The 56,159-nt window shown below is 67.8% G+C and carries 52 protein-coding genes, 1 tRNA gene and 3 pseudogenes; 26 read left to right on the top strand and 30 right to left on the bottom strand.

The features are described 5' to 3' along the window. Window positions 1-129 precede the first annotated feature (129 nt). Together araD and MKK75_RS21320 are read right to left on the bottom strand one after the other, a co-directional pair. Window positions 130-1,860, bottom strand: a complete 1,731-nt coding sequence (araD, locus tag MKK75_RS21325) for an L-arabinonate dehydratase (RefSeq protein WP_244044517.1) — start codon at window positions 1,858-1,860, stop codon at window positions 130-132. Between the two features lie 67 nt (window positions 1,861-1,927). Continuing rightward, the gene (locus MKK75_RS21320; protein WP_244044516.1) at window positions 1,928-2,647 is read right to left on the bottom strand and encodes a ribonuclease activity regulator RraA; all 720 of its coding nucleotides are present in this window, start codon (window positions 2,645-2,647) and stop codon (window positions 1,928-1,930) included. Window positions 2,648-3,154: 507 nt separating this feature from the next. On the opposite strand from MKK75_RS21320, the gene MKK75_RS21315 reads away from it, so the two are divergent. The 4 genes from MKK75_RS21315 (at window position 3,155) to MKK75_RS21300 (ending at window position 7,170) form a co-directional block, all read left to right on the top strand. Next, window positions 3,155-4,825: a thiamine pyrophosphate-binding protein gene (locus MKK75_RS21315; protein ID WP_244044515.1), complete on the top strand. Its 1,671-nt coding sequence runs from the start codon at window positions 3,155-3,157 to the stop codon at window positions 4,823-4,825. A gap of 37 nt (window positions 4,826-4,862) precedes the next feature. Further along, window positions 4,863-6,440 carry an aldehyde dehydrogenase (NADP(+)) gene (locus MKK75_RS21310; protein WP_244044514.1) on the top strand — a complete coding sequence of 526 codons (1,578 nt, stop codon included), beginning with the start codon at window positions 4,863-4,865 and terminating at the stop codon, window positions 6,438-6,440. Window positions 6,441-6,502: 62 nt separating this feature from the next. Continuing rightward, window positions 6,503-6,577 (top strand) — tRNA-Gln (locus MKK75_RS21305). A 329-nt stretch (window positions 6,578-6,906) separates the two neighbouring features. Continuing rightward, window positions 6,907-7,170 carry a hypothetical protein gene (locus MKK75_RS21300; protein ID WP_244044513.1) on the top strand — a complete coding sequence of 88 codons (264 nt, stop codon included), beginning with the start codon at window positions 6,907-6,909 and terminating at the stop codon, window positions 7,168-7,170. Window positions 7,171-7,428: 258 nt separating this feature from the next. Here the strand turns inward: MKK75_RS21300 and MKK75_RS21295 are convergent, their stop codons facing one another. From MKK75_RS21295 to MKK75_RS21275, 5 genes are all read right to left on the bottom strand, one after another. Further along, the gene (locus tag MKK75_RS21295) at window positions 7,429-7,683 is read right to left on the bottom strand and encodes a pilus assembly protein PilZ (protein WP_244044512.1); all 255 of its coding nucleotides are present in this window, start codon (window positions 7,681-7,683) and stop codon (window positions 7,429-7,431) included. A 293-nt stretch (window positions 7,684-7,976) separates the two neighbouring features. After that, window positions 7,977-8,219 carry a hypothetical protein gene (locus tag MKK75_RS21290; RefSeq protein WP_244044511.1) on the bottom strand — a complete coding sequence of 81 codons (243 nt, stop codon included), beginning with the start codon at window positions 8,217-8,219 and terminating at the stop codon, window positions 7,977-7,979. A 259-nt stretch (window positions 8,220-8,478) separates the two neighbouring features. Next, window positions 8,479-9,195: a sensor histidine kinase gene (locus tag MKK75_RS21285; RefSeq protein WP_244044510.1), complete on the bottom strand. Its 717-nt coding sequence runs from the start codon at window positions 9,193-9,195 to the stop codon at window positions 8,479-8,481. 55 nt (window positions 9,196-9,250) lie between these two features. Further along, window positions 9,251-9,646 carry a hypothetical protein gene (locus MKK75_RS21280; protein WP_244044509.1) on the bottom strand — a complete coding sequence of 132 codons (396 nt, stop codon included), beginning with the start codon at window positions 9,644-9,646 and terminating at the stop codon, window positions 9,251-9,253. A 461-nt stretch (window positions 9,647-10,107) separates the two neighbouring features. After that, complete coding sequence (locus tag MKK75_RS21275) at window positions 10,108-10,989, bottom strand: LysR substrate-binding domain-containing protein (protein ID WP_244044508.1); 882 nt, start codon at window positions 10,987-10,989, stop codon at window positions 10,108-10,110. A 201-nt stretch (window positions 10,990-11,190) separates the two neighbouring features. Here MKK75_RS21275 and MKK75_RS21270 point away from each other — a divergent pair, with 201 nt between their 5' ends. From MKK75_RS21270 to MKK75_RS21260, 3 genes are read left to right on the top strand one after another with little or no spacing between them, the layout of a single operon-like run. Then, on the top strand, window positions 11,191-12,501 hold the full coding sequence (locus MKK75_RS21270; protein ID WP_244044507.1) for a dicarboxylate/amino acid:cation symporter: 1,311 nt from the start codon (window positions 11,191-11,193) through the stop codon (window positions 12,499-12,501). 16 nt (window positions 12,502-12,517) lie between these two features. Beyond that, window positions 12,518-13,357 (top strand): bifunctional allantoicase/(S)-ureidoglycine aminohydrolase, encoded by an 840-nt coding sequence (locus MKK75_RS21265; protein WP_244044506.1) that lies wholly within the window; start codon window positions 12,518-12,520, stop codon window positions 13,355-13,357. Between the two features lie 5 nt (window positions 13,358-13,362). Next, window positions 13,363-13,875, top strand: coding sequence for an ureidoglycolate lyase (locus tag MKK75_RS21260; protein WP_409567600.1), 513 nt, complete (start codon window positions 13,363-13,365; stop codon window positions 13,873-13,875). Window positions 13,876-13,882: 7 nt separating this feature from the next. Here the strand turns inward: MKK75_RS21260 and MKK75_RS21255 are convergent, their stop codons facing one another. The 4 genes from MKK75_RS21255 to MKK75_RS21240 all read right to left on the bottom strand — a co-directional run bounded on the left by MKK75_RS21255 (window position 13,883) and on the right by MKK75_RS21240 (window position 15,846). After that, complete coding sequence (locus MKK75_RS21255) at window positions 13,883-14,092, bottom strand: hypothetical protein (RefSeq protein WP_244044504.1); 210 nt, start codon at window positions 14,090-14,092, stop codon at window positions 13,883-13,885. A 133-nt stretch (window positions 14,093-14,225) separates the two neighbouring features. Further along, window positions 14,226-14,447 (bottom strand): hypothetical protein, encoded by a 222-nt coding sequence (locus tag MKK75_RS21250; protein WP_244044503.1) that lies wholly within the window; start codon window positions 14,445-14,447, stop codon window positions 14,226-14,228. A gap of 177 nt (window positions 14,448-14,624) precedes the next feature. Continuing rightward, entirely contained in the window at window positions 14,625-15,005 is a 381-nt protein-coding gene (locus MKK75_RS21245; protein WP_244044502.1) for an energy transducer TonB, read from the bottom strand. 91 nt (window positions 15,006-15,096) lie between these two features. Next, complete coding sequence (locus MKK75_RS21240; RefSeq protein WP_244044501.1) at window positions 15,097-15,846, bottom strand: sigma-70 family RNA polymerase sigma factor; 750 nt, start codon at window positions 15,844-15,846, stop codon at window positions 15,097-15,099. 298 nt (window positions 15,847-16,144) lie between these two features. Between MKK75_RS21240 and MKK75_RS21235 the strand changes: the two genes are divergently transcribed. Continuing rightward, window positions 16,145-16,390 carry a hypothetical protein gene (locus tag MKK75_RS21235; RefSeq protein WP_244044500.1) on the top strand — a complete coding sequence of 82 codons (246 nt, stop codon included), beginning with the start codon at window positions 16,145-16,147 and terminating at the stop codon, window positions 16,388-16,390. Window positions 16,391-16,429: 39 nt separating this feature from the next. Here the strand turns inward: MKK75_RS21235 and MKK75_RS21230 are convergent, their stop codons facing one another. From MKK75_RS21230 to MKK75_RS21220, 3 genes are all read right to left on the bottom strand, one after another. Continuing rightward, window positions 16,430-16,747, bottom strand: coding sequence for a metal-sensitive transcriptional regulator (locus MKK75_RS21230; RefSeq protein ID WP_244044499.1), 318 nt, complete (start codon window positions 16,745-16,747; stop codon window positions 16,430-16,432). A gap of 269 nt (window positions 16,748-17,016) precedes the next feature. Further along, complete coding sequence (locus tag MKK75_RS21225) at window positions 17,017-17,874, bottom strand: manganese catalase family protein (RefSeq protein ID WP_244044498.1); 858 nt, start codon at window positions 17,872-17,874, stop codon at window positions 17,017-17,019. 364 nt (window positions 17,875-18,238) lie between these two features. Then, a complete protein-coding gene (locus tag MKK75_RS21220) occupies window positions 18,239-18,520 on the bottom strand; it encodes a hypothetical protein (protein WP_244044497.1) in 282 nt (93 codons plus the stop codon). A 362-nt stretch (window positions 18,521-18,882) separates the two neighbouring features. Between MKK75_RS21220 and MKK75_RS21215 the strand changes: the two genes are divergently transcribed. The 5 genes from MKK75_RS21215 to MKK75_RS21195 all read left to right on the top strand — a co-directional run bounded on the left by MKK75_RS21215 (window position 18,883) and on the right by MKK75_RS21195 (window position 23,161). Next, window positions 18,883-20,304, top strand: a complete 1,422-nt coding sequence (locus MKK75_RS21215) for a hypothetical protein (protein WP_244044496.1) — start codon at window positions 18,883-18,885, stop codon at window positions 20,302-20,304. A gap of 142 nt (window positions 20,305-20,446) precedes the next feature. Continuing rightward, window positions 20,447-20,899, top strand: a complete 453-nt coding sequence (locus MKK75_RS21210; protein WP_244044495.1) for a cupredoxin domain-containing protein — start codon at window positions 20,447-20,449, stop codon at window positions 20,897-20,899. Between the two features lie 15 nt (window positions 20,900-20,914). Next, the gene (locus MKK75_RS21205; protein WP_244044494.1) at window positions 20,915-21,316 is read left to right on the top strand and encodes a thiol-disulfide oxidoreductase DCC family protein; all 402 of its coding nucleotides are present in this window, start codon (window positions 20,915-20,917) and stop codon (window positions 21,314-21,316) included. A gap of 10 nt (window positions 21,317-21,326) precedes the next feature. Then, window positions 21,327-21,542: a hypothetical protein gene (locus tag MKK75_RS21200; RefSeq protein ID WP_244044493.1), complete on the top strand. Its 216-nt coding sequence runs from the start codon at window positions 21,327-21,329 to the stop codon at window positions 21,540-21,542. Window positions 21,543-22,744: 1,202 nt separating this feature from the next. Then, window positions 22,745-23,161, top strand: coding sequence for a cupin domain-containing protein (locus MKK75_RS21195; protein WP_244044492.1), 417 nt, complete (start codon window positions 22,745-22,747; stop codon window positions 23,159-23,161). Window positions 23,162-23,178: 17 nt separating this feature from the next. On the opposite strand, the gene MKK75_RS21190 is transcribed toward MKK75_RS21195, so the two are convergent. From MKK75_RS21190 to MKK75_RS21155, 8 genes are all read right to left on the bottom strand, one after another. Continuing rightward, the gene (locus MKK75_RS21190; protein ID WP_244044491.1) at window positions 23,179-23,697 is read right to left on the bottom strand and encodes a hypothetical protein; all 519 of its coding nucleotides are present in this window, start codon (window positions 23,695-23,697) and stop codon (window positions 23,179-23,181) included. Between the two features lie 256 nt (window positions 23,698-23,953). Further along, the gene (locus MKK75_RS21185) at window positions 23,954-24,235 is read right to left on the bottom strand and encodes a hypothetical protein (RefSeq protein WP_244044490.1); all 282 of its coding nucleotides are present in this window, start codon (window positions 24,233-24,235) and stop codon (window positions 23,954-23,956) included. 970 nt (window positions 24,236-25,205) lie between these two features. After that, window positions 25,206-25,874 carry a class I SAM-dependent methyltransferase gene (locus MKK75_RS21180; protein ID WP_244044489.1) on the bottom strand — a complete coding sequence of 223 codons (669 nt, stop codon included), beginning with the start codon at window positions 25,872-25,874 and terminating at the stop codon, window positions 25,206-25,208. Window positions 25,875-25,903: 29 nt separating this feature from the next. Beyond that, a complete protein-coding gene (locus MKK75_RS21175) occupies window positions 25,904-26,974 on the bottom strand; it encodes a glycosyltransferase (RefSeq protein ID WP_244044488.1) in 1,071 nt (356 codons plus the stop codon). Further along, window positions 26,971-27,906 (bottom strand): glycosyltransferase family 2 protein, encoded by a 936-nt coding sequence (locus tag MKK75_RS21170; RefSeq protein WP_244044487.1) that lies wholly within the window; start codon window positions 27,904-27,906, stop codon window positions 26,971-26,973. The genes MKK75_RS21175 and MKK75_RS21170 overlap by 4 nt, the downstream gene beginning before the upstream one ends. A gap of 63 nt (window positions 27,907-27,969) precedes the next feature. Then, window positions 27,970-29,115, bottom strand: coding sequence for a glycosyltransferase (locus MKK75_RS21165; protein WP_244044486.1), 1,146 nt, complete (start codon window positions 29,113-29,115; stop codon window positions 27,970-27,972). 16 nt (window positions 29,116-29,131) lie between these two features. Then, on the bottom strand, window positions 29,132-30,028 hold the full coding sequence (locus tag MKK75_RS21160; protein ID WP_244044485.1) for a glycosyltransferase family 2 protein: 897 nt from the start codon (window positions 30,026-30,028) through the stop codon (window positions 29,132-29,134). Further along, complete coding sequence (locus tag MKK75_RS21155; RefSeq protein WP_244044484.1) at window positions 30,018-32,069, bottom strand: HAD-IIB family hydrolase; 2,052 nt, start codon at window positions 32,067-32,069, stop codon at window positions 30,018-30,020. The genes MKK75_RS21160 and MKK75_RS21155 overlap by 11 nt, the downstream gene beginning before the upstream one ends. A gap of 93 nt (window positions 32,070-32,162) precedes the next feature. Here MKK75_RS21155 and MKK75_RS21150 point away from each other — a divergent pair, with 93 nt between their 5' ends. Then, a complete protein-coding gene (locus MKK75_RS21150; protein WP_244044483.1) occupies window positions 32,163-33,203 on the top strand; it encodes a glycosyltransferase family 4 protein in 1,041 nt (346 codons plus the stop codon). Then, on the top strand, window positions 33,203-34,396 hold the full coding sequence (locus MKK75_RS21145; protein WP_244044482.1) for a glycosyltransferase family 4 protein: 1,194 nt from the start codon (window positions 33,203-33,205) through the stop codon (window positions 34,394-34,396). Before MKK75_RS21150 ends, MKK75_RS21145 begins: the two co-directional genes overlap by 1 nt. Here the strand turns inward: MKK75_RS21145 and MKK75_RS21140 are convergent. Continuing rightward, window positions 34,384-35,367 (bottom strand): hypothetical protein, encoded by a 984-nt coding sequence (locus MKK75_RS21140; protein ID WP_244044481.1) that lies wholly within the window; start codon window positions 35,365-35,367, stop codon window positions 34,384-34,386. The genes MKK75_RS21145 and MKK75_RS21140 overlap by 13 nt on opposite strands. A 90-nt stretch (window positions 35,368-35,457) precedes the next feature. Here MKK75_RS21140 and MKK75_RS21135 point away from each other — a divergent pair, with 90 nt between their 5' ends. The 3 genes from MKK75_RS21135 (at window position 35,458) to MKK75_RS21125 (ending at window position 38,356) form a co-directional block, all read left to right on the top strand. Further along, window positions 35,458-36,102, top strand: a complete 645-nt coding sequence (locus MKK75_RS21135) for a hypothetical protein (protein WP_244044480.1) — start codon at window positions 35,458-35,460, stop codon at window positions 36,100-36,102. A gap of 4 nt (window positions 36,103-36,106) precedes the next feature. Beyond that, the gene (locus MKK75_RS21130; RefSeq protein ID WP_244044479.1) at window positions 36,107-36,751 is read left to right on the top strand and encodes a hypothetical protein; all 645 of its coding nucleotides are present in this window, start codon (window positions 36,107-36,109) and stop codon (window positions 36,749-36,751) included. Between the two features lie 336 nt (window positions 36,752-37,087). Beyond that, a complete protein-coding gene (locus MKK75_RS21125; protein WP_244044478.1) occupies window positions 37,088-38,356 on the top strand; it encodes a site-specific integrase in 1,269 nt (422 codons plus the stop codon). A 478-nt stretch (window positions 38,357-38,834) separates the two neighbouring features. Here MKK75_RS21125 and MKK75_RS21120 read toward each other — a convergent pair whose 3' ends face one another. From MKK75_RS21120 to MKK75_RS21110, 3 genes and pseudogenes are all read right to left on the bottom strand, one after another. Beyond that, entirely contained in the window at window positions 38,835-39,653 is an 819-nt protein-coding gene (locus MKK75_RS21120; RefSeq protein ID WP_244044477.1) for a hypothetical protein, read from the bottom strand. Between the two features lie 219 nt (window positions 39,654-39,872). Beyond that, window positions 39,873-40,136: pseudogene (locus MKK75_RS21115) on the bottom strand (transposase); the annotation flags it as partial. Between the two features lie 96 nt (window positions 40,137-40,232). Then, a pseudogene (locus MKK75_RS21110) lies at window positions 40,233-40,989 on the bottom strand (IS5 family transposase). A gap of 127 nt (window positions 40,990-41,116) precedes the next feature. On the opposite strand from MKK75_RS21110, the pseudogene MKK75_RS21105 reads away from it, so the two are divergent. The 5 genes and pseudogenes from MKK75_RS21105 (at window position 41,117) to MKK75_RS21085 (ending at window position 48,776) form a co-directional block, all read left to right on the top strand. Further along, window positions 41,117-42,325 (top strand): annotated as a pseudogene (locus tag MKK75_RS21105) (IS701 family transposase). 946 nt (window positions 42,326-43,271) lie between these two features. Further along, window positions 43,272-43,529 (top strand): transcriptional regulator, encoded by a 258-nt coding sequence (locus MKK75_RS21100; RefSeq protein WP_244044476.1) that lies wholly within the window; start codon window positions 43,272-43,274, stop codon window positions 43,527-43,529. A gap of 268 nt (window positions 43,530-43,797) precedes the next feature. Continuing rightward, a complete protein-coding gene (locus MKK75_RS21095; protein ID WP_244044475.1) occupies window positions 43,798-44,331 on the top strand; it encodes a hypothetical protein in 534 nt (177 codons plus the stop codon). A gap of 212 nt (window positions 44,332-44,543) precedes the next feature. Then, window positions 44,544-46,232 (top strand): DUF927 domain-containing protein, encoded by a 1,689-nt coding sequence (locus MKK75_RS21090; RefSeq protein WP_244044474.1) that lies wholly within the window; start codon window positions 44,544-44,546, stop codon window positions 46,230-46,232. Window positions 46,233-46,391: 159 nt separating this feature from the next. Further along, a complete protein-coding gene (locus tag MKK75_RS21085) occupies window positions 46,392-48,776 on the top strand; it encodes a type IA DNA topoisomerase (RefSeq protein ID WP_244044473.1) in 2,385 nt (794 codons plus the stop codon). 218 nt (window positions 48,777-48,994) lie between these two features. Here MKK75_RS21085 and MKK75_RS21080 read toward each other — a convergent pair whose 3' ends face one another. The 3 genes from MKK75_RS21080 to MKK75_RS21070 are packed head-to-tail and all read right to left on the bottom strand — an operon-like array spanning window position 48,995 to window position 51,376. Then, window positions 48,995-49,456 carry a PaaI family thioesterase gene (locus MKK75_RS21080; protein ID WP_244044472.1) on the bottom strand — a complete coding sequence of 154 codons (462 nt, stop codon included), beginning with the start codon at window positions 49,454-49,456 and terminating at the stop codon, window positions 48,995-48,997. Continuing rightward, window positions 49,453-50,682: a CaiB/BaiF CoA transferase family protein gene (locus tag MKK75_RS21075; RefSeq protein WP_244044471.1), complete on the bottom strand. Its 1,230-nt coding sequence runs from the start codon at window positions 50,680-50,682 to the stop codon at window positions 49,453-49,455. Before MKK75_RS21075 ends, MKK75_RS21080 begins: the two co-directional genes overlap by 4 nt. Continuing rightward, entirely contained in the window at window positions 50,669-51,376 is a 708-nt protein-coding gene (locus MKK75_RS21070; protein WP_244044470.1) for a haloacid dehalogenase type II, read from the bottom strand. The genes MKK75_RS21075 and MKK75_RS21070 overlap by 14 nt, the downstream gene beginning before the upstream one ends. Window positions 51,377-51,498: 122 nt before the next feature. On the opposite strand from MKK75_RS21070, the gene MKK75_RS21065 reads away from it, so the two are divergent. Both MKK75_RS21065 and MKK75_RS21060 read left to right on the top strand, forming a co-directional pair. Then, window positions 51,499-52,422, top strand: a complete 924-nt coding sequence (locus MKK75_RS21065; RefSeq protein ID WP_244044469.1) for a LysR family transcriptional regulator — start codon at window positions 51,499-51,501, stop codon at window positions 52,420-52,422. A 107-nt stretch (window positions 52,423-52,529) separates the two neighbouring features. Then, window positions 52,530-54,194 (top strand): MFS transporter, encoded by a 1,665-nt coding sequence (locus tag MKK75_RS21060; RefSeq protein WP_244044468.1) that lies wholly within the window; start codon window positions 52,530-52,532, stop codon window positions 54,192-54,194. Window positions 54,195-54,675: 481 nt separating this feature from the next. Here MKK75_RS21060 and MKK75_RS21055 read toward each other — a convergent pair whose 3' ends face one another. Beyond that, complete coding sequence (locus MKK75_RS21055) at window positions 54,676-54,822, bottom strand: hypothetical protein (RefSeq protein WP_244044467.1); 147 nt, start codon at window positions 54,820-54,822, stop codon at window positions 54,676-54,678. 433 nt (window positions 54,823-55,255) lie between these two features. On the opposite strand from MKK75_RS21055, the gene MKK75_RS21050 reads away from it, so the two are divergent. Further along, window positions 55,256-55,900, top strand: a complete 645-nt coding sequence (locus MKK75_RS21050; protein WP_244044466.1) for a hypothetical protein — start codon at window positions 55,256-55,258, stop codon at window positions 55,898-55,900. The last annotated feature ends 259 nt before the right edge of the window (window positions 55,901-56,159 follow it).

The raw sequence follows: 56,159 nt of genomic DNA, 5'->3' as shown, positions 1-56,159 counted from the left end.
ATATCGGCCCAGAAATCGGCCAGCCGGGTCTCGGGGCTGGTGAAGCGGCAGGGGACTTCCTCTCCCCCCGCCGGCGTGCTTGTCGCCTCCCTGCGGTATCGGCCCGCCGGTCTTCGACGGCTTGGCCGGTCAGTGGATCTCGGGTTCCGGGATGCCGCCCGCGCCCTCCAGGAAATCGAAGTCGCAGCCCTCGTGGGCCTGCCGCACGTGCTGGGCGAACAGGCGGTTGTAGCCCCGCGGATAGGCCCGGTCCGGCGGCCGGAACGCCTTCACCCGCTCCGCGATCTCGGCATCGTCCAGATGGAGGTGGATCCGCCGTCCCGGCACGTCGACCGTGATGAGATCGCCGTTGCGCACGGCGGCCAGCGGACCGCCGGCCGCCGATTCCGGCGAGACGTGCAGGATGCAGGCGCCGTAGCTCGTGCCGCTCATGCGCGCGTCCGAGATCCGGACCATGTCACGCACGCCCTGCCGGAGCAGCACCTTCGGGATCGGCAGCATGCCCCATTCCGGCATGCCGGGGCCGCCGATCGGGCCGGCATTACGCAGGATCATCACGTGGTCGGGCGTGACGTCGAGGTCGAGGTCGTTCACCGCCGCGTTCATGGAGTCGTAATCGTCGAACACCAGGGCCGGGCCGGTATGCTGCAGGAAGCGCGGGTCGGCGGCCGGCGGCTTGATCACGCAGCCGTCCGGGGCGAGGTTGCCGTAGAGGATCGCGGTCCCGCCCATGGCGACGATCGGCTGGTCGAGGGGCCGGATCACGTCGTCGTTGTAGACCCGGATGCCGGCGAGCCCGTCGCCGATCGTGCCGCCGCTGACCGCGCGGGCGTCGAGGTGGAGGAGGGGGGCGAGCCGCGCCATCAGCGCCCGGATCCCGCCCGCGATATGGAAATCCTCCATCAGCCACTGACCGGAGGGCCGCAGGTTCGCGATCACCGGCACACGCTGGGCGAACTCGTCGAACTCGGTGAGCTTCACCGGAATGCCGGCCCGGCCCGCCATGGCGACGAGGTGGATCATCGCGTTGGTCGAGCCGGCGAGCGCGTTGTGGACCACGAGTGCGTTGTCGACGGAGCGCCGGTCGAGGATGTCGGTGGGCTTCAGGTCCTCCCAGATCATCGCGACGATCCGCCTTCCGCAGGCGCCGGCCATGCGCGGATGGTCGGCATCCGCCGCCGGGATCGAGGCCGCGCCCGGAAGGCTGAGGCCGAGCGCCTCGGTGATCGACGTCATGGTCGAGGCCGTGCCCATGGTCATGCAGGTGCCGGCCGAGCGGGCTATGCCCGCCTCCATGTCGTTCCACTCCTGCGTGGTGATGTTCCCGGCCTCCTTCTCGGCCCAGTACTTCCACACGTCGGAGCCCGAGCCGAGGATCGTGCCGCCGGAATGCCCGCGCATCATCGGGCCGGCCGGCAGGAAGATCATCGGCAGGTTCATGGAGATGCCGCCCATCACGGTGCCGGGCGTGGTCTTGTCGCAGCCGCCCATCAGAACGGCCCCGTCGACCGGGTGCTGGCGCAGCAGTTCCTCCACCTCCATGGCCAGCAGGTTGCGGTAGAGCATCGTGGTCGGCTTCACGAAGTTTTCCGACAGCGAGAGAGCCGGCAACTCGATCGGGAAGCCCCCCGCCTGCCAGACGCCCCGCTTCACGTGCTCGACCCGGGCCTTGAAGTGCTGGTGGCAGGGGTTGATGTCGCTCCAGGTGTTGATGATGCCGACCACCGGCTTGTCGCTGAAGTCGGCGCGCTCGTAGCCCATCTGGAGCATGCGCGAGCGGTGACCGAAGCTGCGCAGGTCGGTGGCGCCGAACCAGCGCTGGCTGCGCAGCTCGCCCAGGGTCTTCTTACGCGCGGTCATCGCGGTGCCTTCCGTCTCACGCGTTCGATCCGGGGAGCGCGGACCGGCCGAAGCCGGCGGCACGCCCTCAGCGGCCGGTCTGCTTCCGCCACGCGGCGAAGTCGGCGAGGCTCTGCTCGTCGGTCGCCGGATAGAGCCCGAGGATCGAGCGGCCCTTGCGGACCTCCTCGGTGACGAAATCCTCGTAGGCGGTCATCTCGACCGCCTCGGCGGCGACTTCGTCGGCAATGTGGGCCGGGATCACCGCGACGCCGTCGCCGTCGCCCACGATCACGTCGCCGGGGAAGACAGGGGCGTCGCCGCAGCCGATCGGCACGTTGATGTCGATCGCCTGATGGATGGTGAGGTTGGTCGGCGCCGAGGGCCGCGCGTGGTAGCTCGGCATGGCGAGGGCGGCGATCTCGTCGGCATCGCGGAACCCGCCGTCGGTCACGAGGCCGGCGCAGCCACGGACCATCAGCCGCGTCGCCAGGATCGAGCCCGCGGAGGCCGCCCGGGCATCCTTGCGGCTGTCGATCACGAACACGGCGCCCGGCGGGCATTCCTCCACGGCCTTGCGCTGGGGGTGCGCCCGGTCGCGGAACACCGTGATCGGGTTAAGATCCTCGCGGGCCGGCATGTAGCGGAGCGTGAAGGCCTCGCCGACCATCGTCGGGCCGCCCGTCTTCAGGGGCAGGACGCCCTGGATCATCTGATTGCGGAAGCCGCGCTTGTACAGGGCGGTCATCAGCGTCGCCGTGCTGACCGTTTTCAGCTTGGCGCGCGTCTCGTCGGACAGCCCGGGCATCCGCTCCTCCTCCCCGATGGCAGTGTCGCCTGCGCGGATGGAACCGCGGACGGCCCCGAGCCGCACCGGGCCGCAGCCCTGAGCGTCGGTTTCTCTCGCAGAAGGTGGGGTAGCACGGCGTTCGCCGCCATTGTCAATCGGCCGGAGCGGCCGCGCGGGTCCCGCCGCCGACGACGGGCAACCTTTGATGCCGGGACGGTGCGGGCGGGCCTCCAAAGGCCGTTCGACGTTCCAGACCGGGACGGCCGCTCAGCAGACGTGTCGTCAGACTTGCGTGGGCCAGCCGGCGCTTGATCCGCTCAGCACCCCGGTGTGCCGCAGGTTCTTCGTAGCAACCCCGGTGACCACGTCTGCGAAGCCTGCTGAGGCCTCGACCGCCGGGTGCGCGTGTTGACGGGACCCGGTACGATCCCATGTCCGGCCGGGATATCGTATCGATCCGTGGTCGCGAGCCCGGCCGAAGGCGGACCGACCTCCGGACGCGGCGGGACCATCAGGAGACTCGGCTTGAACGCATTGCCCCCACGCACCGGCGCGCGCATTCTCGTCGATCAACTGCTGGCGCAGGGGGTCGAGCGGGTCACCTGCGTCCCAGGCGAGAGCTACCTCGCGGTTCTCGACGCGCTGCGCGACAGCGGCATCGACGTCCTCGTCTGCCGCCAGGAAGGCGGCGCCGCCATCATGGCGGAGGCGGCCGGGAAGCTCACCGGACACCCGGGCATCTGCATGGTCACGCGCGGCCCCGGCGCCACCAACGCCTCGGCGGGCGTCCATATCGCCCGGCAGGATTCCACGCCGATGATCCTGTTCGTCGGGCAGATCGCCCGGGGCATGCGCGATCGCGAGGCCTTCCAGGAGATCGACTACCGCCAGATGTTCGGCGGCGTCGCCAAATGGGCGGTGGAGATCGACGACGCGGCCCGCATCCCGGAGATCCTGGCCCGGGCCTTCCGGGTCGCCATGCAGGGCCGGCCGGGCCCGGTCGTGATCGCCCTGCCGGAGGATATGCTCGACGACGTCGCGGCGGTCGGCGACGCCCCCCGCGTGGTCCCGGCCGAGCCCGCCCCGTCCCAGGCCGATGCGGAGCGGCTGCGGGTGATGCTCACGCAGGCGCAGCGGCCTGTGGCGCTGCTCGGCGGCTCGCGCTGGAGCGCGGAGACCTGCGCGGGTTTCGCCGCCTGGGCGGAGCGCCACGACGTGCCGGTGGCGGTGTCGTTCCGCCGGGCGCAGCTCTTCCCCGCCGACCACCCCAACTTCGCGGGCGAACTCGGGATCGGCCCGAACCCGGCCCTCGTCGCCCGGATCAGGCAGGCCGATCTGCTGCTGATGGTGGGCGGGCGCCTGTCCGAGATGCCGGCGCAATCCTACGGCCTGCTCGGCATCCCCGATCCCGGCCTGCCGCTGGTCCACGTCCACCCGGATCCGGGGGAACTCGGCCGGGTCTACCAGCCCGCGCTGGCGATCCAGGCGAGCCCGGCGGCGTTCTGCGCCGGCCTGCCGGATTTTTCGCCGACCGGCACCGGCCGCGCCGCCGAGGCCCACGCCGCCTACCGTGCTTGGTCGGAGACGCCGGAGCCGAAGCCGGGGGCGTTCCAGTACGGCGAAGCGATCACGTGGCTGCGGGAGCGGCTGCCGCGGGACGCGGTGATCTGCAACGGCGCCGGCAATTTCGCCACCTGGATCCACCGCTACTACCGGTTCCGCGCCTTCGGCACGCAGCTCGCGCCGACCTCAGGCTCGATGGGCTACGGCCTGCCGTCCGCCGTGATGGCCAAGCGCAGCCATCCGGACCGGGTCGTGGTGGCGCTCGCGGGCGACGGCGACGTGATGATGACCGTGCAGGAATTCGCCACCGCCGTGCAGTACGGCGTGCCGATCGTGGTCGTCGTCCTCGACAACGGCATGTACGGCACGATCCGGATGCACCAGGAGCGCGAGTACCCCGGCCGGGTCTCGGCGACCGAGCTGCGCAACCCCGATTTCGCGGCCCTGGCCCGGGCCTGCGGCGGCCACGGCGAGCATGTCGAGCGGACCGAGGACTTCGCCCCCGCCTTCGAGCGCAGCCTCGGCTCGAACCTGCCGGCGCTGATCCACTGCCGCGTCGATCCCGAGGCGCTGACCCCGACCATGACGCTCGCGGCGATCCGCGAGAAGGCCCAGGCGGCCCGACGGGGCTGATCCGCCGGCCCGTATCCGAGACGAGGAGGACCAGCCCATGACGCTGCGCGGCGAGAACCTGATCGGCGCCGAGGCCCGGCGCGGCACGGAGGCGTCCGTCCGGGCCGTCGAGGCGGCCACGGGCGAGGCCCTGGACCCGGACTTCCCGGGGGCAAGCCGCGCCGACCTCGACCGGGCCTGCGCCCTGGCGGAGGCCGCCTTCGACGCCTACCGCGAGACCGATCCGGAGACCCGGGCCGGCTTCCTTGAGACGATCGCGGACAACATCCTGGAGATCGGCGACGATCTCGTCACACGCTGCATGGCTGAGACCGGGCTGCCGCGCCCGCGGATCGAGGGCGAACGCGCCCGCACCGCCGGGCAGCTCCGCCTGTTCGCGTCCGTGGTGCGCGCGGGCAGCGCCGTGGAGGCCCGGATCGACCCGGCCCTGCCGGACCGCAAGCCCCTGCCGCGGCCGGACCTACGCCTGCGGCGCATCGCGATCGGGCCGGTGGCCGTCTTCGGCGCCTCGAACTTCCCGCTGGCCTTCTCGGTGGCGGGCGGCGACACCGCCTCGGCGCTGGCGGCCGGCTGCCCGGTGATCGTCAAGGCGCATCCGGCCCATCCCGGCACGTCGGAGCTGGTCGGGCGCGCCGTCCGGAAGGCGGTGGCGTCCTGCGGCCTGCCGGAGGGAGTCTTCTCCCTGCTGTTCGATGCCGGCCAGTCGATCGGGCAGACGCTGGTCGCCGATCCCCGGATCGCGGCCGTGGGCTTCACCGGATCCCGCCGGGGCGGCACGGCCCTCATGACGATCGCAGCCGGGCGTCCGCACCCGATCCCGGTCTACGCCGAGATGAGCAGCATCAACCCGGTCCTGCTGTTCCCCGGCGCCCTGGCAGCGCGCGGCGCGGCGATCGGGAAGGCCTTCGCGGCCTCGCTGACGCTCGGCGCCGGGCAGTTCTGCACCAATCCCGGCCTGATCCTGGCGCAGCCCGGACCCGGCCTCGACGCGTTCCTGGAGGCGGCCGGCACCGCCCTGAAGGAGAGCCCGGCCGCCACCATGCTGACGCCCGGCATCGGGCGGGCCTACCGCGAGGGCGTCGCCCAAGTCGCGGGTCACGCCGCCGTCACGCTGCTGGCGGAGGGGTCGGAGGGCACGGCGACCCAGGGGCGGGCCGCCCTGTTCGCCACGGAGGCCGGCGCCTTCCTGGCGAATCCCGCCCTGCAGGAGGAGATGTTCGGCGCCGCGGCACTGGTCGTCCGCTGCCCGGACCAAGCGGCGATGCGCGCCGTGCTGGAGCATCTGGAGGGACAGCTCACCGCCTCGCTCCACCTCGCTCCGGAGGATCACGCGGCGGCGCGCGATCTCCTGCCCCTTCTCGAGCGGCGGGTCGGCCGCATCCTGGTGGACGGCTTCGGCACGGGCGTCGAGGTGGCGCACGCCATGGTGCATGGCGGGCCCTATCCGGCGACCTCGGACGGGCGCTCGACCTCGGTGGGCAGCCTGGCGATCGACCGGTTCCTGCGCCCGGTGAGCTATCAGGACGTCCCGGACGCCCTGCTGCCCCCGGCGCTCCAGGCCGCCAATCCGCTGGGCCTGCCTCGCCGGATCGACGGCGCCCCGGAGCGCCGCTGAGGTGCCCCGCGAACCGCTTGCCAGGCGGAGCGGCGCCGTTTAGACAGCGACCGCCTGCGCCTTGGGGCGTCGCCAAGTGGTAAGGCAGCGGTTTTTGGTACCGCCATTCCCAGGTTCGAATCCTGGCGCCCCAGCCAATTTCCCGAAGGGCATCAATCCCTCCGAGACACGGACATGACGGACACGCCGGAACAGGCGGCGTTGTTCCGGCGCGCAAGAGCCGTCACAGTCCCAAACGGTTGAAGCCCCCCTGACGGGTTCCTGCGACGCACTTCGCATCGGCCACGTCTTCGCTCGGGTGGACGAAGTCGTGAGCTACGACGCCGATCCCATCCTGGGCGACGTTGCGGCCCAGCAGGCGTCCGGTGTCATCGACCCGGTCGCCTGCTGGGCCGCATCCGGCGCCGCGCCGTCCGGAAGGGGCCCGTCATGAACCCGCCGTCCCGGCAGCGCCGGAACGCGGCCCATGCGTCAGGATGCCTTCACGGTCGAGCGCGACTGGACCACGGGTGGCGCCGAGTCCCCGACCGCGGCGCTGGCCTTCCGCGATCACGGCACGGACATCGAGGACCTGAAGCGCGGCGAGACCGTCGGAGTCCGGGACTGCCGAACCGATCCGCGGACGCTCGACAACGCGGCGGTGCTGGCGGCGCGCAGCGCGCGGGCCTTCGTCAACACGCCCGCGTTCGAGCGCGGTGCGATCGTGTGCGGCCCGAAGCCTGTCATGTGACGCGCGCTCTTGTCGACGCGCTCTCTTGCGCCGAACCGGTATCCGCTTCGGCGGAGAGCGCTCTGGAAAGCCGCGCCGCCATCCGCTGGTTGACGTGTCGCTGGGGAAGCATCCCGGCGCCGCTGCCGAAGTCCGCACGGGCAGCATGCCTCAGGGACCAAGACATGACCGCGCCCTCGAAATGGAAGTCTGTCTCCGGCGCACGAGAGCCGGCACGATCCCCGAGGACCTTCGACCTCATCAGTTCCGAGCCGACGTTCAGGCGTCGGCGAACACGACGCCGAACCGGGCGCCGGTGCGCCTGACGACCATGCAGCGCCGGAACGTCTGATCAATCGCGGTCAGGAGGGTGAACGTCTCGGGCACGGCGTCCTCCTCTCCGGCCTCCAGAAGGGCGCCGGTATCCGACATGTTCCAGACGAGGCAGCGCAGCCGCCTGTCCGAGTCCGCGATCACGATATGCCCTGCGCTGAAGCAGTCCGTCCTGCCCGAGAGACGCTTTTCGTCCGTCATGCCCGACCTCGAAGATGTCTGGCTCGGACAGATAGGTCATGCCGCCTACTTCCATCTGAAGGCGGTGGCCAGATCTCGGAATTGCTGTCTTCATGCTTACCGCCGCGACAATGCAGCCGAGCGAATCGATGGTTACTCTGCCCCTGCGGGCGAGCCCCGGAGACGGTGCCGGGGCCGTTGTGTCCCGGTCGACCGCCTTCGCCACGGCCGAGCCCGGCCATGGCGCGACGTCTTCGTTCTGACGCGCCCCCTCACGCCGAACCGGTATCCGCTTCGGCGGAGGGCGCTTCGGCTCAAGGTTCGACCGCGGCCTCGTCCTCTCCGCCGGTCGCGCCGATTGCGGGCCCCGGGCGATAGGCGTCGAGCGTCGCGTAGGCATCCGTGGCGGTGAATCCCAGCCGCTCCATGTCCGTCAGCAGCGCCAGGATATCCGCGTCGACGGGCTCGCCATTCTCCTTGCGCTCGATCAGGGTGTTGACCAGTTGCAGGCCGTCGATCGACTGCGCGCTGGGTTCGTTCGGATCGGGAAAAGCCATGGCTGGTCTCATGCTGGATGGTCCCCGAACCTAAGCGGATTTACCTCGGCAAGCCACACGGTCCACGACAGTCGCGCCATCCCGCCGAACGTGGCGCGGGCTCGCTCGCCCGTGCGGGACAGGGGGCCGTCGCGCATGCCGGGCCTGTCGAAGCCTCCTGGTCGTGTACCGTGGGCAGTTCGACGCTTCCTCCGCTCAGGCCCTTGGTGCGCTGCAGGTTCTCGTCGCAACATGCCGCGGGCGCTTTTGCGGAAGCGGCTCAGACGCTCTCATCGTCTTCGTCCTGCGCCGTTTCCGGGCCGGCCAAACGTCCGATCCGGGCGGTGAACGGAATCCGGACGCGGCAGCACAGACCATCCGGCCGGTAGACGAGGGTCGTCTGCGAATCGAGCTCGTAGGCCAGCGCGTCCTCCAGGAGGGTCGTGCCGAAACCGCGGCGCGCTGGCTCCGTCACGCCCGTCCCGCCGGACTCGTCCCATTGGAGCGGGAGGATCGGCTCGGACTCGCCCCGCTCGATCTGCCAAGAGACCGTGACGCGGCCATGCGGCAGGGCGAGGGTGCCGTGTTCGATCGCGTTGCTCGTGAGTTCGTGCAGCGCCAGGGCCAGGCTCAAGGCGGGCTTGGGCCGGAGCCGTATGCGCGGACCCGCGATCGTCGCCTGCTCGCCCTCGCGCACGAGATGCGCCAGCAGCTCGTCCGCGATCAGGGCGTGCAGATCGACCTCGCCGAGCATGTCCGTGATCGACTGCACCCGCAGCAGGGCGCTCAGGCGTCCGTCCAGGTGGGTGACGTAGGTCTCGACATCCTGGGCGCTCTCGGCGGACCGGTGCATGATGGTGCGCAGCATCGCCACCGTGTTGCGCAGGCCGTGCCGCAGGCTGTCGGGCATGCCGGCTTCATCGAGCAGGCGGCGCAGGCGCGCATTGTCGTCCCGCAGCGCGGCGACCTGATCCGCCAAATCCCCAGGGTCAGTCATCACCCGCCTCCGTGGATGTCGAATATCTGCGCAAGTCGGTGCGGCCGCGTGTGGTTCATCCACGCGCAAACGATCGGTTCACCTCCAGCGACCGGGTGACGCCGGTCACGAGCCCGTCCACCGCGGCCCGGTTCTCCTGAAGCTGGCCGGTGATCAGGGTGCCCTCGTCCAGGGCCTCCTGCGCCCGGGCCTGGGCGATGCCCGCCCCCCGCTCGATCTGCGCGACGGCGGCCGACGCTGGCTCCGCCGCGGCGGTCTGCTGCGCGGCGCCCCGGTAGATCTCCTCAACCGCCGAGGACGCTTCGGCGATGCCGCTGGCGAGCTGCGTTGTGGCGGCGGCGATGCGCTCGGCCGCCTTCTGCTGCTTGGCGAACGTGCGGGCCTTGCGCCGGTTTTTCTCGTTGAGCCGCCCGAGCTGACTGACACTCGCCGGCCGGCTCTTACACGCCAAGGTCTGGGGCCGGGCCGGGCGGTCTTCTTCACGAGAGCGACGACGTCGACCCGCTCATCTCAGGCGCGGGCCGCACGCCAGCGACGACCGCGCAGAACGATCGCACAGCCAAGGCCATACGGACCATCGAGTTTCAAATCGATAGACTATTCCCTGATGTGTTTTTGCCAATGACACATTCCAGATCGGACTACAAAATTGAGATCTAAATAGTTTTGACTATTTACGATACAACAACGAGGTAAAGTTACAACTTAGAAGGACAGCAGATCGCTATTACATCCTTGAAACAGATTGGCAGCTCGATATCGTCAAAACTCCTGAATTGCGGAGCGACAAATCTTCTGTGCACGCGCGCAGACCGGTGTTCAGAATGGTTCGACTCGTGTAACCGAACCCAGCGGGACCATGCGGTGGCCGGCGACACCGAAACTCCTAACCCGTCCCGCGCGTCGGCGGGATCAGCCTAGCGCGTTCTTGCCGTCCTGCACCAGGCGAACGAAATGCTCGACCAGCGGCTGCTTCGTGCGGGTCCACAGGGCGTAGACGTCGGCACGGATCGGCGGCCCCTGGAGGGGCGCGTAGACCACGTCCGCATGGGCCAGCCGGGCGACGAATTCGGGGATGATGGCGATGCCCAGCCCGGCCGCGACGAGGCTCGTCAGGGACGCCGCCTCCACGGCCTGATGCGTGACATCCGGCGTGAAGCCGGCCTCGACGCAGCGATCCCAGAGGTACTTCGCGAACAGCGAGTCGGCGAGGCGCAGGAAGACGAACCGCTCGCCGGCCAGATCCGCCAGGCGCACCGGCGCGCCGGTGAGGCGGTGGCCCCGCGGCAGCACGAGCCTGACCGTCTCCGCCCAGGCGCGCTCGCGGATCAGATCGGTGTCGAGCGGTGGACAGCGCAGGAAGCTGACATCGGTCTGACCGGATCTGAGTCGGGCGATCTGCCGGTCCGGCGCCATCTCGTGGATGCGCAGGTCGACCGCCGGATAGGTATGGGCGTAGGCGCGGATCGCGCGGGCGAGGGGGCCGGCCAGCATCGAGCCGGTGAGCCCGACATTGATGATCCCGGCCGTTCCAACCCCGATGGCGCGGGCGCGCTCGACCGCCGCGCCGGCCTGTTCGAGGATCACCGTCGCCTGCGCCAGGAAATCGAGGCCCGCCGGGGTCAGGGCGACGCGCCGCGTCGTGCGCTCGAACAGGGGCGTGCCGATCTCCGCCTCCAGATCGCGGATCTGTTGGCTCAGGGGCGGTTGCGCCACGCCGAGGTTCTCGGCGGCGGCCGTGAAGCTTAGGTGCTTCGCGACGGCCAGGAAATAGCGCAGGTGCCGGAGTTCCATCGCGTTATTCTAGACGCCATTCATCTCAATGCCAACGAAACAGATATTTGACGTCTGGATCTTCCGACGGGATGGTGGCGCGCGCAGCGTCGACGCCCTCCGACCGGGCCGCCGCCGCCGATACGCCTCCGTCATCCGCCCACGCCATCGGAGCCGAACGGCCCGGGGTCGGACCTGCCGGAGCACACCAGGGAGGTTGCGATGAGGCGGTTCTTCGCGTCGCTGTTCGGGCAGGTGGTGGCCGCGCTGGTGCTCGGCATCGTGGTCGGCATGGTCTGGCCGGGCTTCGCGGTCGCCCTCAAGCCGCTGGGCGACGGCTTCATCAAGCTCATCAAGATGGTGATCGCGCCGCTGGTCTTCGGCGTCGTGGTGCACGGGATCGTGGGCGCCGGCGACCTGCGCAAGGTCGGCCGCGTCGGCCTCAAGGCGCTGGTCTACTTCGAGGCGGTGACGACCGTGGCCCTCGTGCTCGGCCTCGTCCTCGCCTACCTGTTCGCCCCCGGGCACGGGATGAACATCGATCTGGCCACCCTGGATGCCAAGTCGCTCGCCGGCTACACCGAGCGGGTCGGGCAGGTCACCGGAACGGTCGATTTCCTGATGCGGCTGGTGCCGACGACCTTCGTGGACGCCTTCGCCAAGGGCGACATCCTGCAAGTCCTGATCCTGGCGATCCTGTTCGGCGCCGGGCTCGCGCTGCTCGGCGAGCGGGGCCGGCCCCTGGCCGAGGGGCTCGAGCGCGTCACCGAGGTCCTGTTCAAGATCGTCGGCTTCATCGTGCGGCTCGCGCCCCTCGGCGTGCTGGGCGCGGTCGCGTTCACGGTCGGGCGGTACGGAATCGGCTCGCTGAAGCAGCTCAGCCTGCTGGTCGTGCTGTTCTACGCGGGCGTCGCCGTCTTCGTGCTCGTCGTCCTCGGCGGCATCCTGCGGATGGTCGGCTTCAGCATCGTCAAGCTTCTGGCGTACCTGCGCGAGGAGCTGACGGTCGTGGCCGCCACCGCCTCCTCCGACTGCGTCCTGCCGCAGGTGATGCGCAAGCTGGAGCGGCTCGGCATCAGGGATTCGACGGTCGGCCTCGTGATCCCGACCGGCTACTCGTTCAACCTCGACGCCTTCTCGCTCTACCTGACGCTCGCGACCGTCTTCATCGCCCAGGCGACCAACACGGACTTGTCCTTCGGCCACCTGATGCTGATCCTCGGCATCGCCCTGCTGACCTCGAAGGGGGCGCACGGCGTGCCCGGCTCGGCCATCGTGGTGCTGGCCGCGACCCTGTCGGCGGTGCCGGAGATCCCGGTGATCGGGCTCGTGCTGGTGCTGTCGGTGGATTGGTTCGTCGGCATCGCCCGGGCGCTCGGCAACCTGATCGGCAATTGCGTAGCCACGATCGTGGTCGCCGCCTGGGAGGGCGACATCGACCGCGCGCAGGCGCACCGCGTCCTGAACGGCGAGCGGACGACCGAAACGGCCGCGCTCCTCGACACGCCGGTCGCCACGCCCCAAACGGCCTGACCGCCGGAGAACCGCCATGACCCCAACGTCCTACAATCCCCCCTGCGGGGGCCTGCCGCCGCAGACGGCGCTGATGACCGGCCGCGCGGTCTTCACGGAGGCCTACGCGGTGATCCCGCGGGGCGTGATGAGCGACATCGTCACCAGCTTCCTGCCCGGCTGGCACGGGACCCGGGCCTGGATCCTGGCGCGGCCCCTGTCGGGCTTCGCTGAGACCTTCGCCCAATACCTGATGGAGGTCGCCCCCGGCGGCGGCAGCGAGGCCCCCGAGCCCGATGCGCAAGCCGAGGGCGTGCTGTTCGTCGTGGACGGCGGCCCGAGCCTGGACTGCGGGGGCCGGACCCACGCGCTGCGCCCCGGGAGCTATGCCTACCTGCCGCCGGGCGGATCCTGGCGCCTGCGCAATGACGGCGCCGGGCCGGCCCGGTTCCACTGGATCCGCAAGCGCTACGAGCCCGCGCCGGGCCTTGGACTGCCGGACGCCTTCGTGACGCACGAATCGGAGGTCGTGCCGGCGGCCATGCCCGGCACCGACGGCGCCTGGGCCACGACCCGCTTCGTCGCGTCCGACGACCTGCGCCACGACATGCACGTCACCATCGTCACGATGCAGCCCGGCGGGTCCATCCCGTTCGAGGAGACGCACGTGATGGAGCACGGCCTGTTCGTGCTCGAAGGTAAGGCCGCCTACCGGCTCAACCGCGACTGGGTCGAGGTCGAGGCGGGTGACTTCATGTGGCTGCGCGCCTTCTGCCCGCAGGCCTGCTACGCGGGCGGCCCGGGCCGCTTCCGCTATCTGCTGTACAAGGACGTCAACCGGCATCCGGCCCTGGCCTCGCGGGGGCCGGCGCGATGAGCCCCGTGTCCGAGACCCGATCCGTCACGGCCGAGCCCCTGACGGACGCGGCCTTCGCGCAATTCGGATCCGTGATCGATACGGCGTCTGTGGCGCCGCGCCCGATGAATGACGGCATGGCTCGCCGCTTCCACGATCTCGCGGCGATCGAGGTGGTGGGGGAGGGCGCGCGCGCGATGATCGGCCGCGTGGAGGCGGAGCCCTATCCGCTGCCGCTCCGCCTGAGCCTCGTCGAGCGGCATCCGCTCGGAGCCCAGGTCTTCGTGCCGCTCAGCGCTGCGCCGTTCCTGATCGTGGTCTGCCCGGACGAGGGCGGCCGACCCGGACGGCCCCGGGCCTTCGTCACCACGCGTCCGTTCCAGGGTATCTGCTACGCGCGCAACACGTGGCACGGCGTGCTGACCCCGTTCGGAGCGCGGCAGGACTTCGTCGTGATCGATCGCGGCGGAGCGGGCGCGAATCTAGAGGAGCACAGGTTCGCGCAGCCCTGGACGGTGCACCTTCCGGGCACGGCCTGAGGGGCGGTCACGACTCGGCGGTCTCGGGCTCTTCCGCGTAGGTGAACACGACCTCGCCGGTCCGCTCGCAGAGCACGCGCACCGCGGTAGCGCCGTTCAGCGCCCGCTGAACGGGGAGCTGCGCCTTCGCGTGGGCGACGGCGGCCTCCAGATCGCACGGCCACAGCTTGGTGAAGCTGATGCGCTTCCCCTTTTGGAACAAGATCTTGTAAGCCATCGCGCCCTCCATCTCTGCGCGATCATACACCCTGCGGCCGAGGCGACGCCCGCCCGCAGGGCATGGCCACGATGCGTGATGAGCGCCGTAGTGCACTCACGACAACCGTCCAGCCGGAGCGCGGCCATGGCTGTCAGCGAATCGGCATCGCGGTAGCGACGACCCGCTTGGCGCCCGGCGCCGCCGGGACGAGGCGCGGCGTCGTGGCGAGTTCGGTGGCCGGACGCGTGGCGGCCGTGCTCCGGGCGACATCGCGATAGAGCGGCGGCGTAAGGGTCAGGGCCTCATCGGCGATCGCGGTGCCGGTCGCCGAAGCGGCGATGAAAGCGGCGAGCACAAGGGTGCGCAGCGTCATGATCAATCCTCTCGTTGTCCGGGTCTCGCCCGGCGTCGAGGAGACATCTACGCTGCACAGCAACATGATCCAAACAGATCAAATCGATATCTGAAATTGAGGAAATCGATGACCGCTGGGACGCTTCACCCCCAGCCCATCGCGATGATCGGCATTCCCCGCCGGCGCGCCGATCCCTCAACGGCCGAGTTCGACCGGAATGCTCAGGTCGGCCACGCCCGCGCTGCCCAGCAGACCGGCCGGCGGTGCGGACAGCAGGCCGACGCCCCGGACGGCGCGTAGCGCCCGCTGATCGAGGTCCGGCGAGCCCGAACTGCGCTCGACCTCGACCCGCTGCAAGGCTCCACCCGCCGCGATCTCCACACGGACCACCACGGTGCCGGCCCGCCGCTCGGATCCGGCCCGCCGCTCGGCGCGGTCCGCGGCATCGATCCGCGTGACCAGGTCCGAGAGCCAGGCACGCGCCGAAGGCCCGGGCATCGCCCGGACGGGCGATGCGCAGGCGATCAGGAGCAGGCCAAGAAACGGGATCCTGCGGGCGAACACGGGCAACGGCATGCGGGAACAGCGGCTCCTGGCGCGTGTGAGGGTTGCATCATCCTACGCGCCTACGGTTGCCTGGCGCGACCCCCGTTCGCCCGGAGCGCGATCAGGAAACGGTCACTGACCCGCGCCCCCGCGACCCGGCCGCGGCCAGCATGACCTCGTCGGTGCCGACCTCCAGGCCTGTGTAGCCCAACATTTCGGCGAGCTGGGTTCGCGCCCGCCAGACCCGACTCTTCACGGTGCCGATCCGGCAGTGCATGACGGCGGCGGTCTCCTCGTAGGTGAGGTTCTCGATCGCCACGAGCACCAGTGCCTGCCGCATCGACGGTGCCAGCCGGTCGAGGGCAGCGCGCACGTCGCTCAAGTCGAGATGGGCGTCCTGCTCGGGCAGCGAGACCATCCGCTCGGCCTGCACGCCGTCCTCATCCTGCACCTCGCGGCCGCGGTTGCGGTGCGCGTTGTAGAACTGGTTGCGCATGATCGTGAACAGCCACGCCTCCAGGTTCGTGCCGGGCGCGAAGCTGGCGCGCGAACGCCACGCCCGCAGCAGCGTGTTCTGCAGGAGATCGTCGGCCCCGACATGGTTGCGCAGCAGCGAGCGCGCGAAGCGCTGCAGGTTCGGCACCATGCGCAGGAGCGAGGTCTGGAACGCCGTCTCGCGCCCGTCCTGGGCGTTGCCGAAGGCCGCGTCCAGCAGCCTCAGGAGGTCTGCGAAGCGGTCCGCGATGGTCGGTTCGACCGCGTCCTGCGCGTAGGTTGTCGCGAGCAGATGGCCCAGGTGCGACCGGACGCTGCCCGGGAGGCTGGGAACCTGCGGGGCGATCGTCTCGCCGTCGGTCGCATGTTGAAGCATGATTGCCGATCACCTGTTGGGGACGCGAGTATCGGCCGCCCATGTGCACCCGATCCTGGTACGATCGCCGCAACATAGATCAGCCGATATCGGCATCTTGATATTGAACCATGATACACCGACTGCTATTCCGACTAGAAAGGCCGGCCGACGGAGTGGTTTCGATACGGATGTCTCCGACGAAGATCTGTCCCGCATCGCCACGCATCTGCCGGCCGGGACGGGAAATCATCACGGCGGCGGGCTGCGAACCGCGGCCGTACTGCCGAAACCGGACGTCGAACGCGGGACGACACGTATGACGCGCCTGGCCGACCTCGAAGATGATCCGGCCTTCCAGCAGGCCGTCCTGGCGGTACGGGGCGCGGCCAGTACCCTGAGCGGTCGGGCCGTCACCGTGGAGGAGGCTCGCTTCCTCGTCGGGATCGCGCTGACCACCTTCGCCCATGCCGGCGGCCTGGGCGAGGCGAGCCTGCGGCGCCTCGCCCGCTTCTCGGAGACGGTCGAGCCGGGCGCGGTGGTCGAGACGCTGACGCGGCACTGAGCCCGGCGGCCCCGCCGATACGGGACGCCATCACGATCCCTACCGCGCCTCCGCCATGGCGGCCCGCAGGACGCGCTGAAGGTCCTCCAGCACCGCCTCGCGGTCGTCCGGCTGCGTCGCCAGCGCGAGACCTGCCGCGAGGTGCTGGCCGATGATAAGGAGCCCCACCTCACGCAGGGCCGCGGTCGCCGCCCGGATCTGCTGGATCTCGTCAAGGCAGTACCGGTCCGCCTCGATCATCGCCCGCAGGCCCCGGACCTGTCCCTCGATCCGCCCGAGCCGGCGGACCAGCGGCGCACGCTCCGCCTCGGTGCGGGCGAGGCAGACACGACCATCGACGAAGGTGCCGTTTGTCACCGCTCTGCGACCTGCCTACCGCGTTCGTTCCGGAGACGATCCGGATCGCCTTGAAGACTGTTCGACATGAGATCCCGGGTTTCGGAAGGGCTTGCCCTGTGGCGGGTTCTCAGGGTGTAGCCCTGAGATGGTCTCCAGGGCGCCACCCTGGACCCGCGAAAGGTCTCGACCTTTCGAAACCTCGACGTGATCGATCCGCAGAACATCCCGCGATGCAATCGGACAGGCTGTCAGGACGACGGTGCTCCGGCGGCCGGAGCACCGTGCCGTCAGCCGATCTGCTGCGTCTCGGCCCCACTGTCCGGCCGCGCCGGGCCGAGCACCGGCTCCTCGCCCATCGGCTTGTTCTGGAACACGCTGAACTGTCCCTTGCCGTCGATCGACGGGCCGCTGGTCCAGCGGCCCTCGGGGGGCGGCGAGCCGTCCTGTGCCGTGGCGTAGAAGTTGTAGTTGTTCTTCTGGTCTTCCTTTTCCTGCGGGAATGAGTTCGGGATCGGCAGCGTGCCTTCGTGACCGCCCATCTCTTCGAGAACCGCCAGCCACTGCTGCTGGTGCATCGTGTCGCGGGCGATCATGAAGTGCAGCATATCCTTCATGCCGGCATCGTGGGCGGCATTGTACAGGCGGACCGCCAGCACACGGCCGGTGCTCTCGGCGGCGACGTTGCAGTACATGTCGGCGGCGAGGTTGCCGCTCGCATAGATGTGGCTCATGTCGAAGGGCACGCCTTCGCAGTTGGCCGGGAAGGCCGCCATGCCGGTCGATAGCAGGTGCCGATGGAGCATGCCTTCGATGGTGTGGCGAGCGCTGCCGCCGCCCATCACGGCGCCGACGACGCCGTCGGCAGCGCCCGCTTCCTGGAGGCTGGAGGGAGCCTTCTCAAGGTTGAGCGCGACCGCGGTGGCCAGCATCTCGACGTGGCCCATCTCCTCGGTGGCGGTGTGCAGGAGCATGTCGCGGTACTTCGTCGTCGGGCCGCGGGCGCCCCAGGCCTGGAAGAAGTACTGCATGCACACGCGGATCTCGCCCTCGATGCCGCCGATCGCCTGCTGGAGCATGCGGGCGAAGATCGGGTCGGGGTTCTCGACCTTGACCGGGTACTGCAGACGCTTGTCGTGAAAGTACATGATGTCTGTCCCTCGCGAGAGGCACGGCGCGCTCAAGCCCACCGCACGATCGGCCGCTGACCCGTACTCCACGGGAGCATGGAGCCTCGCACCCTATCCAACCCGGCTTCGGGACATCGGTTCGGTCGACGAATGCATTGGAAACGAATTAAACGCTCTAAATCCGAAATTGCCTGGTAAATTCGAGACATAGGTTTCGATTTCGGCAAATATTTCCGCGCCGCAGGCCACGCCTGAACATGAAAACATAGGTTTGTACGCAGCAACCCATGTTAACGTCACGCGCGCTCCTGCAGGTCAGGCGCGCAATAGCCTGCCAGGCGGCCCGCCGGCCGATGAACAGCCCCGCGACCGAAGGCCCGCCTCACAGCAATCCGGTCCGCCGGGCCAGCATCACGCAGAGGGCAAGGCAGGCGGCCGCGGTGACGACCAGCATGGCGACGTTCGTCCAGAACCGGACCGGCCGGCTTGAGCCGTCAATCCCGCTGGCGCGCAACCGCACCCAGGGCACATAGAGGTAGAGCGCGACCAGCGTCAGGATCAGGAACAGGAAGGTCGGCAGCCGGCCGCCCGCGAGCGCGGCCCCGGCCAGAACGGCCCAGCCGAGCAGGAGGCCCACCATCGTGAACAGCGCTGTCGAATTCACGGGCCTCCGGGTCCTTTCAGCAGATCGGTGCGGCGCGTCCCTGGCCCCGGGGCCCGCAGGGGCCTTGCCCTTTCATCCGGTCCGGAGACACGCTGGGCGTACTTGCCTGGATCGCCCGGGTCCGGCGCACGCCATCCGCGCAGTTCTCTCGGTGAGACAGGTACTTACGGGCCACTGGGGCGCGAGTGTGTGGGCTCCGGTCACGATCGTCAAGTCGCCGGGGGGCATGCGGGGCAAGACCGCGGACTGCCGCGCGGCGGTGCTGGGCGCGCGACCGCGTCGCGATATAATCGGCACCGCGGGACCGGTCCGCGCGTTGCGGCACGGGCGCGGCCGGTCGCGCCCTCTGGCGCCGGAACAGGATGACCGTGAAACGGACGCTGCTCCTCTCATCGCTCGTCGCAGCCGCGGCGCTATCCCTGTCGGCGGCGCAGGCGGACTGGCGGGGTCCGGAGGCGCAGCCGCTCTTCGTGAACGAGGCCAATCCGGGCGGCTACAACTACGCCCCGAGCGTCATCACCGAGGGCCGGACGACCGACATCTGGTGGTGCGGCCAGGGCAAGACCGACGTGATCTTCCACCGGACCTCCAGCGCTCAAGGCGGCTTCTCGCCCGCTCAGGTCGTCTTCCAGCCGACGCCCGGATCCTGGAACCGCCAGTATGTCTGCGATCCGAGCGTGATCAAGGGCACGTTCCGCAACCCCGCGGACGGACGGTCCTATGTCTACGCCCTGTACTATTCGGGGGCCGACAACCTGCCGGGCCACAACAATCATACGGGTCTGGCCTTCTCGAACGACAAAGTGACCTGGATCGACTACCCCGAACCGGTCATCGCCCCGCTCAACCCGACGGTCGCGCAGGGCAATTACGGCGCCGGCCAGCCGGCGACCATCAACCTCGACGGTCGCGCCAGCCTGCTGGTCTTCACCACCGATCTCACCGGCCCGCAGGGCGTCGCGGGGTTCGGCGACCTCTACGTGCGGCGGACGGCGGACGCGGTCCATTTCGAGCCGCCGGTGCGGGTGCCCAACCGGACCAGCGACGGCGCGACCATCAACCCGAACTCGGACTTCGCGTACGACCCCTCATCGGGCGACGTCTACGTGATCACGGGCCTGCCGGGGCGCAATTGCCAGCAGGTCACCTGCAAGGATCCGGCCCGCAACCCGGACCGGGAGACCTTCCAGCTGGGTCTCTACCGCATGCCGCTGAAAGCCCTGCTGGGCGGCACGCCCGCGCAGTGGACACCCGTCGGTTACCTGAACTCCGACGTGACGGGGTTCTACCTCAATCACAGCCCCGGCTTTCAGCGCGATCCCTTCGGCAACCTCACGCCCTTCCTGCCGACCATCACCGTCTACTTCTCCGGGGGCGAACCCTATCCGGGCACCTGGCGGATCGCCGCGGCGAGCGAGCGGCCCGCCTCCGACCGTGCGCCCCTGAAGCGGGCGCTCGGCCCGGGCGGCCACTGGGTCACGACCGGCTACATCGCCCCGGGCTACACGATGGAGACCGCGCTCGGAACGCTGTTCCTCGTCCCGAAGCCAGGGACCGCCAAGCTGATGAGCTGCACGGCCGGCGCGGATCACTTCCTCAGCCGCGATCCGCTCTGCGAGGGCCGGACCCCGCTGGGGCAGACCGGATACCTCTACGAGGCGCCTCACCCCGGCAGCCACCCGATCTTCCGCTGCCTGGCGGGCGGGCGGGACCACTTCGTGTCGACCGACGCGAAGTGCGAGGGGCAGGCGACCGAGGGACTGCTGGGCTACGCCCTCGACTGAGCGCGCCGCAGTCTCGACAGCACCGCCCGACAGCGTCGGCTGCGCCCCGGTGCGGCGTTGCGCCCGGGAACACTGCGGAGCGCGTCGCCTTTCTGACGGTGCTGTCGACCAACGCCGAAACCCTGTCCGGGAGATGCCCCTGATGCTGACTTTCTCACGTGGCGTGGCGGCCCTCGTCGCTTGTCTCGCCGCCGGGCCGGCCTTCGCCCAGGGGAAGCCCCTCCCGCCTCCGGCGAGCGACGTGACGCCGCCGGTGGAGCTGACCGTCAGCATGAAGGACGGCAAGCCGGTCTGCGATCCGGCCGAACTCCGGCTCCCCGCGGATACGAACATCGTGCTCACCATCAAGAGCAGCGCCGATACCCCCGTGGTCCTCACCGCACCCGGCCAGTTCGAGAATGGCTTGATCCAGCACGCGGACGGCGATCTCATCCACGTGGAGAGCGAGAAGGGCTACACGATCAAGCAGAACGGTCAGGGCACGCTGCGGCTGCGGACCATGAAGGCAGGAGAGGAGACCTATGCCTGCACCAGCACCCGCGACCAGGGCGCGCCCTTCAAGGGGAAGCTGATCCTGGTGCCGCCGGCCAATTGAGGTGCTGAACGTCGCATGGACAACGGCACATCCGGGGAGACGCTGAGGATCTTCTACGACGGCGATTGCCCGCTCTGTCGTGCCGAGATCGACCATTATCGCGCCTGCGCAGGCGCCGACCGGCTGGCGTTCGTCGATGTCGGGGGCACTCAGCCCGCACCGGCGCTCGGGCCCGGGCTCACCCGCGACGCCGCGGTACGGCGTTTCCACGTGCGCACCGCGGAGGGCCGGCTGGTCTCGGGCGCGGACGCCTTCGCCCATGTCTGGAGGGTTCTGCCGGGCTGGCGCTGGCTCGGACGCCTGCTCGACCTGCGCGTCTTCGGCGTCCGCCCCGCACTGGCGATCGCCGAGATCGCCTATCGCCTGTCCTTGCGCCTGCGACCGCGCTTGGCGCGGTGGATCGCGCGACGGCCCTGATGCGTCTTGGATGACGACGCGCTGCATCCACTACGTCGGCTTTCGCGACGACCGCTACTGGAACGCCTTCCGCATCTTCGGCGGCCCCCGGGTCATCCATCGCCGCTGGGACTTCTATGCCACCCGCGATGTCGGTCCCGACGACGTCGTGGTCTTCGCCGAGGGCGACGACACGCAGCCCCTCGCGGAGCGAAACGCCACCGACATCGACGAGCGCTGGCTCTGAGACCTGTTTCGACGGACCTGCGTGGGCCGATGTCGGTTTCACGCGGCGCGCGCGACCGGATCCGTCCGACGACGGCTTTCCCTGTTGACGACAGGGGCGACCCGCTCGCCGGGGCGCAAGCTCAGCGTTATGGTCTATTACTGGTGTTGCGTACGTGAATTCTCATAGATCCTGTTTCACGGAGCGCGCGTTTAACGGGCTGTTAACCATCATCGGTGCTGGTTCGCTTCAGTCCAGGGAGCCTGTTCCATGATCTCAACAAGTCTCCTCGTCGTGATCAGCGCGGCGCTCAGCGCGGCCGCGGCGGGCGCCGTCAGCGATCCGAACGCGCGCGGCCGCTAGGGCACGCCGCGCCGAGGCGGACACCGGTTCCGGCGCAAGAAAGGGCAGGACAACATAGGCTTCGAGCCGCGCGCGATGGCATCGCGCACGGCACACGACAGTGAGCTGCAGTCAGCGTCATCGGGTGTTCCCACCCGACCCCCTCATCCTGAGTTGACCGCAAAGCGAGCCTCGACAGGGGGCTCCAGCCATCCGCGCGATCCCTCGAGGGCTCTTTCGAGGCCTGCGCTGTGCTCCGGCATCTCAGGATGCGGTCAAGGATTGGACAAGCCGCTCCGAGGCATCCCTGTCTTCGGTCGTGGACCGTGTGCAACGCGATCGCGCACGGCTCTCGCGGTTCTCCGGCCGGCGGGCGGCCGTGTTGCCGGCCTGCGACAGGTCCGGGATCGCATGGGCCGGACCCGCCACAGCCTTCGAACGGGCACAGTTCGGCACCACCCCTGATCGGACGATCCGCGATCTCCGGTCCCGTGAATGTTCACCGCAATTCGTACCTTCGTTCTCCAGCACCGGGAAGGCAGCGCGGTTCTCGCCTCGTCGGCCATCTTCCTGATCGCCGTCTACGCCCTGGCGGCCCTCCTGGCCTGACCCGGTCGCCGCATCGCCGGCATCCGACGTCCCTCAAACAGGCGATGCGATCGGGCCTCCGGCATGGTTGTCTGACGCTTCACAACCCCAATGGCATGACTCGGCCCGCTCGGCCTGCCGGAGCGGGCCGTTTTCGTGAGGTCCTCCGCGAACCCCCTCGGCGGGACCGGCGCGCGTCGGAGCCTTTGCGCGCAACCAGAAATGGCGCATCGTCCCGCTCGCACGACTTAGATCCGGCCCGAACGAGCCGGCGCGAACCGGAGGAAACGCCCATGCTGACGAGACGCGGCTTCGTGAATTGTGCGCTCTGCACGGCGGCGGGCGGCTTCGCGGCCGTCGCGGCCGGGGCGCAGGCGCAGCCGGCCGGTCAGACTTCCGGCGTCACGCGCAGGATCCTCAGCACCGAAGAGCTGCCGGGGGGGCGGTATGTCGTGGTGCAGGTCGCCGCCGAGATCGCGCCGGGGGCGACCGTCGCGCGCCACACCCATCCGGGCATCGAATCCTCGGTGATCCTGGCGGGTGAGGCGGAGCTGCTCGTGGACGGCCAGCCGAACCGGACCTTGCGGGCCGGCGACAGCTTCCAGGTTCCGGCCGTAACCCCGCACAGCCTGCGCAACGGTTCAGGCGCCACGCGGGTGGCGGGAACCTACACGGTCGAGAAGGACAAGCCGCTCGCCTCGCCGGCCTGAGCCGCCCCGGCCCCCGGTCAGGTGCCGAGGCCGGAATTCGGCCTCTGCGGCGGGAGCGGGGGTCGCGCGATGCGGGATCGGGGCGGTGTCGGCGCAGGCGCGCGTGCGGAGGGCCCCTCCGATCCGCCCGTCGCGTCCGCCGACACCGTCGGTCCGGGCATTGGGGGCGTGGGGGCTGGCGCGGCGGATTGCGTGGGCTTGCCGCCGCCGTGCTGGTCACCGGTGCTGGCGGGCGTCACGCATTGCTCACCGCAATTGCTGACCACCGCCTCGACGGTCTTGCCGGCGATCACCGCCGAGACGATGCAGCGCGACGGGTGATAGATCAGCTCGTACTGGAACTTGCCCCGATCGTCGGATTCGGTGCGGAACTGACCGTCCAGCACCACCGGCATATGCGGCTGCTCGGTGGTGCCGACGACGTAGAGCCGACCGATCGCGATCGACGCGATCGTGATGTCGGAGGCTGCCCGTGCAGATCCGGACATGAGCAGCGCCGCTGCACCCGCCGCGGCGATCGAGATCAAACGAGCCAACCGGCCAACCTCCTGACGCACTTCCAACCGGACGCCGCCCCATCCCACCTCCGCGCGGCGGGCAGCCGCAACGCACTGCCCGGGGACGGCACCGGCGGAAAGCGATGCCACCCTGTTCGAACACCGCAACGAAGATCCAGCCGGCTTTGCTCCCTCGGAAGGCGCCCGTTCAGCGATGAGGGCGCGCGTTCGCACGACATGCCTACCCCGTCCATCGCCCCGGCACCGTCGCACCGGCCCGTTTGTCCGGCGTCGGTCAGGATCGCTTGAAGGCGCTCAGGGCCTCGGTCAGATGCACCACGACATCATGACCCCGCGGCGGCGCGTCCTCCGGGGGCGCTGCGGTATCCTTCAAGCGCCGGGCGACCTCCATCACGACGTGCTCGACTGATGGCGGCCACGCCACCCCGTTGTCCAGGAGCATCCGGGCCGCGCGGACGAGCATCCTGAACTGTTCGGGCGGGATCGACGCACCCGCCGCATGCTGATCGAGGATGCGATCGGCAATCGCCGCCGCCAAGCCGGCGACTTCAGCCATCTTGTCAGGCTCATCGCCGGGACCTGTCATGCGCGTGGGACCTCCGCCTCTGGCACCGCGTACGGGTCCGGCCCCGGAGCGACCGGCCGCTGTGCCGCCGGTCCGACGATCGAAGCGCGCCGCAGGCGACCGGATCTAGAGCGCTCTCCGCCGAAGTGGACACCGGTTCGGCGCAGGAGAGCGCGTGACAAGACAGGCTTCGAGCCGCGCGCGATCGCAATACGATCGCGCGCGGCTCGAAGCGGGCACAGGCGTGATCGACCCTGACGAGCGGCCCCATCGATGCGGTTCCACGGGACGTGCCCTCCGCAATGATCCGCTGCTCAATAAGCAGGCCGGGCGAAAGAGTTCAAGCGGCCGCGGCAGGCATGTGCCGAGCCGATCCCGCGGGCCCAGCCGAAGGCGCGGCGGCGGCGGAAGTACCGATCAGCCACGTGATCGCGACAACCGGACGTCGATACCGTTTCCGGTCGATGACATCGCCATGCCTGTCGACGGCGCCCGGCCCCGGGGTCGTCGCGCGACGCGCGGATGACGATGCGCCACGCATCGTTCGTGGCGTTCGAACGAAAACCGTATCGTGCGTCCACGCCCGCTCCGAGACAGAGGGGGGAGATGACCGCGGAGCGGGCGTGGCGGTCGAGGGAAAATCCCGACGGTTTTGGTATGCAAGAATGATGCATTCACGGTCGTTCGCATGACGGACGCCGCCGCGGCTTGCGGCCGCGGTGCCCTTCCGTATCGGCGACGCCGGACGAGGCAGCCCGTACGGATATCGCGCCTGCGCACCGTGCCGAAACGTGGCAGCGCCTGCGTTGCCTTGCCCAGGCCCGTGGTTCCTCGACAGCCGGAGGGTCCCGGCGGGCGTCGCCAACGCCATCGAGCCCGGGCAGAACACGACGTCATCGACAGTCCTGGGCCGAGATTGCCGCCCCATCGCGCGGGCTGGCCATGATGGAGCGACCCGATCCTAATCCGGCTTGACGAACCGGCACTTGCCCCGCAGCGACCAGGGTCCGGCCAGGCCGTGCTCGGCACAGAACGCATCGACCGCCCGGGTCACGCCGGGGAAGCGGCCGCCGAGGCGGTCGTAATCGTCGGCGATGAACAGGCCGCCGGGCCTCAGCACCGGCCACCACGCGCGCAGGTCGGCCGCCACCGACGCCTCCTCGTGCCCGGCATCGAGGTGGATCACGTCGGCGGTGACGCCGCGCAGGCGCATCAACTCGGCGGCGTTCACGGAGTCGAGGGGGAGCGGTACGACCCGGTCGGCCATGCCCTCGCGCAGGACGTTCGCCAGGAAGGTCCGATACAGGCTCGGGAAGCCGTGCTCGGTCGCGAGTTCGGCGAAGAGGCCCGCATCCGCCCAGTGGTCGACGGCCCCGAGCCAGGTATCCACGGCGACGACCGTGCCGACGACGCCATGCTCGGCCAGGGTGCGGGCGAGGTACAGGGTGCTCGCCCCCTTCCAGGTCCCGATCTCGACGATGACGGCGGGGCGGAGGCTGGTCACCGCCTCTTCGAGATAGGGATGGATGCTGCGCCAGCCCTGGAGGTCGAGGGGGCGCAGAGACCCAGGAGGGTCCGCGAAGGGATCGCGGCCGTGCCACAGGGCGGCGATGAGGGCGTCTCGGGTCATGTCGGGCTCGGGTTCAGGAGCGGGACGTGTCAGGGAGCGGGCGTCGCCCCGGCGCGGGCCTGCGCGTAGAGCGCCTCGCACCGGTCGAGCCAGCGCGCCCGGGTGAACAGGCGCAGGACGCGCGCGTGCGGGACCGGCCGCGGGATCGCCACCGCCGCCCCGATGGCGTCGGCGAGGCCGGCCTCATCGCCGGGCGGGGCGAGGGATCCGGCCTCCCCGACGACTTCGGGGACGGCACCCCGGGCGAAACCCGCGACCGGCAGGCCGCAGGCCATCGCCTCGACCGCCGCCAGCCCGAACGGCTCGTCCCAGCACGGGGTGGTCAGGAACACCGAGGCGCGGCCGACCTCCGCGGCCAGGGCCGCGCCGCCGAGCCGGCCACCGTAGCGGATCGCTCCACCGAGCAGCGGGGCGACCAGAGCGTCCCAGTACGCGGGCTCCTCGATCGGGCCGAACAGGGTCAGCGGCAGCCCGGCCCGGCGCGCCGCCGCCATCGCGTGATGCGCGCCCTTGTCGGGCGTGATCCGCCCGCACCAGACGGCGCTGCCGTCGCCCTGCGGTTGGTAGGGCCAGGCGGCGGGATCGATGCCGTTGTACAGAACCGAGACCTCCGGGGGCGCCCCGTCGGGCCACCACGCGTCGCGCTGCGCCCGGGAGGTCGCGGTGATCCGGTGTCCCGGCGCGGGGCTCGCCCGCACGAACCAGCGCAGGGCGTCGAAGGGCGGCACGTGCAGCGACGTGACGGTGGGCATGGCGGCGGTGCGCTGCGGATCCAGGGGCAGGCGGCTCAGGCTGTTGTTGTGAAGGACGTCGAAGCCCCCGTCGGCGATCCGGTCGCAGGCGGCGGCGTAGCCGGCGTCGAGATGATCCCTCAGGCCCGCATCGCCCCGGTGCTCAAGCCCGGAAAAACTCCGCTCGTGATGGACCGGGATCACAGGATCCAGGGCGAAACGCCGGTCGCTGTCGCCGGAGGCGAACAGCGCGACCGCGTGGCCGCGGGCGGCGAGGCCGTCCGCGAGGTTCCAGGTGTAGGCTTCGAGGCCGCCCGCGAAGGGCGGGGCGATCGGGTGGCGCAGATGGGCGAGGAGCGCGATCCTCACGCCGTCACCGGCGCCTCTGCCGCAGCCTCGGCGCTCTGCCGGGCCTCGATGGCGCGGATCACCGAGGCCGAATTGCTGTAGGGCTGGTGGCTCTGCTGACCGGTGAGCGCGAGGTCAGATGCGTCGGGCCGGCGCAGGATGCGGATCGGCCGGTCGGGCGTGTCGTCGATCAGGCCCATCACCTTGAAGGCGTAGAGCCAGTGGCCCATGGTGCGGTAGCCCCACTTGGCCTCGAACAATTCGGCGTTGCGCACCACGCTGTCGAGGTGGTGGACCGGGGGCATGTGGTGCGGGTGGTACTGGTGATAGGCGCGTGCGCCCTTCATCCAGGCGATCGGGATGCCGCTCCGGTCGAGGAGCTTGCCGAAGTCGGTGTCCTCGCCGCCGTAGCCGGTGTAGCGCTCGTCGAAGCCGCCGGTCGCCAGGAAGGTGGCGCGCCGGATCGCGAAGTTGAGCGACCAGAAGCAGCGGTAGTCGTTGCAGATCTCGATGCCGGAGGCCGGCGGCCCGCGGCGGTCGGAGTGCCGTTCCGCGACGGCGTCGAGGCCGTCATAGTCCCAGGCGCCCGTCGTGGCGCGCTCGGGCAGGTGCAGAACCTCGCCCATCAGCAGCCCATCGAGTTCGGCGAGACCCCGCGCGTAATCGGCGACGAGACCGGGCGCCGGGATGCAGTCGACGTCGAGGAACACCACGGCGTCGCTGTCCGCTGCCGCCACGCCGCGGTTGCGCGCCGCCGCCAGCGGCAATTCGCGGCCCGTCACGGGGATCTGGTGCACCGGGAAGCCGACCTCGGGCAGGTCGTAGGGTGTCTCCTGCATCACCGCGACGATGAAGGCGGCGGGGGCCTGCGTCTGGCGCTCCAGGCCGAGCAGCACGTTGCGCAGATGCGCCGGGCGACCCTTCGCGAGGGTCACGACGGAGACGGTGGACATGCGGCGATCGGGCTCCGGTCGGGGCGGGGGCAGGGTGGCGGTCACTCGGCGGTCACTCGGCGGTCACTCGGCCGCGAGGCCCGGAAGCGGGGCGGTTTCGGCGTCGGCCGGCCCGAAGTCCCACAGCGCGTCGGTCAGCCCTTCGAGCCAGCCGGCGGCGCGGGCGGCCGCATCCGGGGCGTAGAGGCCGCGCAGGGCGGTGCCGTCGAGGGCGCGGGCGCGGGCGAGCAGGTCGCGCCAGCCCTGGAGATCGCCCGGCCAGGCGGGGGCCTGCACGGCGGCGCCGAGGCGGACCAGGGCCTCGGCCTTGCGGGTCTGCTCGGCGAAGTAGCGCCATTCCGGCATCACGATCAGGCGCCCGCCGACCCGGGCGACCTCGTGGACCGTGTTGTCGCCCGCCGAGGCGATCACGATGTCGGCGGCGGCGAGGTAATCGGTGACCGAGGGCACCCAGCCGAGTTCGCGCAGATTGGAGAAATCGGTCTCGTGGCCCTCCCGGTGGGTCGGGCCGAGGGTCAACCAGAGGGCATCGGGAGCGGCGCGGGCCGCCACGGTCAGCGGCGCGTAGGGCGTACCGCTGCCGCCGCCGCCGGTCACCGCCACCACGATCTCCCGCTTCGGGTCGAGGCCGAGCTTGGCGCGCGCCTCGGCGCGCTCCGGCACCCGGTCGACACTGGTGCACAGGCCGCCGCTGTAGAAGGTCTTTGCGCGTAAGGTGGCCGGGTATTCGTCCTGCTCCAGGCGTTCGTCGAAGGGGGCGAGCATCCCGACGCAGGCCTCGTAGGCCCCGACATGCCCGATATCGGAGCGGTCGCCGTGCATCCGGATCTGCACCGCCGGCACGCTGGCGATGCGGGCGAGCAGCGCGATCTCGGCCGAGACGTCGACCACGAACAGCCCGATCTCGCGCGCATCGAGATGGTCGAGGATGACCCGCATGGTCCGGCGCATCTCGGGCAGGCCGAGGGGGACGCAGTGCATCACCTGCGGCGTCGGCTCGGCGTAGAGGCGCGGGGTCGGCACCGCGGCGCCGATCATGTTGGGCAGCGCGACGATCTCGATGTCGCGGGTGAAGCCGTCGAACAGGCTGGGGTCGGCGGTCAGCACCGAAACCGGCCGGTCCTGCGCGAAGGCGGCCGCCACCGCCATGGTGCGGTTGGCGTGGCCGCGGCCCTGGTGATGGACGAAGAACGCGATCGGCTTCTTCATGGCGTTCGGTTCGATCTCAGGAGAACAGGGCGTCGGGCCGCAGGGCGGCGGCGATCTCGGGCCCGGTCGGCGGACGGATCAGACGGATCGCGGCAGCGTCGGCCTCCCAGTCGATCAGCCCGGCCGCGCGAAACTGGTCGAGCCAGTAGGTCATGCACCAACGTCCGTGCCGCGCCCGGAAGCGGGCCGCGTTGGCGAGAATCGGCGCGAAATGCTGCAGCGGCGGCACGTGGACCGGATGGTGCTGGTGATAGGCGCGGGCGCCCGCGACCCAGAACGTCGCCAGACCGGAGGCGGCGAGCCGGGCGGCGAGGTCGGTCTCCTCGCCGCCGTAGCCTGCGAAAGCCTCGTCCATGCCGCCGACCGCGCGCCAGGATGCGGCCGGCAGCGCGAAGGACAGCCCCCAGAGCTGGCCCGCATCGGGCTCCGGCCGCAGACCGGTCTCGGGCAGTATGGGCCGGGCCGGATGGGTCCGGCCGAGGCGATCGAGCGTCGCGGGATCGGGGTCGCCGCCGACAGCCCCGGGCGGCAGATAGAGGACCTCGCCGAGGAAGAGCCCCCGCGTCGTCCGTGCCGCCCCCGCGTAGGCGGCCACCAGACCGGGCGACGGGATGCAATCCACGTCGAGGAAAAGCAGGAGATCCGCGCCCGCCGCCTCGGCCGCCCGGTTGCGCGCGGCGGCGAGCGGCATCGGCTCGCCCGGCACGTGGAGGTGGCGGACCGGGCAACCCGGATCGGGCAGGTCCGGCTCCGGATCCGGCTGCATCCAGGCGATGACCAGTTCGCGTGGGGGCAGGGTCTGGCGGGCGAGCCCGCGCATCAGGTTGCGCAGGCGGTCGGCCCGGCCGCGGACCAGGGTCAGGACGCTCGGCGCCGATTCCGGCCCGGGATCAGCCGGCATCTCAGCCGACATCGGCCAGCATCCGGCGGAAATGCGAGACCCCCTCGATGATCCCCCGGGCGTGGGTCCGGCGGGCCACGTAGGAGTGCTTCAGGGCGGCGTTGCTGGCGAGGTCGTCGGAATAGTTGGCCACGATGATCGCCTGGACCCGGGCGCCCAGCATTTCGATGTCGTTGCCGGAATCGCCGGCCACGAACACGGCGTGCTCCGGCAGGTCGTAGAGGGCGCGGACGTGATCGACCGCGGTGCCCTTCGAGGCCGCCTCCGGCAGGACGTCGAGGTAGCGGCCGTGGCTGTGGATCACCCGGGCGGCGATGCCGTCCTGCGCGAGGCACGCGCGGACGCGCCGCGCGGCCGTCGGATCGCCGAAGTAGCTCAGCTTCAGGGCGCGCTGCTCCAGCGGGCCCTGGGGGACGAGCCCATCGAGCCCGGCCAGGGCCGCCTGTACCGCGGGTCGGTCCCAACCGGCCGAGATGGTCCGGCGCCACGCGGCGTCCGCCGTGTAGGTCACGCCGTTGGCGTCGAGATGGTAGATCTCGGAGCCCACCGAGGTGATCATCACCTGGGGCCGGGGGCTCGCCTGCTGCTCCAGCACCGCCATGGCGCTGTGGAAGGAGCGTCCCGTCGCGACGCCGAAGGCCAGCCCCGCCTGCCGGCTGCGCCACCGGCGGAAGATCCCCAGAGCGGCGTCGCAGCCGACCAGCGTGTTGTCGATATCGCAGACGAGGAGTTGCCAGGGCGCCTGCGGGGGCGCCTCCGGGTTGAGCAGCCTGCGCAGCAGGACGTGGTAGCGGGCGGCGTGCCGGTCCCAGTCGTAGGCCGCCGCCGCCCGGGCGCCGCCGGCCACGCAGCGGGCGTAGAGGGCCGGATCGCCCAGGATCCGCCGGCAGGCCTCGGCGATCGCGGCCGGCGCCCGGGGATCGACCAGGAGCCCGTTGCCGCAGGTCTCGACGATGTCGTTGGGGCCGCCGCTGTCGGTGGCGACCAGCGGCAGGCCGGCGGCCGAAGCCTCCAGCAGCGTCAGCCCGAAGGGCTCGTTCAGGGCCGGGTTGACGAACAGGCCCCCACGGGCCCTTGCATGGGCGTAGATCGCGGGAACGTCCTCCGGACGGTGCGTCTTCGGGTAGGCGACGCGCCCGTAGAGGTCGTAGCGATCGATCAGCACCAGGAGTTCGCGCATCGTCGCGGCCATGTCGCCGTCGAGGGTGTCGATGTCGTCGCGGGTGCCGGCGACGATCACGAGGTTGGCGCGGGCCTGGAGCGCGCGATCCTCGCCGTAGGCCCGCACCAGGGCCGCGAGGTTCTTGCGCGCCACCGGCCGGGCGAGGGCCAGGATCGCAGGTCGGTCCGGATCGTCCAGGAAGCGGTCGATCGCGGCATCGACCCGCGGATGAGGTCGGGCTGCGGCGAAGCGGGCGAGGTCGCTGCCCGGGGGCAGAACGCGGACGCGGCCGGGATCGTAGGCGGCATAGCCGGCATACTGCACCTCCGCCTCGTCCCGCGAGGAGGCGATGACGAGGTGCGCCCGCGCCAGGGCCTCCTCCTCGGTGGCGATCCGGCGGGCGAGGTCGGGGCGGATGGGGGACGTCCCCAGCATCCGCGCCTTCACGCGTCCGAGCGAATGGGCCGTGAACACGAACGGGATGCCGAGGCGATCCTCCACGAGGGCCGCCACCGCGGCGGCGTCCGCGTAATGCGCGTGGATGAGATCCGGCGCCCGATCCTGCGCGGCGATCCAGGCGATGAGGTTCTCTGCGAAGCAATCAACCTCGGCGTGCATCGCCTCCTTGGCGCAATAGTCCGGGGACGCGCTCGCGAGCCGCACGAGGGTGACCTTGTCGGCGATCGGCTCTTCGGGCACGGCGTAGGCTGCGCCGAGGCCCCCCCGGAACAGGCGGGTCGCCACCACGATCCGTGCGAGATCGCGATCCTGCGCCGAGGCCGAGACCAGATCGAGCAGGTAGCGGATATGGCCGCCGGTGTCGGCGGTGAGCCCGTAGACGACGCCGTCGCCGCGCAGGCAGCCCTGCAGGGCGATGTGCAGGACGAACATCAGGTGCGGGCTGCGCCTTTTGAGCGCTCCTGAAAACTTAATTTATGTAAAGCGCAGACCGCGCGTCGGCTTGACATATGTAAAGAGGTTGCCGTGCTCCGCGTTGCCCAGGTCGCGCCGAACATTTTTCCCGTTCCCCCGGATCATCATGGCGGCACAGAGCGGGTTGTGCACGATCTGGGCACGGCGCTGCGAAGCTTGGGCGTGGAAATAACATTATTTGGTCCCGCGGACAGTGCGACAGACTTGCCCCGCGTCGGCGATTACCCGAGTCTCGCGGCCCTGGAACGGCAATACGGGTCTGTCGCCGCGGGCGTACCCGCCGCCCTCGACGCCCTGCAGCTCGAGGCCCTGCGCCTGCGGCTCGACGATTTCGACATCGTCCATTGCCACGGCGAGTTCGCCCATGCGGCGCTGCTCGGCACGCGGCGCCGGCGCAGCCTGACCACCATCCACTGGCGGGTCGACGAACTCGACCGGGCGCTGTTCTTTCAGGGCTTCCCCGACCTGCCGGTCGCCGCGATCTCGGCCGCGCAGGCGGCCGGCATCCCGGCCGCGAATCGGGCCGGCATCGTGCATCACGGCATCGACCGGGACCGCTACACCTTCCGCGCCGCGCCGGACGATCATGTCGCCTTCGTGGGCCGCATGACCGACCAGAAGAGGCCCGACGTGGCGATCCGCGTCGCCCGCACGGCCGGTCTGCCGATCCGGCTCGGCGGCACGATCGATGTCGGCAACCCTGACTATTTCGACGCCCGGGTGCGCCCCCTGCTGGGCGCCGACGCGACCTATCTCGGCCCCGTCGACGATGCCCGGAAGGGCGAGCTCCTGGGTGGCGCGCGGGCGCTCCTGTTCCCAATCGACTGGCCCGAGCCCTTCGGCCTCGTGATGATCGAGGCGATGGCCTGCGGGACCCCGGTGGTCGCCTGGGACCGCGGCTCGGTCCCCGAGATCGTCGAGGACGGGGTGACGGGCTTCGTCGTCGCCAGCGAGGCCGAGGCGGCCGCGGCGCTCGCCCGGATCGGGCAGCTCGACCGCGCGCGCGTCCGCCGCCGGTTCGAGGAGCGCTTCACCGCAGAGCGCATGGCGCGGGACTACCTCGCACTCTACCGCCGCCTGCTGGCGGCCTGATGCGCACCGCCCTCTTGGCCTGGGACTACCCGCCATCCCCGAGCGGGCTCTCGACGGCCGCCCGCGAGATCGCCGAGAGCCTCGCCGAGGCGGGGGCGGAGGCCACGATCTTCACCCTCGACCGTACCGGCCGCACGCAGGTCAACGGCGTCACGGTCCTCGGTCTCGCCCTGCCGGCGGGAAGCCCCCTGGCGCGCCTGCGCTCCTGGGGCTCGGCGGGGCATCTCGCCGCCCCGCTCGCCTTCCGCCGGGCCGTCATCGCCGCCCACGCCGCAGCGCCCTTCGACGTGCTTGAAGCCACGAACTGGTACGCGCCGGCCGCCCTGCTCGCCGGCCGCCACGATCTGCCTCTGGTGACGCGCAGTTCGACGCCGGCCGCCTTCACCCGCGACCCGGCCGCCTCCCTGCGCAACCGCCTCGACGGATGGACCGCCGATCGCCTGGAGTGCCGGCAGGTTCGGGGGAGCGCGGGTTTCATCGCCAACACCGCCGGGCACGGGGATGTGGTGGCCCGGGCTTATCGTCTCACCGGCCGGCAGCCCGCCGCGGTGATCGGCCTCAGCCTTCCGCCCGAGGTCGCGGCGGCCGCACGCGGCGCCACCTATCCGGAGGCGGCCGAGCCGGTGCTTCTGCTCTTCGTCGGACGGGCGGAGGCGCGTAAGGGTTTCGACGCGCTGCTCGCCGCGATCGCGATCCTCGGCGCCGAGCGGGCGCAGGGCGCCCTGCCGGACTTCCGGCTCGACCTCGTCGGCGTGCCGCCGGACGATCTCCCGGTCGATCTGCCCGAGGCGGCGCGGCGGCACATCCGCGCCCGCGGCCGGATCGACGGCCAGGCCCTGGCGGCGGCCTATGCCGCGGCCCACGCGGTGCTGGCCCCCTCCCGCTACGAGAGCTTCGGCCTCGTCTACCAGGAGGCCCTGGCGTATGGCCGCCCGGTCGTGGCCTGCGCGGAGGATGCGAGCGCCCGCGCCTTCGTGGGTGCACCCGGGGCCGGCCCCCTGGCCGCGGCCGCCACCGGGCCGGCCCTGGCCGAGGCCCTGCGCCCGCTCCTCACCGATCCGGACCTGCGCCGAGCCTATCGCACCCGCGCCCTCGCGGCGGCGGGGCGGTTCGACCGGGCGAGCCTCGGACGCGAGACCCTGGCGCTCTATGAACGGGCGATCGCGGCGGCCCGGATCCGTCAGTCGGCATAGGGGCGCAGCAACGCATCCGCCTCCTCGGGACGGCCGCGCCCGGGATCCAGGGCCTCGTAGCGCCGCGACCGCGCCCGGACATGGGCCAGGGTCAGGCGGTGCTCGATCAGCCCGTGCAGGGTGATGAAGCTGTCCGGCCATCCGCGTTCGAGCACCGGCCGCTCGTGCACGCGGCCGGCGTAGCGGAGTTCCGCTCGGTTCAGCCGGTACTGGACGTCCGGGAAGACGTCCGAGAGCGCGCCGTCGACCCGGTTGGCCCGGGCGAGGCCGATCGAGGCTACGCCCCCCGCCTCGGCGAGGGCCGCCAGGGCGGGCAACGGTCGGGCGGCGTCCGGGCTCAGCGCCTCGTCGGAATCGAGCTGCAGCATCCAGCCGTGACGGGCGAGGGCCTGGAGGGCGTTGCGCTGCGCGGCGAAATCGCCGTCCAGGGGCCGGGCGGCCACGCGCACGGCGCCCTCGGCGAAGCCGGTGACCGGCACCGGCACCGCCGCCATCACCGGACCGTCGATCAGGATCGCGACATCGTCCGCCCAGCCGGCCTGCCCCGGCAGCGCCGCCAGCACATCATCGCGGTCCTCCTGGCGGCAGAGCAGGCCGAGCGAGACCGGGCATCCGCCGGTCGCGTCGAGGGCGAACAGGGCCGCCTGGGCCGCACGGGTGCCGTGGGGGTGCCGGAGGTCCGCGCGGCCCGCCTCGTCGAGGGGACGGGTTCCGAGGCCCCACCGGGTTGCGGCACTGCGCAGGGTGTACAGATCGAGGCCGTAGGGCGCCTCCGGGTCGGACGCGAAGGCGGGACCGGCGAGGCTTTCGACCAGATGCGTCCGGCACGCCGCCGGATCCGCCTCGGCCGCGATCAGCACACCGCAGGAGCCGCAGGCCATCGGGAAGGTGCGGCGCTGCCCGCCCGGATAGGTCAGGTGCCGGTCGCTCGGCCCGAGCATGTCGGCCGCGCAGACGAAACATCGGCGCATGGTCGTACTCCGCGGAAGCGGCCGGCGGAGGACTGGCTGCGCCGACCCGGCGCCTTACCTCCGCTCTTCCCCAAAAAACCCCTGCCGCACGTGCTCTCAGACGTCGACCCCTTCTCCGCCGGATGCGGCGGCCTGCCCGCCGACGGGTCCCTCGCCATCGTCGGCAACGCCCCCGGGATCGGCGCGGCCGGATCGGCCATCGATGCGGCGGAGCGCGTGGTGCGGTTCAACAACGCCGCGGGCTTCGGCGGCAGGGCCGGCCACCGTGTCACGCATCTCGCCCTGGTCAACCGCGGCGGCCAGACGCGGGAATGGCTGGCGGACCGGGACTTCCTGAAGCGACCGGTCGTGCGCGCGGCGCAGGCCTTCATCCTGCCCTTCCCGATCCTCCCGGCGGCGCACAACGTGCCCGAGCCGATCTGCTGGACCCGCGAGATCCTGGCGCTACTGCAACCGCTGGGCCGCCCGATCCACATCCTGCCCGATACCCTGCACGCGCGGGCGCAGGCCGGGCTCGCGCACGGGACGGCGGGACCGCCGAACCCCAGCACGGGCTTCCTCGTGACGGTGGCGCTGCTGCTCGGCCGCCCCGCGCACGCTTCACCGGCGCAGGCCTACGGTTTCGGCTTCGCCGGCTGGCCCGGACATCCCTGGGCGGCCGAGCGGGCGTGGTTCGCCGCGGCGGAGGCGGCCGGACGCCTCCGCATGCATCCGCCAGTCCCGCCGGAGCGCTGAGATCATGGCCACGCTGATCACGGTCCTGAAGGATGGCGGGCGCTACGACGCGACCTGGGTCGCGCGTCTCGCCGCCGGGATACGCCGCCATGCCCCGGCCTTCGATCGGATCCTCTGCCTCACCGACATGCCCGTGGCCGTCGAGGGCGTGGAGACGGTGCCGCTGCGCCATTCCTGGCCGGCCTGGTGGGCGAAGATGGAAGCGTTCCGCCCCGGCCTCTGCGCGGGCCCGACGCTGCTGTGCGACCTCGACACCGTCCTGACGGGGCCGGCCGACGCCCTGGCCGAGCCCGGCTTCGCCGCGATGGAGGACTATTTCCACGCGGGGCGTCTCTCCAGCGCGCTGCTGCGCTGGTCCGGCGACGCCCTCGCCGACCTCTACACGACCTTCGCGGCCGATCCGGAGCGCTGGATGATGCCGGGCGCCTGCGGCCCGGTGCCGAACGCCGTGCACGGGGACCAAGTGGTGATCGACCACCTGCTGCGCCGGAGCGGCCGGTCCCCGGCCTTCCTGCAGCGAATCCACCCGGGCCTGCTCGACTTCTACGATCCAAGACGCGCCGAGCACGGCCCGGTGGTGATCTTCATCGGCGCCTCGAAGCCCGATACGGCCACCGGCCCCGTCCTGGCCGCCTGGACCGGCACGTGACGCCGGTCATGCGGTTGCCGGGATGCGCGGACGCTGGCTTTCGCAGGGACGGGCGCAGCATCGTCCCGAGACGCGCAGCCTCAGCGGCGGGACTCCACAGGCGCCCGTGCCGTCAAACGTCAGCGATGATTGATGAGAATGGTGCTGCGAGAGAGGATTGAACTCTCGACCTCTTCATTACCAATTATATTTTTTCGATTTCCTATGCATTCCCGACGTTACCCGTATTGTCCCTAAACAACTGTTTTAGCTGAATTTCTTTTGTGATAGGCTACCCGAGTGACACCGACGTTTCCCGCTGCGGTGGTCACCGCGTGGTCACCGAGGGATCGGCATATGCCAGCAGCGACCGTGAAACTTACCAAGCGCGCAGTAGACGCGATGGTGGCCAATGAGCGGCGCTACGTGCTTTGGGACGCCGAGCTGAAGGGCTTTGGCGTGCGGGTCGAGCCTTCAGGCGCCAAGTCGTTCATCCTACGCTACCGCGCCGGCGGTCGCGGCAGCGCCAAGCGCTTTATTACGCTGGGCAAATACGGTGTCATAACGCCTGAGGAGGCTAGGCGCTCGGCTCGTGACCAGCTTGGTTTGGTCGCTCGCGGCTCCGATCCAGCGAAGGACAAGGCGCGTCAGAAAGCGGCCGCGACCATCGCGGATGTCGCCCAGCGTTTCCTTGCCGAGCACGTGACACCGAAGCGTAAAGCCGCCACCATCGCGAGCTACCGACATGCGCTCATGGCCCGAATCGTTCCGGAGTTCGGATTGCTTCGCGCTGAGGCTGTGACCCGAGCCGACGTTGCTCGGTTGCACAGCCACCTGAGCGCCAAACCAGCGACCGCCAACTACGTTCTAGCCGTGCTCAGCTCACTCTACTCGTGGTGCGACCGCCAGGGGCTGGTGCCGGAAGGCTACAATCCCGTCGTTCGCGTCGATCGATACCGACAGCAAGGCCGCGAACGATACCTCACTTCGGAGGAATTGCAGCGGCTCGGCAATGCCCTGCATGAGGCTGAGTCGGTCGGGTTACCGTGGACCATTGATGCTCGTAGCCCGAAGGCAAAGCATCTGCCCCGACCTGAGAACCGCAAAACAGTGCTCGACCCGGGCGCCATAGCTGCGATTCGCCTATTGATCCTCACCGGCGCGCGGCTGCGCGAAATTCTGCACTTGCGCTGGCAGGAGATCGATTTTGAGCGAAGTCTCGCGTTCCTGCCGGACTCAAAGACGGGGCGCAAAACTCTCACACTCAGTAGCCCTGCGTTAGTAATCTTGCGCGGCCTGCCCCGTACAGCATCGCCTTTCGTCGTTGCGGGGAGCAGGGAAGGGCGGCCACGGGCCGACCTTCAGCGACCCTGGGCGGCGATCTGCCGATCAGCTGATTTGCCTGGGGTCCGCTTGCACGACCTGCGGCATACCTTCGCCTCGATAGGTGCCGGCGAGAGCCTTGGCCTTCCGATCGTCGGCAAATTACTGGGGCATACGCAACCACAAACGACAGCGCGGTATGCGCACCTCGACGCCAATCCCTTGCGGCAAGCTGCAGATCTGATCGCCAGTCGAATTAATAAAGCACTGAATTTTCGGCCAAGCACAGCGAAAGAGCAATAAGACCATCTTCCTTTAAAAAAGCTCAGTCTTATAGTTTTTACTAAATTTATTTGCTGATAGCTCAGAATAACACCCATATATTTGCAAGGCACGGCAACGTTGAGCCACCGGCGGATCAAATTAAAAATTACCATCGCGAACTTGCCATGACAATTTTACATACAAATGTTTAAGCAATTTTACTTTTTATAAGTTGTAAAAACACTTTATCATAGTACTGTCGCTTGTGTTGCAACCTACTTTGCCGTGGCCGCTAAGCCATACCCTGAAGAGCCCAATGATAGGTCCAACGTGGCTTGGACCTCGATCAGCGGAAGGATGGATGCATGCGGAAGCCTTTCGGCCGGACGGCCTTGGCATCATCGTACGGCCTTTCACCGCCAAAAACCGCTAAAAATCTCCGTGCGTCTAACCGCACTAGGATCAACTCGACCTTTTAAGGGGTATTTTTGTCTCAAAATTCTATGCCGTAGCCCGCTCAATCGTCATCAGAGGTTGGTTTGCTTTGACTTATTTGCTGAATTCTTTTCAAGATTGGTCCCAAATGCAACAGTAGTTGGTCGGACTCCGCGGACGGCGCAATATTGTACTCTTTTTTTTCTGCTGGACAGCCTTTCTTACCGTAACGAAGAGTTACAAAAATATAGTCCCACTCAAATGACTGAAGATCTTGTAATATATCATTACTGAAGTTTGTTTTTTTACCATCAATTTCGAGTTTTTTATTTAGCTCGACCTTTCGGATTTTTGGCCATAATCTTGACCATTTATCCAATCCTGCTTTTTCTTTATTGACCTCCGACTTAATTTCACCCGGACCAATGCCCTGGTGGGCCAAATAGCGTATAGCCGCCTCATCCCGAGAATACATTTTTTGAGCTTGTCGCAAACCTCTCGCGGTATCGTCACCATAGCTGATGACTTTTTCTAAAATGACTCTGAGTTTAGTAACCCGTTTATCGATTTTTTTACGGCTAATTTCAGCCTCATATGCAAATTTTCGAAAAGCATCATTCTTTCCAGATTTCAACCAAATACAGTAAGCTACTGACAATGCGACATGATGATCTCGGCGGCTGATTTTATGGAAGTGCTCAGCAAGGCCTTCTACACTCTCTTTCCCCGAGTTGAAACTATCGAGTATTTTTCTGATCTTGGGATTACCTTCAAAGAAATCCTCGACGCTTTGAATAAGCAAGCTTGAATTTGGCGGATTGTCATCATGCTCTTGTAGTGACGTAGCGGGCTTCGCGGTTTGGCTGCAGACCTTGCGGTGCGAGGATCGCGGGGGTTTCATTTGGCACTCCGATGTCCGTTAAACGGACATTTTAGGTGTTGACGCTGGTTTTTTCAATCGGTGGCTTGAATCGCTCTTGCCAATTGTTGGGCCAAACCTGAGCCTGAAATCGGCAAAAAGGCATACCGGCGCCCGCAGTCGCTATCGGGTAGGAGGCCCACCCTCACAGCTACTTCGAGGGTAGGAGTCTGCGCTGCCGCGTGCCAGAGAGTACAGGACAACCCGGCTGGTGCCGACGACCTCCTTATCGGCGTGCACGGTCTGATGGCCACCCGCCAGCATGCGCTGCTTCCACGAGAACAGTAGGCTGGGCGAGAGGCCGTAGTGGCGGGCGACGAACGACACGGACGAGCTGGGCGGCTGGCTTTCCTCGACGGGGCGGATCTTCTCGGTGATGGACCAGCACCGGGGGCGCGGAACGCCGGTCGGGATCTCACCGTTCACCGGCGGGGCGGTCAGATGGGATGACATAGCCTTACCCACAGGCCAACGCCCATGCCATCGTGAGCTATGCTGACTGTCTGGTCAAAACGAGCTGCGGTTCACGGTTTTGTCCCTGACGCCAGGGTCTGGACTCGATCAGCACCAGAAAGCGATGACGGCGGCAAGGGCGACGGCTGAGGCATAGTTGCGGGCGAGCTTGTCGTATCGGGTGGCGACGCGGCGGAAGTCCTTGAGGCGGTTGAAGGTCGCCTCGATGCGCCAGCGTTCACGATAGCGCCGCTTGTCGTGCCGGATGCGTCGCTTGCGACCACGCTTGCCCAGGATGACCGGACGATGCCCTGCGCCCGCAGGTCGGTGCGCAGCCAATCGGCATCGTAGCCCTTGTCTGCGGCCAGACGCCGGATCCGGCCGGACGCTTCGGCCAACACCGCAAGCGCAGTCGTCACGTCGCTGGCATTGCCCGGCCTTAGCAGCAGGACGCCGGGGCGGCCGAGGACATCGGTGAGCGCATGGATCTTCGTCGTCTGGCCGCCGCGCGACGGGCCGATGGCCTGCGCTTTCGCCCCCCTTTACCGCCGTGGGCCGAGCGGTGAGCCCGCACATAGGTGCTATCGAGGGCGGCCGCATCGCTGGCCCACCCGGCCTTGGCCAGATCTGCCAACATGGCCTTCCAGAAGCCGCGGCGGGACCACCTATTGAACCGGTTGTAGACGGTAGTGCGCGGCCCATACGCCGCCGGGCAGTCGCGCCAGCGACAGCCCGATGTCAGGACGTGCAGGATGCCGGAGATGATCTGCCGGTCGTCCTTCCGCTCAGGTTCGGGCTTGTCCTTGGGCATGAACGGCTCGATCACCGCCCACTGCTCATCCGAGAGCCAGAACAGGTCCGGCATCGCCACCTCCAGGCTGAAAAACGGCCACCTGGAACCACAAAGTGGCAAACCCCGCAACAGCTTGGTTAGGGTCACACCCTAGCATTACAGTTGCGTTTTTGATCGGGTTCTGACTCATTGCGTCGCCATGATTTGCGCTTCATGGACGTCGGGGGCCTCGATCGAGGCGACGCTTGAGCTTTGGGCCTCGTCGCTGCGGGAGGTGAAAGGTCGTATGCGGCCCCTGTTCACCCAGGACCGGGTCGCCGCCTCGGCCGGGGCGTTCCTGGATGGACTGCTCGGCGCGGAGCGGCGCAAGACCGGTTGGATGCGGGCCGAGGCCGCGGGCGATCCCGGCCCCTGGCGCCAGCAGGCGGTGCTCGGTCGCGGACGATGGGATGCGGATGCGCTGCGCGACGTGGTGCGGGACTATGCCCTGGAGACTCTGGCCGACCCGGACGCTGTTCTGGTCCTCGACGAGACAGGCTTCCTCAAGCAAGGCAAGGCCTTGTGCGGCGTGCATCGCCAGTACACCGGCTCGGCCGGCAAGATCACGAACTGCCAGATCGGCGTGTTCGCGGCTTACGCCTCGCGGCACGGTCATGCCTTCGTCGATCGGGCCTTGTACCTGCCCAAGACCTGGGCTTCGGATCCGGCCCGATTGGCCGCCGCCCACGTGCCGGAGGGGACGGCCTTTTCGACCAAGCCCGGCTTGGCGCTGGCGATGATCGAGCGGGCGATCGCCGCCAGCGTGCCGTTTTCCTGGGTGGCGGCCGACACCGGCTATGGGGTCGGCGACATCGAGATGGCGCTACGGCGTGCGGGCAAGGGCTACGTGCTCGGGGTCAAGTCCGATCATCTGTTCAAGTCCTGGGTCGGCAAGCCACCGGTGGCCGGCACCGCGGAGGTGATCGTCGACAACCTCGCTCCGTCGGCCTGGGTGCGCCTGTCGGCGGGCGAGGGCACGAAGGGCGCGCGGCTGTACGACTGGGCCTACTGCGAACTGGCCGACCTCGAGGGGGCCGTCTACGACCAGACCGGCCTGTGAACGCGGGGGCTCCTGATCCGCCGCAGCCTGAGCGATGGCGAGCGGGCCTACTTCACGACCTGGTGCCCGGCCGGCACGCTGATCGCGACCCTGGTGGCGGTCGAGGGCCAGCGCTGGACGATCGAGGACACCTTCGAGACGGCCAAGACCGAACTCGGGCTCGCTCACAACGAGACCCGTTCCTGGCGCGGCTGGCATTGGAAGGTCAGCCTGGTGATGATGGCCTTCGCCTTGCTGGCTGTGATCCGCCATCACGCCAACGCGCCGCCCCAAAAAAGCCGAGCCCGGACGAGATCGCCCGCCCGCTGATCCGCTGGTCGGTCCAGGAAATCCGCCGCCTCGCCGTGCGGCTGGCGCAGCGGCGCATTCGGCCTGCCCACGTTATCGCGTGGTCGCTCTGGCGACGGGCGCATCAGGCGGCCGCCCGAAACGCCCATCTCAAACGTCGAGCATCAGACGCCAAAAGGCGTCGCTGCCGTAAGCCTAGCAAAACAGGAAGCCGCCGAGAAAATCAAAAAACGCAACTGTAATGCTAAGCCCAGGTCGGAAAGCACAAGCTTGGAGCGTGCTCAGGCGCTATCTCAGAACGGGGGACGACACCGGACTCTGAGATCAGCGGTGGGGAACACCAATATGCTCCCCACCGCATGCGTCGCGGCGTCAGAAGTCGATGCGCTTGTGCCGCCGCAGCCGATGCGCGACGTCCTCTAAGATTTGCGCGGCAGCCTTCCGACTAGTCAAGGCTGCCAAACACCCCGCAGCACATTCGACCGTTGCCTTCATGGTTCGGATCACTGGGACCTTTTGGTCCTGTGACCAGACAATCCTTTCTTCAACGAAGGCGCGCACCGCCGCCTGCGTCTTCTGACGTGCAGTCTCAACCTCATCGCGTACGCTCTGAGCATATCGAAGCCGAGGTATCATTATATTTTCTCCGATCAGCGGCGGCGTGATCACCACCGATCAGCTTTTACGAGTCCGAAGCTGTCTCACCGGGCGCGCAGCGCGCCGTGCAAACGCCTCACGGCCGCCGCGCCTGACGCCGGCCTTCAAAGTGACGACCAGCGAGGCATTGGAAACGGCTTTCAGAGTTGGCGCGCGCGGGTGAGAGTTTGGGCGTGCCGCGCCGGGCCGCTCGAATACGTCGCGCATCGAAGCGTGCGGAAGCGACCTCCCGCGCTCAACATCCGGCGCTGATCCAGAGCATACCGACCAAACTCGTAAAAGCTCGTCGTCACAGCCCTGGAGCATGACGATGAAAACCTCAGACCTCGAAAGATCGACCGCAGCCACAACCGCGATCAGCAATCAGGACATCCTGCTCACCGAGTTCGACCTCGCGCGTCGACAAAATCGATCCGTCAAGACGATCCGCAATCAACGGGTGCTCGGCGGCGGCGTGCCGTTCATCAAAATCGGGCGCCTCGTTCGCTACCGCCTATCCGACGTGATCCCCTGGGAAAACGCGCGGCTTCACAGCAGCACGAGCGATCGGGGAGGCGCCGATGCGTAAGTCCTGCATTCTTCCCCCGGATTTCGAGACGGTCGTGCAAGTGCGGGAACGGCGGGACAGGTTGGTCGGGCAGCTCACCCGCAGCCTTGAGCCGGGCGCCGCCGAACTCGCATTGCGCGTCGGATCCTGTCGGAAAGGTGGTCGCTGCGGCTCGGGGGCTTGCCAGGTTTGCCAGCGCCAGGAGCGGAAGATTCTGATCCGGGCCGCCGACTCAGCCCTGCGCAAGGATGGGCCACTCCTGCGGCTGTCGTGGATCCCGCGGGGTGGCGTGATCCCGCTCGGCGGCCTCGCCACGTTCGACCTCCGGCGGTTCATCGCGAGCCGCCTGCGGGCTCTACAACGCGCCCTGCCGGGCATCGTAGTGCTCGGCGGCGTCGACGTTTCCCTGAACACCTTTGAGAATGGTACGCCTGTTTGGGTGGTCCACCTGTACCTGCTGATCGAGGCCGCGGACACGAAGGCGTTGCGGAAAGGGATCCGAACCCGCTGCGCTGGTGAGCCGTCCGCTCCGCGGCCTTTCGATTTCAGGGAAGTCAGCAGGGGAGGGCGGCCGCTGGTCCTCAGCTACGCGCTGAAGGCGGCGTTCTATAAGCGATCCGGCTTCATCGACGCCACTGGCCGGGCAAACACGCGGCCCCAAGCCCTGCCGGTTGGAGCAGCAGTCGAAGCCGCGCTGTTCCTCGATCGCTGGCCCCTAAATCGCCGCTTGATCCTGCACGGCCTGCGCCTCGTTCACGGGCGCGACGGGCTGCGACTCGTGCGCCGTGACGGCGGCCCCAGTCGTCGAGGGTCGAGGCCGTGAAAGCGGCGAGGGGCCGCTCGATGCCTTCAAAGGATCTGTTGCGGGCAACAGGTGGCCCCTTGGGGGCAGGTGCGCGATGGCGAGGTGGGTAGCGGCAGCAACACACTGCACTGATCACGCACGCCAATTAGCGCGCAGGCCCATCGCACGGTGGGACAGGTGGGTCGGTGGGACAATCTTAGCAAAACCAAAATTTGCAGGAGATATACGAAATGAGTTCGTCCATCCGGAAACCATCAGCTCGACATTCGCTATCAAGCCCTCTCGCCAACCGCAATCATCAAGCAAATCCATTAGATCAAACCGCACCCGAAGCTCGCCCGGACATCCTCGACGCGGTGCGCGACCAGCACGGCACGCCTTGGATACGCTACGGCACGGACGAGCGCGCAATCTGGTTTGCGGTGACCGATTTGATCTCCGCACCAACAATGGTGTTTAAAAATCTCGCTCGCGCTGGGACGATCTATTCGGCGCGCCCTGCGCAAGATGCCCTCAAAAAGTTGGTCGACGCCCACACTACATACCGACGAGCGCTGGTCGCATCCCATCCAGGCTGGATCGACGATGACCCAATCTACGTATTCGGCGACGGATCGGTCATCAAACCCGAAGGTGATGGTCGGGAAATCATCATCGGCTTCGAGCGACATTCGAAATTCGAAGCCTACGGCACCTTAAAAAAATGGCAGGCGACGGTAAAGCCGTTCATCAAACATCAGCCACTACCTTACTTTGCGATCGCGTTTGCGTTGACCGGACCAATCTTACACTTCCTGTCGCGCGGTCAACTCAATCCTATCTGCGAAATCGTAGGAAAGAGGGAGACGGGCAAATCCACTGTTGGGGTATTGGCAGCCTCCGTTTGGGCTGGGGATCCCCATAGCCAAGTGGGTGGAGGGGACACTTGGAGGATGACAATCAATGCGATCGACGAGGTTAAACTCGGGCGTCGCGACGGGCTCATGTTCGCGGATGAGGCCAATCTTGTTGGCGTCGCGATCAGCAAACTTCCCGATTACATTCAGGACGCGATTTTTACGTTGAGTTCGGATCGAGGCAAGCGGCGGATGGGAGATCCGGACACAGCGGTTATGGCGAACGTGGCGGTGCTAAGTACATCCAATATTCCCCTTCGTGACCTCGTCGGGGGGCATACTGACAAAATCGAGGCGTTGCGGTCGCGTGTAATCACGATCACCCTTGCACCCGATCGACCGAACGGCATCTTTGATACCGTTCCCAAAGGCCATCCGACTTCAGGTGCGGCCGCTAAGGCGCTCCAATCCGCAGCCAACAAGGGCTGGGGCGAACCCGCGCGAACCTTCGTGAGCGAGCTTGTCCGCAGGGCTGCTCGCGATGAAAACAGATTACGTCAACTGATCGCGAAGCGCGTTGATCGATATTTAGATCGATTACCCTCCTCTCCAGGTTCGGCCCGTGTCAAACAAACGCTTGCTCTTGTGGCGGCAGCGGCTTCATTGGCACAAAACTGGGGTGTGTTTCCTAAGCCATGGGGCTCGCCAACCACAATGATCCGCGCCATTGCGCAACTCACGCACGACAATCAGCTTGGTGTTTCCGTCTCACCAATTGAACGCGTTCAGGCCTATATACGGCGGCATCAAGACGAACTGGTCAATTTGCTTAACAAAAAGCCGGTGTCAAAGGTCGAATTTGATAAAATTCCGGGCTTTATGAAAAATCAATACGGACAGACGGAACTGATGATCCCGACCGCAAAATTTCGCAAAGAGTTTCTTGATCACGAAGCGTTCTTGGATATTCTTGATATGGGCGGACTAATTCGAGCAGAAAATGGAAGACAGAAGAAGCGAGCGATCAAAGCACCAAGAGGTATATGCCCTGGAAAGCGCGTCTATTGCCTAAAAATACCCTAACGACGTAATTCGGCAATGTGGCTCGAGAGACGCGGCAGGAGCGGCGTTGGAACTAATTCAAACTGCATGCTCACGTTCAGCGCGGTTGCACGGAGGGGTATTTTGGAACAAAATGTGAACCAATGGCCGCATTAAGGGGGCGACCGCATGGACAGCGACATGTCACCTCCGAGTTCCGGCCGCACGCTTTTCTTCTTCGAGAAGCCCTCGGCGATGCGGCAGCTGCAGCGCTTCTTCCGCTCGCCGAACACGGTCTGCGTGGCCGCCGAGGGGCACCTGCTGTCCGCTGAGGAGCCGGGCAGCATCCGGCCCGAGTGGAAACCCTGGCGCTTCGACGCCCTGCCGATCAAGCTCGCCACGATCCCGGTCAGCTGCGGCACCAACCGGTCCGGGCAATCGCACGAGCCAAAGATCGCCGCCATCCGGCAGGCGCTGAGCGGCGTCGAGCGCGTGATTATCGCGACCGATCCCGGGCGCGAGGGCTCAATGATCGCCTGGGAGGTGCTGGAGCACCTGGGCTGGCGTGGCCGGGTCGACCGGATCAAGCTCGGCGCGCTCGACGATGTCTCGATCCGGCGCGCCTTCGCGGCGCTGGCCAACGAGCCGGGTTCAGGCGAGCGCGACTACGCCGCCTACCTCGAAGCGCTGTGCAGGCAGTACGAGGACTACCACCTCGGGCTGAACGGCACCCGGGCCATCTCGCTGCGCCTGCGCCCGCCCGAGTTTCGGGAACCCTGGCGCTTCGGTGGCGTGCAGACGCCCACCCTCGCCATTCTGGCCGACCTGGAGGCGCGCATCCGCTCCTTCGTGCCGCAGGACTTCTTCAAGGTCGCCCTAAACCTGAGCACGCAATCCGGTGCCGAACTGACGCTGTGGCACGCCCCCAAGGATCGGATCTTCGACGCGGCCATCGCCGAGACGATCCGGCAGGCGGCCACGACCTGGTCGGGCCCCCTGGCGGTCGCGCACAAGGACGTGCGCCGCGCGCCCCCTCGTCTGTTCTCCAAGGACACCCTGGCGCGGCGCTGCGCCAAGCGGTTCGGCTGGGACCCGCAGCACACGGCAGGGCTCGCTCAGGAGCTGTACGACCAGGGTTACCTCAGCTACCCGCGCACGGAGTCCGAGTACCTGCCGGACGGGCAGGCGGGTGATGCCGACGCGATCGTCGCTGCCATCGCGACCGTGCTGACCGACATGTGCGACGTCAGTTCGGGAGGCGAGGTGCCTCTGATCCGACGCGGGGCGAAGGGGCACTACGTAAAGGACCCGGGCGAGCACCATGCCATCGTGCCCCTGCGCAAGGTGCCGGAACGCAGCCGCCTTTCGGCCGACCAGTTCCGGTTGTGGGAGCTCGTCGCAAAAGCCTTTCTCGCCGCCCACCTGCCCGACGGCATCGATGCCCGCACGACCATTACGGCCGAGGTCGGGACGCCGTTGAGTGCGAAGCGGTTTGCCGTGTCGGGCAGCGTCATCCGCGCCCCGGGCTGGCGTGCGATCTACGGCAGCGAGGCTGAGCTCGAAGCGGACGTCGTGCCCGGCAAGGCCAAGCGCGAGGCCGAGGCCACGTCCGCACGCCTGCCACTCGTGAACGATGGTGAAGGCGCATCGGCCGCGGGCGCGGATGTCGCCACCGCGATGACCGAGCCGCCGCGGCGGATCACCCGAGGCGAGCTGCCGGTGGTGATGGGCCGGCTGATCGACCAGGTCGATGATCTGGCGGTAAAGCGTGCCCTGGAGAACCCGGTCAACCCGAACGAACCCAAGGGCCTCGGCACGGCCGCCACCCGCGACACGATGCTGCCCAAGCTCCTGAAGAGTCGATACATCGCCCTGGCCAACGGCAAGGATCCGGCTATCGAAGTGACCGAGGTCGGGCTGGCCTTCATGGCGGCGGTGCGACGCGTGTTCCCGGCCTATGGCGACCCGGTCGGGCGTGCCCTGTTCGAGGCGGAGCTGGCCGAGATCGGTCGCGCGACCACGCGGGCCGAGGCCATCGAGCGCGCCGACGCCTTCCGGCAGCGCACGCGCGCGCGCCTCGACGAGCTGATCGCCGCGATCTCAAGCTCGCCCGTCGTCAGCCTCGATCCGAGCCTGATCCCGCCAAGTCGGGCGGACGATCGGCCGCCGACGCCGGCCATGTTGTCGTTCGCGGTGAGCATGGCCGAGCGGAAGGGCGTGACGCTGCCGCGCAGTTGCAAGTGCAGCATCAGCGTCTGCCGGGCCTTCCTCGACACCCATGTCGGGCCGCGCACGCCTCGGGAGGGGAACGCCGGACAATCCGGCGACCGCCGAACCCCGAGCGCGGCGATGCTCGGCTACGCACGCAGTCTGGCCGAGCAGCGAGGCATTCCATGCCCGTCGGAGTGCGAGACGGACTTTGACGCCTGTCGGCGCTTTCTCGACGCGCACGCCGCGCGGCCGCAACGTGGAGCGGAACCGTCGGCCCCTGGCGCAGCGCATGCCAAGGTGCCCGGTGGGCGCGGCAATCGGCGGGGCAGGGCGGCACAGGCGCCGAGACAAGCCGCTGCACGACCTCGAGGCTGACGCGACCAGCGGGGTGATACGACGGACCTGTCATCCATCCTGACGCCGCGGATGGCTCATCGTGCTCGTTGTCAACGGGCCCCGGTATCGTGGCCTCTGGTCGAGGCAAACGGCGTCACATCGTTCGACGATCCTGCACCAGGTGTCCGTCACTGATCGCGCCACGTCCTACGGTAAAGGCGTGTGAGGCGATGCGGCCCACCCATCATCTGAGAGAATTATTTGTATTCTACGGACGGTGGCCTGAGTAATTTCCATGTCGCCGTTGCATGCGCGACGAGTTTATCATCGTCGTTGAAGGCATGCGATTGCAGGAAGGAGATCCCACGTCCGCGGCGCAGGATGCTGCCTTCGCACCGGACGTGCCCGGCCGTCACAGCCCCGAGATACTGGACCTTCATCTCCAGAGTCGCACCTGCGCCATCCAATCGATGCAGCAAGTGTCCCATGGATATGTCCATAGCAGTCGCCAGGATGCCGCCGTGCAGCGTCCCCTGCGGGTTGAACAGGGTTGAATTGGCCTCAAAACGGACGGAGCACGTCTCGCCGGCATAGGAAATCTCGAAACCCAGGAGCCGCGAGAGGAAGAACGAGCCGAATTCTTGCGTCTCGCTCGCCTGTGCTCGAGCTAGCATTTCATCGCCGAGTGCTGCTCGCTCGGCAGCTTGATCGCCCGTCATGCTTCCTCCTCGATTCCAGAGCGACCGAACGCACCTTCTCCGGAAAGCCGATCGACGTCGGCTTCCTGCAATCCCAGCCAATCTGCGAGGACGGTCGCGGTGTGCTCGCCAAGCAGGGGAGGGCGCAGTGCATCCGGAGGGGGCTGGTCGTCGAAGCGTACCGCGCTCGCGAGGTAGCGTACATCGCCCGCGGATGGATGGGCGAAGGACCTGGCCACGCCACGTTCGGACAGTTGTGGCGCTTCGCAGACCTCGCCGACGGTCCTGATCGCTCCGCACGGCACGCCGGCGGCGCTAAGCGTCGAGATCCAGTGGTCGCGCGTCCCTGCCAGGAAGATCGGTTCCAGGATCGTCTTCAACTCGTCGCGTCGTGCAGCACGATTTGAGGCTCGGGCAAACTCGGGCCGCATAGCAAGTTCGCTTAGATCGAGGGCTTCGCAGAAGGCGCCCCAGAACCGATCGTTCGCGACACCGACGTTGATCCAGCCATCGGCCGCCTGGAAGGTCTCGTAGGGGCTGATCGTCGGGTGGGCGTTGCCGCGCCGACGTGGGCTGCTTCCGGTGGCGAAATACATGCCGGCATTGAAGGTCAGCAGTGAGGCCATGGCGTCGAGCATCGATACGTCGACGCGTCCACCCGTACCGGTCCGCTCGCGCTGCATCAGCGCCGACAGCACGGCCTGCGCCCCGTAGAGGCCAGTCACGAGGTCAGCGATTGACGTGCCGACCTTCGTGGGCGGCCCGGCGGGGTCGCCGGTGATGTCCATGACGCCGGACTCGCCCTGCACGATCAGGTCGTAGCCGGGTCGGTTGACGTCGGGGCCTGTCTGCCCAAAGCCCGAGATCGCGCAGTAGATCAACCGCGCGTTCACCTCAGCGAGGGTTTCGTAACCGAGTCCCAACCGTTCCATCGTGCCGGGCCGGAAATTCTCGATGACGACATCGGCGGCGGAGGCTAGCCGAAGCGCCAGATCCCTGCCGGCCTCAGACTTCAAATCCAGAACGCAACTGCGCTTGTTGCGATTGATCGACAGGAAGTAGGCGCTCTCTCCACCACAGAACGGTGGACCGTAGGTTCGCGACTCGTCACCGCGCACCGGCTCTTCGACCTTGAGCACATCGGCGCCGAGGTCACCGAGTTGCATGGTGGCGAACGGCCCGGAGACAACTCGGCACAGGTCAAGCACCCTGATGCCGTCGAGCGGTTTGGCGTCAGACCATCGCATCGGCCAGGTCCGCCATGGTGGGCACCGTGAGGTCCGGCCGGTATGGTGTCCTGACGAAGGGTCGACCGCGGCGATTGATGAAGGCAGTATGCATGCCCGCAGCCTTCGCGCCGACGCAGTCGAACTCGTGGTTGGCGACAAACAGGACCTCGTCCATGGCAACGCCCGCCAGGTCAGCCGCCTTGCGGTAGGTCGCGACATGCGGCTTGAACGCGTTCGCCTCGGCAACCGAGATGACTTGGTCGAACGGCACCTTGTGGTAGCGCTTCGCCGTTTCCAGCATGTCGGGGTCGCCATTGGAGAGGACGACAAGCTTGTAGCGTGACTGAAGGCGGGCCAGCGCCTCAGGCACCTCCGGGAAGCACTCGAGTCTCTCGATCGCGGCGACGAGCTCTCGCACTTCCTCGTCGGTGTATGAGATCTTCGCGCGATCGAGCACGCTACATACGGCGGCAAAGCCGATGTCCCGGTAAGGCGTATGCTCGCGATGGAGGAGGGCGTCGATCATCGAGTTTTCGAAGTGTGTGCGTCGCCACCAGGTCACGAAGGAATTCGGTTTGCCGTTCCAACCCTTCTTCTGGAGGTACGGGGTCGCGACCTTGACCAAGCCGCCCTGCATATCGACCACCGTGCCGTACTGGTCGAACATACAAACCGTGATCTTGGTCTTCAGAGCCTCAGCGTCCGTTGCCATCCCTTATCCTCCCGGTGGTCCTGCTCGCCGCATCAAGCGCGCATTTCGAGCGGTCGGTGAAATGGGTTTTTGATCTGCCCACATTCACCGGCTGAATGAGCCGGGCAGGGAGGCTGAAGGGCATGAACATACGGTCGGTCGACCTCAACCTGCTGGTGGCGCTCGACGCCCTACTCACCGAACTCCACGTCACACGTGCGGCTGAGAAGGTTGGTCTCAGCCAGCCGGCCATGAGCAATGCGCTGTCGCGGCTGCGGCATGTCTTCAAAGATGAGCTGCTGGTGCGCACGCCGCAGGGCATGCAAGCCACACCACGGGCGCGTGAACTCGTCGAGCCCGTACGGCAGGTACTGCGCTCGATCGAGCGGGTGTTGGAAGGTGACACACGCTTCGACCCCGCCTTGTCCGACCGCCGCTTTGCGATCCGGCTGTCTGACCTTCTCGGCCGGCTGTTGCTGCCGGCCTTAGTTGCAGACCTCGCCGAGAGCGCCCCTGCGATCCGCTTCGACGTCGTTCACCTCTCGCCGCACCGCACGACAGACGCGCTGGAGCGGGACGAGATCGATATTGCGGTCAGCATGGGACTTGAACATGCGGCCTCGATCCAATCCGAACCCTTGATGCGAGACCGCATGGTGTGCGTGATGCGCAGGGAGCACCCGGCAGCACTGGTCGAACTGACGCCCGACGCCTTCCTGGCTGCCAAGCATCTCAAGGTGTCGATGTCACCGACCGATCTCCGCTTTGCCGACGATGTACTGTCCCGCCTCGGCAAAACGCGCAACGTTGTCCTCAACCTACCGCACTGGATGCTCGTGCCTCACGTGCTTGAGCGCTCGAATTTGATCTCCGTCATGCCGCGGCTGTTCGCACTTGCAATCACTGGAGGTGTGCTGACGATGCGGGATCTGCCACTTCCATCGGATCCCTTCGATTGGACGATCTACTGGCACCGCCGAAACGAAGGCAATGACGCGATACGCTGGCTGAAACAGCGGCTGAGGGTGGTGGCGCCGGCTCCGAGCGCTCATTCAGCCGATCAATGACAACATACCATTAAACGATTAGGGCGCCGAGACGTCCGCCCCTTAGCCTTCCGACTTTCCAGGTATCGGCCACCGCAAGAGTAGCCGCCGGAATACGGGAGGACGGGATGACGGTCGACAGCCTGGCTAGCGATGCTGCCGCTCCCATCGGTCACGCCGAGCGCCAAGTCGTGCTCGCCGCCTGTGTCGGCGCGGCGCTGGAGTGGTACGACTTCTTCGTGTTTGCCGCACTCGCCGCGACGATCGCCAGCAACTTCTTCACCGGCCTCGACGCCAGCACCGGCTTCATCTTCGCGCTCCTGACGTTTGCGGCGGGCTTCATCGTCCGGCCGATCGGGGCTCTGGTGTTCGGACGCATGGGCGATCAGAAGGGACGTAAGCGGACCTTCATGCTCACCGTGATCCTTATGGGCGGCGCGACGGTGCTCCTTGGTGCCTTGCCGACCTTCGGGCAGATCGGCGTTTTGGCCCCGGCACTACTCATCCTGCTTAGGATGGTTCAGGGCTTCGCGATCGGTGGTGAATACGGTGCTGCAGCCTCCTACGTCGCCGAGCACGCACCGCAGGACAAGCGGGGCGCCTACACGGCGTGGGTTCAGACCACATCCACCATCGGCCTGCTCTTGTCTCTCATCGTCGTGACGACCGCGCGGCAGATCTCCGGAACGGGGTTCGATGCGTGGGGCTGGCGGATCCCGTTCCTGTTCTCGGCCCTGCTTCTGGTCATCTCGATCTACATCCGCCGTTCGATGTCCGAGTCACCTGCGTTCGAACGAGTGAAGGGCGCCGGCCGTATCTCTCCAGCCCCCCTACGCGAAGCTTTTGGGCAGTGGAGTAACGTCAGACTCGTACTTCAGGGATTGTTCGGTCTCCTTGCCGGACAAGCGGTAGTGTGGTTTACCGCGCTGTTCTACGCGCTGTTTTTCCTGACGCAGACGCTCAAGGTCGATCCTGCCAGCGCCAACCTGCTTGTCGGTACTGCGTTGGTGATCAGCATACCGATGTACGTCCTGTTCGGACGCCTCTCCGACCGGATCGGCCGCAAGCCGGTTATCCTGGGAGGCTCGTTCCTGGCGGCGCTGACCATCTTCCCGATTTTCCACGGACTGATGGTGTTTGCCAATCCGGCACTTGCCACAGCTCGCCAAGGTACGCCCATCGTCGTTACCACGGATGCCGCCGCCTGCTCCCTGCAATTCAATCCGATCGGGATCGCACGGTTCACGAGCCCTTGTGACATCGCGCGCAAGGTCCTAGCCACGAGCGCAGCGAACTACACGCTGGTGAGCGCTCCTTCCGCCTCTGCACACGTCAAGATTGGAGCGGCCGACATCGAAGCTCCTTCGCTCGCCGACCGATCACCAGCGGAGGCGAAGCGGCTGGAGCAGGCGTTTGCCACCCAGTTGCAGGCGGCACTCGCCGGTGTTGGGTACCCCGCTCACGCCGACCCAGCCGCGATCAACAAGCCGATGGTCGTCTTGCTACTCACAGTGCTGATGGCCTACGGCGCGATGACGCTCGGGCCAATTTCCGCAGCCCTCGTGGAGATGTTCCCAACGCGGATCAGATACTCCGCCATGTCGTTCCCATACCATATTGGCAATGGCTACTTCGGCGGCTTTCTCCCAGCCATTTGCTTCGCCATCGTCGCGGAAACCGGCGACGCTTTCGCGGGGCTTTGGTATCCTGTTACAATTGCTGCGATCTCGGGATTGATCGGTCTCTTCTGTATTCGAGAGTCGCACAATATTGATATATTTTTTAGAGATTGAATTGCGCAACGCTTGATTGACGATAATTGCGACCCTGAGCATTAGTCGCTGTCAGTTCGGTTCAGCGTAACAGCATCGCCGTTGAGGCCGAGATCTAACCGGTCATAGACACGATGAGGCTGTAGCGATCGCCTACGAGCTGGACTAGAGGCGACATGCACTGAAGTGGCGATCATCCGAGCGACAGCTTGAAATCACCGGATCCGGCAGTTTCAGACCCTGGCGAACGTCGCTGCTCTCGAGACGCTTGTAGATCGCCCTCAGTCCCTTACGGGCCCATGATCGTTCGGCTCGGGTGAGGAACACGCGCACGCCTCCCGGCCGCAGCGTGGATCAGAGACGCCGAGTTCCGGCGCAGCCAAAGCCAGAGAGCTTGCCAGGCGCGGGAGGCGGATGGGTAGGGCGGCACAGGCGTCGCGACAGACAGAACCACGACGTCGAGCCTTGAGGCGACCGACGGAGGGTCGATGCCCGAGCGCCGTCAGTCCTTCGGTGTCTTGGCGGGATCATCACCGCCCGGCTGGTCGGTGCCCTGTCCCGGCCGTTCAGTCTTTTCGCTGTTGCCCGTCTGCTTGCGGGCGTCCTCGATCAGATCCTCGGCCACGTCGCGGTCGCGCTCACGGTCCATCGGTTTTCCTCCCTCCTATGATGGACGACAAGGTGCGCCCGGCTCAATCGATAGAAGCGACGCGGATGCCGATTGGCTCCCGATGCCGGCTGAGCCGCAATCGGGGCCGCTCAGATGGCCGACAAACAGGCGTTCTAATGGACCGACAAAGGTCGGGAGCGGGCGCAGCAGCGGATAATAACTATCAGCTTCGCCACATCGGCGTGGCAAGGCTAAGGAAAGTTCGCCTTGACAAATAGGAATATAGTCTGGTAACTAGGCTGTGGGCCGCCGCTTCGTGGCCTTCGTTGAGGGCCGCGATGATGCACCCACCACCCACGCTGAAGCCGAACCGCCGAAGGCCGCAGTCCGGCCTTCCGCATAGGCTTCAGCCATCCGCAACCATCCCAAGGGGGCCTCATCCGAGGCCCCCTTCCCATTTCTGGAGCCAGTTATGACCGCAGCCACCGTCTCGAAATCCAAGGGCGCGCTCACCCCCGCTGAAAGCCCACTCGCCAAGCCGATCCCCGCCGTCGTCGTGTTCGGCGCCGATAAAGGCGGTAAACCTCACGCGGCCTGGTTTCCTACCCCGGATGTGAGCCTCGCTACGAAGGCTGCTGAGACGATAGGCTTCCGCGCGCTCGTGCTGTGCGACGACGCCCAGCGTTCGGCTGCTGCTGAACTGCCTCAGGGCCGGGTCTTCAGCTCGGGCCGCGCCTTCGTGCCATTCGTCGCCAAGGAGGTGTACGAGCGCTTACAGGCTCTCGCCAGTGGACCTGTGGAAGCGGCCACGACAACCATCAAGTTGGCTGCGCAAAGCCCTGAGAAGCCCGCTGAGGGCAACGACGGCTGCCCTGGCGGGTCAGGCCCCGTGGATCCACGCTACCCGCGCAGCTGGGCCGGTATTGCGATCGGGAGCCTCGTGCTGATCACCGAGGGCGAGGAGGACGGCTGGTATCAGGCGGTCGTCGTCGCCTCGAAGCCCGGCGGCGAGTTCACATTGCAATGGCGCGACTGGCCGGATCTACCGCTGCTGGTGCGCCGGCGCGATGGCATGGCCTTGCTGCACCCGAACGCCGCCGCGGCGGCCGAAGCCTGATCTGACGCGAATGTACATACTGGTCGGCAAGGCCCCTAGCTTTGCCGACCGCCGACAACGGTGGCTCAGGGCGGATTGAGAAAGTTGGATCACCGCCCGCAAGCGGACATTCTGCAAAGCGCCCATCCCGGCCATTCATTGCAATTCGTCGCCCTCCCCAAAGCAGACGAACCGTTTCCTAATGTCGGGCTCTCTCGCCAGCTGTTGCTGACCCCAGCGGCTGCAGTCAGAGAGATTCTTGATGCGGATTGGGACGTCG

It is taken from the genome of Methylobacterium sp. J-030 (assembly GCF_022829545.1).
GTDB lineage: Bacteria > Pseudomonadota > Alphaproteobacteria > Rhizobiales > Beijerinckiaceae > Methylobacterium.
Note: the sequence above shows the minus strand (reverse complement) of the source record. Positions and strands in the feature narration are given on the sequence as shown.

Coding starts and splice junctions, on each gene's coding strand:
- araD (WP_244044517.1), bottom strand. CDS start 1,860: ATGACCGCGCGTAAGAAGACCCTGGGCGAGCTGCGCAGCCAGCGCTGG.
- MKK75_RS21320 (WP_244044516.1), bottom strand. CDS start 2,647: ATGCCCGGGCTGTCCGACGAGACGCGCGCCAAGCTGAAAACGGTCAGC.
- MKK75_RS21310 (WP_244044514.1), top strand. CDS start 4,863: ATGACGCTGCGCGGCGAGAACCTGATCGGCGCCGAGGCCCGGCGCGGC.
- MKK75_RS21300 (WP_244044513.1), top strand. CDS start 6,907: ATGCGTCAGGATGCCTTCACGGTCGAGCGCGACTGGACCACGGGTGGC.
- MKK75_RS21295 (WP_244044512.1), bottom strand. CDS start 7,683: ATGACGGACGAAAAGCGTCTCTCGGGCAGGACGGACTGCTTCAGCGCA.
- MKK75_RS21290 (WP_244044511.1), bottom strand. CDS start 8,219: ATGGCTTTTCCCGATCCGAACGAACCCAGCGCGCAGTCGATCGACGGC.
- MKK75_RS21285 (WP_244044510.1), bottom strand. CDS start 9,195: ATGACTGACCCTGGGGATTTGGCGGATCAGGTCGCCGCGCTGCGGGAC.
- MKK75_RS21275 (WP_244044508.1), bottom strand. CDS start 10,989: ATGGAACTCCGGCACCTGCGCTATTTCCTGGCCGTCGCGAAGCACCTA.
- MKK75_RS21270 (WP_244044507.1), top strand. CDS start 11,191: ATGAGGCGGTTCTTCGCGTCGCTGTTCGGGCAGGTGGTGGCCGCGCTG.
- MKK75_RS21265 (WP_244044506.1), top strand. CDS start 12,518: ATGACCCCAACGTCCTACAATCCCCCCTGCGGGGGCCTGCCGCCGCAG.
- MKK75_RS21255 (WP_244044504.1), bottom strand. CDS start 14,092: ATGGCTTACAAGATCTTGTTCCAAAAGGGGAAGCGCATCAGCTTCACC.
- MKK75_RS21250 (WP_244044503.1), bottom strand. CDS start 14,447: ATGACGCTGCGCACCCTTGTGCTCGCCGCTTTCATCGCCGCTTCGGCG.
- MKK75_RS21245 (WP_244044502.1), bottom strand. CDS start 15,005: ATGCCGTTGCCCGTGTTCGCCCGCAGGATCCCGTTTCTTGGCCTGCTC.
- MKK75_RS21240 (WP_244044501.1), bottom strand. CDS start 15,846: ATGCTTCAACATGCGACCGACGGCGAGACGATCGCCCCGCAGGTTCCC.
- MKK75_RS21235 (WP_244044500.1), top strand. CDS start 16,145: ATGACGCGCCTGGCCGACCTCGAAGATGATCCGGCCTTCCAGCAGGCC.
- MKK75_RS21225 (WP_244044498.1), bottom strand. CDS start 17,874: ATGTACTTTCACGACAAGCGTCTGCAGTACCCGGTCAAGGTCGAGAAC.
- MKK75_RS21215 (WP_244044496.1), top strand. CDS start 18,883: ATGACCGTGAAACGGACGCTGCTCCTCTCATCGCTCGTCGCAGCCGCG.
- MKK75_RS21210 (WP_244044495.1), top strand. CDS start 20,447: ATGCTGACTTTCTCACGTGGCGTGGCGGCCCTCGTCGCTTGTCTCGCC.
- MKK75_RS21205 (WP_244044494.1), top strand. CDS start 20,915: ATGGACAACGGCACATCCGGGGAGACGCTGAGGATCTTCTACGACGGC.
- MKK75_RS21200 (WP_244044493.1), top strand. CDS start 21,327: ATGACGACGCGCTGCATCCACTACGTCGGCTTTCGCGACGACCGCTAC.
- MKK75_RS21195 (WP_244044492.1), top strand. CDS start 22,745: ATGCTGACGAGACGCGGCTTCGTGAATTGTGCGCTCTGCACGGCGGCG.
- MKK75_RS21185 (WP_244044490.1), bottom strand. CDS start 24,235: ATGGCTGAAGTCGCCGGCTTGGCGGCGGCGATTGCCGATCGCATCCTC.
- MKK75_RS21180 (WP_244044489.1), bottom strand. CDS start 25,874: ATGACCCGAGACGCCCTCATCGCCGCCCTGTGGCACGGCCGCGATCCC.
- MKK75_RS21170 (WP_244044487.1), bottom strand. CDS start 27,906: ATGTCCACCGTCTCCGTCGTGACCCTCGCGAAGGGTCGCCCGGCGCAT.
- MKK75_RS21165 (WP_244044486.1), bottom strand. CDS start 29,115: ATGAAGAAGCCGATCGCGTTCTTCGTCCATCACCAGGGCCGCGGCCAC.
- MKK75_RS21160 (WP_244044485.1), bottom strand. CDS start 30,028: ATGTCGGCTGAGATGCCGGCTGATCCCGGGCCGGAATCGGCGCCGAGC.
- MKK75_RS21155 (WP_244044484.1), bottom strand. CDS start 32,069: ATGTTCGTCCTGCACATCGCCCTGCAGGGCTGCCTGCGCGGCGACGGC.
- MKK75_RS21145 (WP_244044482.1), top strand. CDS start 33,203: ATGCGCACCGCCCTCTTGGCCTGGGACTACCCGCCATCCCCGAGCGGG.
- MKK75_RS21140 (WP_244044481.1), bottom strand. CDS start 35,367: ATGCGCCGATGTTTCGTCTGCGCGGCCGACATGCTCGGGCCGAGCGAC.
- MKK75_RS21130 (WP_244044479.1), top strand. CDS start 36,107: ATGGCCACGCTGATCACGGTCCTGAAGGATGGCGGGCGCTACGACGCG.
- MKK75_RS21125 (WP_244044478.1), top strand. CDS start 37,088: ATGCCAGCAGCGACCGTGAAACTTACCAAGCGCGCAGTAGACGCGATG.
- MKK75_RS21120 (WP_244044477.1), bottom strand. CDS start 39,653: ATGAAACCCCCGCGATCCTCGCACCGCAAGGTCTGCAGCCAAACCGCG.
- MKK75_RS21100 (WP_244044476.1), top strand. CDS start 43,272: ATGAAAACCTCAGACCTCGAAAGATCGACCGCAGCCACAACCGCGATC.
- MKK75_RS21090 (WP_244044474.1), top strand. CDS start 44,544: ATGAGTTCGTCCATCCGGAAACCATCAGCTCGACATTCGCTATCAAGC.
- MKK75_RS21085 (WP_244044473.1), top strand. CDS start 46,392: ATGTCACCTCCGAGTTCCGGCCGCACGCTTTTCTTCTTCGAGAAGCCC.
- MKK75_RS21080 (WP_244044472.1), bottom strand. CDS start 49,456: ATGACGGGCGATCAAGCTGCCGAGCGAGCAGCACTCGGCGATGAAATG.
- MKK75_RS21075 (WP_244044471.1), bottom strand. CDS start 50,682: ATGCGATGGTCTGACGCCAAACCGCTCGACGGCATCAGGGTGCTTGAC.
- MKK75_RS21070 (WP_244044470.1), bottom strand. CDS start 51,376: ATGGCAACGGACGCTGAGGCTCTGAAGACCAAGATCACGGTTTGTATG.
- MKK75_RS21065 (WP_244044469.1), top strand. CDS start 51,499: ATGAACATACGGTCGGTCGACCTCAACCTGCTGGTGGCGCTCGACGCC.
- MKK75_RS21060 (WP_244044468.1), top strand. CDS start 52,530: ATGACGGTCGACAGCCTGGCTAGCGATGCTGCCGCTCCCATCGGTCAC.
- MKK75_RS21055 (WP_244044467.1), bottom strand. CDS start 54,822: ATGGACCGTGAGCGCGACCGCGACGTGGCCGAGGATCTGATCGAGGAC.
- MKK75_RS21050 (WP_244044466.1), top strand. CDS start 55,256: ATGACCGCAGCCACCGTCTCGAAATCCAAGGGCGCGCTCACCCCCGCT.